This is a genomic window from Plantactinospora sp. CA-294935, assembly GCF_050936445.1.
GTDB lineage: Bacteria > Actinomycetota > Actinomycetes > Mycobacteriales > Micromonosporaceae > Plantactinospora.
Window position 1 is genome coordinate 3182739 of sequence record NZ_JBNJMU010000001.1, and the last position, 57671, is coordinate 3240409.

Below are 57671 nucleotides of genomic sequence, written 5' to 3' on the forward strand. Positions count from 1 at the left end.
GCTGCCCGAGCTGCCGCAGCGGCCGGAACGCGACGTCTCCGGCGAGCCAGGGCGCCGGATACGTACCCGGCCCGTCGGCCCGGTACGCGGGCAGGTCCGGACTGCCGGCCCGGGGGCGCAGGCTGCCGTCGGAGAGTTGGTCGTACTCGATCGGCCCGGCCTGCACGACCGGGGTCAGGCTGCCCGGACCGGTCTGGTCCCGGACGGCGTCGCGCATCTGCTGCTGGTAGCTGGTGGTCGGGTCGGCGCTCGCGCCGCCGGCCGGCTCGCCGCCGCCGCCCAGCGCCGCCAGCAGTTCGGCCTGTTGCAGGCCGGCGACCCGGTCCGGGCGCAGCCGGGTGTAGCTGGCCGTGACCAGGCCGTCCAGGTAGGGGCGGGTGGTGGCGAGCACCGGCACGCTCCGGAAGCCCGGGCCGAGCAACCGGTTCGCGACGGCCGTGTCGTCCCGGGTCAGCGGCCGGCCGTCGACCACGGCGTCGGTCAGCCCCACCAGCCGGTCCTCGGCGGGCGGGTCGACGGCGGCGAGCAGGAACGGGACGATCCAGCGGACCGGCAGTACCAGCCGGTCGGTTGCGGTGACGACGTTGTCCGGGAGCCCGACGGGGTCGTGTGGCGAGTTCTCGAACCGTCCGTCCGGCAGCAGCCGGGCGACGACCACCTCCGTGTAGTCGGTCTCCGGCGAGGTGCGGGTGAGCGTCGGCTCGGCGCCGATGTTGCAGACCGGCTCGGTGTGCCCGTCCGGGAAGATCTCCCGGGGCACGATGTAGCCGCTCCGGCAGGCGTTCAGCGGGTACCGCCGGCCGTCGGTGTAGAGGGTCGGGCTCTGGACCCCGCCGTCCTCCCAGACCGGATAGGCGAGGCGGTTGCGGGTCAGGTAGACGTACCGGGGTTTGCCCGTCGTCCCGGACAGGCCGCGTTCGGCCAGGAAGGTCGGGTCGACCCGGATCACCTGCCGGTCGAGGGACCGGTCCACCGCGTCGGTGAGGTCGAGGTGGGCCCGCATCTCGTGCAGGGAGTAGCCGAGCATCGCCACCGGGGCCGCGACGTCGACCCCGCCGACCGTGCGAACCTGCTCGTACTGAGCCATGCTGATGCCGCCGAAGAGCCCGGAGAGGTAGTTGGGACGGACGACACCCCGCTGTGTCTCAAGGTCGGTCTGTGTCCCGTTCGGACGGACGAGAATGTCGTACGCGGCGCGGGTCTCGCGTTGCACCTGGTCGTTCAGACGCAGTTGGGAGGTGGTGGTGGTGCCGGTCAGCACGACGAAGCCGGTGGTCGCGACGAGCACGCCGGCCAGCAGGGCGAGCGATCGCCCGAGCCGGGCCCGCAGTTGCCGCCAGATGAACCCGACCACCGGCCCTCCTCGTTCCCCGCAGACACTCTGCGCTATACATTGTCACAATGCAAGAGGTCGCGCAGCCGGCCGGAAGGTGGGACAGGCATGGCCATCCAGCACGCGGTGCTCGCGCTGCTCGCCGACGGCCCGAGTTACGGCTACGAGCTGAAGGGCGCCTTCGAGACGGCAATCGGTCCACAGTGGGGGGCGCTGAACATCGGCCACCTCTACCAGATCCTCGACCGGCTGGCCCGGGACGAGCTGGTCCGGGCCGAACGGCAGGCGCAGCCGGTCAAGCCGGACCGGGTGGTCTACGAGATCACCCCCGCAGGCCGGACCGAACTGGCCAGGTGGCTGGCCGAGCCGAGCCCGCGCAGCGGCGGGTTCCGGGACGACTTCTTCCTGAAGGTCACCGCCGCCGCCCGGTCCGGCGCGGCGGAGGTGGTGCGTACCGTGCTCGCCAACCAGCGCGGCTACCTGCTGCGCGAACTGCGCAACCTCGGCACGTTGCGGCGGGAGGCGACCGATCCGGTGGTCGGCCTGCTGCTCTCCGCCGCGAGCCGGCACGTCGAGGCGGACCTGGCCTTTCTCGACGACGCCGAGGCGGCGCTGCTCGACGGTGCCCAGATCCGCATCCCACCCGCGCGGCCGGCCGGCGCCGGTGCCGTACCCGAGCCGCTGCCCAACGGCCGCGGCGCGGGGCTGGCCGAGGGCGCCTGAAGGTCGGTGGAGGTGTGGTCAGGCCGACGCGCCGCCGAGCGCGCGCAGCCGGGTCACCGCCTCGGCCAGCACCTCCGGGCGCTTGCAGAAGGCGAACCGGACCAGCCGCCGGCCTGCCTCGGCGTCGTCGTAGAAGACCTGCGTCGGCACCGCGACCACCCCACAGCGCTCCGGCAGCGAGCGGCAGAACTCCACCCCGTCCCGCCCGCCCAGCGCGGTGATGTCGGCGGTGACGAAGTAGGTCCCCTCCGGGACCAGTACCTCGAAGCCGGCCTCGACCAGCCCGGCGCCGAGCTGGTCCCGTCGGGCCTGGAGGTCGGCCCGGTAATCGTGGTAGTAGCCGTCCGGCAGGGCCAGGGCCACCGCGACCGCCGGTTGCAGTGGCGCGCCATTGACAAAGGTGAGGAACTGCTTGACCCGCATCGTCGCCGCGACCAGCGGGGCCGGGCCGCTGGCCCAGCCGACCTTCCAACCGGTGCAGGAGAACGTCTTGCCCGCCGAGGAGACCCGCAGGGTGCGTTCCCACATGCCCGGCAGGGTGGCCAGCGGGATGTGCGGGCTGCCGGCGTCGGTGAAGACCAGGTGCTCGTACACCTCGTCGGTGACCGCGAGGGTGTCGAACTCCTGGCACAGCCGCGCGATCAGCGCCAGCTCGTCGGCGTCGAAGACCTTGCCGGTCGGGTTGTGCGGCGAGTTGAGCAGCACCAGGCGGGTCCGTGGCCCGAAGGCGGCCCGCAACTCCGCCGGGTCGAAGGCGTACCGGCCGCCGTCGACCGGGCGGAGGGTGACCGGCCGCCGGACCGCGCCGGCCAGCGCGATCGAGGCGGCGTACGAGTCGTAGTACGGCTCGAAGCAGACCACCTCGTCGCCGGCCTCGCAGAGTCCGAGGATCGCCGCCGCGATCGCCTCGGTCGCCCCGGCGGTGACCAGCACCTGCCCGTCCGGGTCGTAGTCCAGCCCCCAGAACCGGCGCTGATGCGCGGCGACCGCGGCGCGCAGCGCCGGGATGCCCGGACCGGGCGGGTACTGGTTCTGCCCGCCGCGCAGCGCCTCCGCCGCCGCGGCCAGCATCTCGGGCGGCCCGTCCGTGTCCGGAAAGCCCTGACCCAGGTTGACCGCGCCGGTGCGCACCGCCAGCGCCGACATCTCCGCGAAGATGGTGGTGCCGAACGGGCGCATCCGGCGGACCAGGGGATCGGAGTCCGTTGTCGTCGTCACCCCGTCACCCTAGAGGCGCGGTGCGCGGTCGTGTCAGATCCCGAAGTCCGAGCAGGTGACGGTCGCGTAGGTGCCGCTGGAGCTCTTGGCGGCGGTGGACTGGCCGTCAACCGTGATCTTGCAGGAGATGTCCCCGGAACCGCCGCCGGTGCGGATCGCCACCACCGTCTTCAGCTCGTCCTCGGGAATCCTGACCTCCTTCTTCCACGGCAGGTCGACCGAGGGCGAGTGCACCTGCTTGCCGGCACCGTCGATGTAGGAGAGTGCGACCCGGCCGCTACCGGTCACCTCGTAGACCACCGTCTGGCCGCTGCCGCCCGGGTCGCCGCCGTCCGTACCGGCGGAACTGGACGGGGTCGGGGTGGCGTCGAGGCTGGTCTCCACCGTCTTCCGCACCTGGTCCATGAACGACAGCGGGCCGAGGCAGATCCCGACGCAGGCGATCAGCACGACCACCACCACGGCCACGATCACGATGATCATGGTCTTGTTGCTCTTCTTCGGCGGTACGGGCGGAAACGGCCCGCCCGGGTAGCCCGGCTGCCCTGGTTGCCCCGGCTGCCCTGGTTGTCCGTATCCGGGGTATCCGCCCGCACCGGCCGCCGCGTACGGGTCGGTCCCGGGCGGGCCGGACTGCGGCGGGTAGACGCCGTAACCGGCGTCCTGCTGGTTCGGTGCCCCGCTGGTGGGGTATGGCGTGGCTGGTGGGCCGGACTGCGGCGGGTACGCCGGGCCGGCACCGTAGGGCGGGGCCGGCGGCTGGCCCGGGCCGGGCTGCTGCGGCTGGCCGTACGGGTTCGGCTGCTGCGGCTGGCCGTACGGGTTGGGCTGCTGTGGCTGGCCGTACCCGGCCGCCTGCGGTGGCTGGCCCCAGGCCGGCTGCCCGTACGGGGTGGACTGCTGCGGCGGCTGGCCGTAGCTGCCCGGTTGGGCCGGCGGCTGCCCGTACGTGCTCGGCTGCGCCGGCTGTCCGTAGCCGGACGGCTGCCCGGGTTGGGGCTGCTGCGGCGGGGCGTACCTCGTCGTCGGGGCGTCGTCCTCCTCGGCCGGGTTCTCCGGTTGGGGCTGCTGCGGCGGGCCGAACTTCGTCGTCGGCGGCTCGTATTCGGCGGAGGGGTCGTACGGGTTGTGCGGGGGCGGCGAGTCGGTCATCGGGTCTGGCTCCAGATATGGCGGACAGCAGGGGCGCGGCGACGGGGAGGGGGAGGCGCCGGAGGAGATGGCAGCGAATGCGCCAGTCACGGTACCCCGTCACCGCTGGTCGCGATGTACCGGTGAAGCCTGGGCAGGCCAGCCGAGCGGCCGTTCGTCCGGTTGTGATGACGGGCCAGGATACCGAGCAGCACCAGTGATCGAACAAGCACCTTTCGAGCAGGCCAGATGAGCGAACTTAGGTTAGGCTGCGGGCCATGTGCGGAATCGTGGGTTACGCCGGCGCCAGGCCGGCGCTGGGCATCGTGCTGGACGGGTTGCGGCGGCTGGAGTACCGCGGCTACGACTCGGCCGGCGTGGCGGTCGTCTGCGAAGGCGAGCTGCTGACCGAGAAGAAGGCCGGCAAGCTGGCCAACCTGGAGAAGGCGCTGGCCGAGCGGTCGGCGACCGACGACGGTGCCGCGGCGCTCGGCATCGGCGCCGGCACCACCGGCATCGGGCACACCCGGTGGGCCACCCACGGCGGCCCCACCGACCGCAACGCCCACCCGCACCGGGCCCGGGACGGCCGGGTCGCCGTGATCCACAACGGCATCATCGAGAACTTCGCCAAGCTCCGCGCCGAGCTGGAGGCCGAGGGTGTCGAGTTCACCAGCGACACCGACACCGAGTGCGCCGCGCACCTGCTCGCCGGTGAGCTTTCCCGGCTGCGCGCCGCCGGTGAGCCCGACGGGCCGGCCCTGCTGTCCGCCGCGATGCGTCAGGTCTGCCAGCGGCTGGAGGGCGCCTTCACGCTGCTCGCGGTGGACGCCGCGATCCCCGGCGCGGTGGTCGGGGCCCGGCGCAACTCGCCGCTGGTGGTCGGGCGCGGGGATGGGGAGAACTACCTGGCCAGCGACGTCTCCGCGTTCATCGAGCACACCCGGGACGCCGTCGAACTGGGCCAGGACCAGGTCGTACTCATCACCGGGGACGCCATCGAGATCACCGACTTCACCGGTGCACCCGCCACCGGCAAGGACTTCCACATCGACTGGGACGCCTCGGCCGCCGAGAAGGGCGGCTACGACTACTTCATGCTGAAGGAGATCGCCGAGCAGCCGCAGGCGATCGCCGACACCCTGCTCGGCCGGCTCAAGGAGAACGGCGAGATCGTCCTCGACGAGGTCCGCCTCTCCGACCAGGACCTGCGGGACGTCGACAAGATCTTCATCGTCGCCTGCGGCACGGCGTACCACGCCGGGATGGTGGCGAAGTACGCCATCGAGCACTGGACCCGGATCCCCTGCGAGGTGGAGCTGGCCAGCGAGTTCCGCTACCGCGACCCGGTGCTCGACCGGTCCACCCTGGTGGTGGCGATCTCCCAGTCCGGCGAGACCATGGACACCCTGATGGCGCTGCGGCACGCCAAGGAGCAGAAGGCCCGGGTGCTGGCGATCTGCAACACCAACGGCTCCACCATCCCGCGCGAGTCCGACGCGGTGCTCTACACCCACGGCGGGCCCGAGGTGGCGGTCGCCTCCACCAAGGCGTTCCTCACCCAGTTGGTGGCCTGTTATCTGATCGGCCTGCACCTGGCCCAGGTGCGCGGCATCAAGTACGCCGACGAGGTGGCCGCGGTGGTCGCCCAGCTCCAGGAGATGCCGGACAAGCTGCGCGAACTGCTCGGCGGCATCGAACCGGTCCGCGACCTGGCCCGGGACATCAAGGCGGCCCCGACGGTGCTCTTCATCGGCCGGCACGTCGGCTTCCCGGTCGCCCTGGAGGGCGCGCTCAAGCTCAAGGAACTCGCCTACATGCACGCCGAGGGGTTCGCGGCCGGCGAGTTGAAGCACGGCCCGATCGCCCTGATCGACCAGGGCACCCCGGTGGTCTGCATCGTGCCGTCCCCGGCCGGGCGGGGCATGCTGCACGACAAGATCGTCTCCAACATCCAGGAGATCCGGGCCCGGGGCGCCCGGACGATCGTGATCGCCGAGCAGGGCGACGAGGCGGTGAAGCCGTACGCCGACCACCTGATCTACGTGCCGCGCACCCCGACCCTGCTGGCCCCGCTGGTGACCACGGTGCCGTTGCAGGTGCTCGCCTGCGAGATCGCCGCTGCCCGGGGACACGACGTCGACCAGCCGCGCAACCTGGCCAAGTCGGTCACCGTGGAGTGAGCCGGTCACCGTGGCATGCGCTCCTGCGCCCGCCGGTAGGGTGAGGCGGTGATCGTCGCAGTCGGCATCGACGTCGTACTGGTGGATCGGTTCGCCCGCGCGCTCGCCCGCACCCCGCTGCTGGCCGATCGGCTCTTCACGGAGGCGGAACGCGCCACCGGGTCGGGCAGTCCGCGCTCGGCCGAGTCGCTGGCCGCCCGGTTCGCCGCGAAGGAGGCGGTGGCCAAGGCGCTGGGCGCACCGGCGGGACTGCGCTGGCACGACTGCGAGGTGGTCGCCGACCCGGACGGGCGGCCCTGGCTGACCGTCTCCGGCACGGTCGCGGCCGCTGCCACCGAGCGCGGCGTGCAGCGCTGGCACCTGTCGCTGTCGCACGACGGCGGCATTGCGTCGGCGATGGTGGTGGCGGAGCGATGAGGGCCGCGTGGCGGGTGGCGGACGTACGCGCCGCCGAGCATGCCCTGATGGCCACCCTGCCGGCCGGCACCCTGATGCGGCGTGCCGCCGGCGGGCTGGCCGGGCACTGCGCCCGGCTGCTCGCCGAGCGGGGCGGCGGGGTGTACGGCGCCCGGGTGCTGCTGCTCGTCGGCTCCGGCGACAACGGTGGCGACACCCTCTACGCGGGTGCCCGGCTCGCCGGCCGGGGCGCGGCGGTGAGTGCCGTGCTGCTGGCGCCCGAGCGGGTGCACCAGGGCGGCCTGGTCGCGCTGCGGGCGGCCGGCGGGCGGGTGGTCGACGGGTTGCCGGACCGGGCCGACCTGGTGCTGGACGGGATCGTCGGGATCGGCGGCTCGGGCGGGCTGCGCGAGCCGGCGGCCCGGCTGGTGGCCGGACTGCCCGGCCTGACCGGCCGGTCCGGGGACCGGCCGCCGGTGGTGGCGGTGGACGTGCCGAGCGGGGTCGAGGTGGACACCGGCGAGGTGCCGTCCTCGGTCGGCCTGCCCAGCACGGTGACCGCCGACCTCACGGTCACCTTCGGCTGCCTGAAGCCGGCCCTGGTGGTCGGGGCGGCCGCACCCCGGGCCGGGCGGGTCGAGCTGGTCGACATCGGGCTCGGCCCGTGGCTGCGGGCCACTCCGGCGGTACGGGTCACCGAGTGGTCGGACGTGCGCGACTGGTGGCCGCGGCTCGGCCCCGAGGAGGAGAAATACAGCCGGGGCGTGGTCGGCCTGGCCACCGGTTCGGCGACGTACCCGGGCGCGGCGGTGCTCTCGGTCGGTGGCGCGGTCGCCGGGCCGACCGGCATGATCCGGTACGCCGGTGGCGCCCGTGCCGAGGTGCTGCGCCGCTACCCGTCGGTGGTCGCCGCCGACCGGGTCAACGACGCCGGCCGGGTGCAGGCCTGGGTCTGCGGTTCCGGGCTCGGCACCGACTCCACCGCCGCCACCGAGCTGCGCTGCGTACTCGCCGCGCCGGTGCCGGTGGTGCTGGACGCCGACGCGCTCACCCTGCTGGTGGACGGCTCGATGGCCGAGCGGCTGCGGGAGCGGGACGCGCCGATCGTGGTCACCCCGCACGACCGGGAGTACGCCCGGCTCTGCGGCGAGCCGCCCAGGGACCGGGTCGGGGCAGCACTGCAACTGGCCACCTGGATGAACGCGGTGGTGCTGCTCAAGGGTGACCGGACGGTGATCGCCACCCCGGACGGGCGGGCCTTCGCCAACCCGACCGGCACCCCGGCACTGGCCACCGGCGGCACCGGCGACGTGCTGGCCGGGTTGCTGGGCTCGCTGCTCGCCGCCGGTCTGTCGGCGGAGCGGGCGGCGGCCTCGGCCGCGTACCTGCACGGGCTGGCCGGGCAGGAGGCGGCCCGGCGCGGGCCGGTGACCGCCGACGACGTGGCCGCCGCGCTGCGTCCGGTGATCGCCAGGCTGCCCCGGTGACCGGCGAAGCGTCCTGGTCACGGCACCCGGGGCCATTTCGATCTACCGTTCAGTAGGCTGATCGTATGTGGCAGGCCGAGGTACGCGTCGACCTTGACGCGATCCGCGACAACGTGTCCCGACTGCGGGCCGGGACGAGTGCCGAGCTGATGGCCGTGGTCAAGGGCGACGCGTACGGCCACGGCATGCTGCCGGTCGCCGGGGCGGCGCTGGAGGCCGGGGCGGACTGGCTGGGCGTCTGCACCCTGGACGAGGCGTTGACGCTGCGCCGGGCCGGGATCACCGCGCCGGTGCTGGCCTGGCTGCTGGCGCCCGGGCTGCCGCTGCACGAGGGGGTGACCGCCGGGATCGACCTGGCCGCCGCCAGCCTCGGCCAGCTCGCCGAGCTGGTCGCCGCCGCCGAGCGGGCCGGCCGGCCGGCCCGGGCCCACCTCAAGATCGACACTGGCCTGTCCCGGGGCGGCGCGACCCTGGACGACTGGCCCGAGCTGCTCGACGCGGCGGCGAAGGCTCAGGCGGACGGGTTGATCGAGGTGGTCGGGCTCTGGAGCCACCTGGTCCACGCCGACGCCCCCACCCACGCCACCACCGACCGGCAGCTCGCGGCCTTCGGTGAGGGACTGGCCCTGGCCGAGCGGGCCGGGCTGCGCCCCCGCTACCGGCACCTGGCCAACTCGGCGGCCACGCTGACCCGGCCCGACACCCACTTCGACCTGGTCCGTCCCGGCATCGCGATGTACGGGCTGTCCCCGGTGCCCGGCGAGCAGTTCGGGCTGCGGCCGGCGATGACCGCCCGGGCCCGGGTGACACTGACCAAGCGGGTACCGGCCGGCACCGGGGTCTCCTACGGGCACACCTACCACACCGAGCGCGAGACGACGCTGGCCGTCGTGCCGCTGGGCTACGCCGACGGGGTACCCCGGCACGCCTCCAACGTCGGCCCGGTCCAGCTCGCCGGTGCCCGGCGGCGGATCGCCGGCCGGGTCTGCATGGACCAGATCATGCTGGACTGCGGCGACGACCCGGTCGCCCCGGGCGACGTGGCGACCCTCTTCGGCAGCGGCGCCGACGGCGCACCCACCGCCGACGACTGGGCCGAGGCGATCGGCACCATCAACTACGAAATCGTCACCCGATTCGGCGGGGTCCGGGTGCCCCGGGTGTACGACGGAGCAGCATCGTGAGTGCGAGGAGTGAGCCGGGTTTGCGAGCCCCGCAGTCGCGAGCGGACGGCGGGTTGGTGAGTGCGAGGAGTGAGCCGGGTTTGCGAGCCCCGCAGTCGCGAGCGGACGGCGGGTTGGTGAGTGCGAGGAGTGAGCCGGGTTTGCGAGCCCCGCAGTCGCGAGCGGACGGCGGGTTGGTGAGTGCGAGGAGTGAGCCGGGTTTGCGAGCCCCGCAGTCGCGAGCGGACGGCGGGTTGGTGAGTGCGAGGAGTGAGCCGGGTTTGCGAGCCCCGCAGTCGCGAGCGGAAGGCGGGTTCCGGTGAGCCCGGCCAAGCGGCTCGCCCCGCCCCGGGTACCGGTGCAGCGGCAGCCGTCCCGGCGTACCCCGACCCGGACCGGGCTGTTCCGGGTGGCCGGCATCATCGGCGCGGCGGCCGGGGTCGCGGCGGCCGGCATCGCCGCCGGGGTGGCCGCCGAGCGGGCGGTGGTACGCCGTTCCAAGGCCGCAACCGGCGACCGGTACGCGACGGAGCCGTTCGGGGCGCTGCCCTACGACGAGTCCTGCACCGTCTCCATCGCCGACGGCACCGACATCCACGTGGAACTGGTCGGGCCGCTGCCCGGCCCGGAACGGCCGACCCTGGTCTTCGTGCACGGCTTCTGCCTGGACATGGGGACCTTCCACTTCCAGCGCAAGATCCTCACTGAGCTGGGCGAGGACCGGATGGTCTTCTACGACCAGCCGGGGCACGGCCGGTCCGGCCGGCTGGAGTCCGGCGAATACCAGCTCCAGGCGCTCGGCGAGACGCTCCGCTCGGTGATCGACCGGACGGCGCCGACCGGTCCGCTGGTGCTGATCGGGCACTCGATGGGCGGCATGACCATCATGGCGTTCGCGGAGCGCTATCCGGAGCTGTTCGCCGAGCGGGTGATCGGCACCGTGCTGATGGCCACCTCGGGCGGGCTGGTGGCGGAGACGAAGTTCGGCCTGCCGACGATCGTCGCCCGGGCCGGCGCACCGCTGCTGCCGGTGGTCGACAACGCCACCCGGCTGACCGGCAGCGTGATCGACCGGGCCCGCCGCGCCTCGGCCAACCTGGCCTGGCTGCTCACCCGCCGGTACGGCTTCGGCACCCCCACCCCCAGCCCGGCACTGGTCTCCTACGTGGAGAAGATGAACTCGCGCACCTCCACCGAGACGGTGGCCCGCTATCTGCGCACCATCTACACCCATGCCCGCTATCCGGTGCTGGCCGCACTGCGGGACAGTCCGACCCTGGTCATCGTGGGTGAGCGCGACATGATCACGCCGGTCACCCACTCCGAAGAGATCGTCCGCTGGCTGCCGGACGCCGAGTACGTCAAGGTGCCCGACAGCGGGCACGTGGTGATGCTGGAACACGCCGACGAGGTCAACACGGCACTGCTGGACTTCCTCGACCGGCTGCCCGGCCGAGGAAGGGACTGAGCTGTCCGGATGAGCGACGCGTTGCGTGGCACCGAACTGGTCCGCGAGCTGCCGACGGTGGCGGACACCCACGAGTTCGGGCGGCGGCTCGGCAGGCTGCTCCGTACCGGGGATCTGCTGGTGCTCACCGGCCCGCTGGGCGCCGGCAAGACCGCACTGGTGCAGGGGATCGCCGCCGGGCTGGGCGTACTCGGCGACGTCACCTCGCCGACCTTCGTGATCGCCCGGGTGCACCGGCCCGATCCGGCCCGGGGCGGCCGGGCCACGCTGGTGCACGCCGACGCGTACCGGCTGGGCGACGCGGTCGACCCGCGGGCCGAGATCGACGACCTCGACCTGGACGCCTCGGTGGACGAGGCGGTCACCGTGGTCGAGTGGGGTGAGGGCATGGTCGAGCACCTGGTCGAGACGCATCTGCGGGTGGTCATCGACCGGCGGGACGACGACACCCGGCGCATCGAACTGGTGCCGCGCGGCGGCGACTGGGCCGACCGGCTCGCCGCGCTGCGCTGAAGAGGTGCACCGCGTCCGCGTCGAGAAGGGGCGGCGTACCGGAATTTCCCGGTGTCGTACCGGACTTCTAGAGTGCGGGAAACGACCGTGGCGCTCGAGAGGTTACCGATGACCCTGGATCTTCCGGCCCTGCTGCCTCCAGCCTGGCAGGCGGCGCTGGACCCGCATCTCGACCCGGCCCAGACCGCCGCGTTGGCCGAGTTCGTCGCCGGGGAATACGCGAGCCAGACCGTCTTCCCGCCGCTGGAGGACCTCTTCGCGGCCTACCGGCTCTGCGCGCCGGAGGACTGCCGGGTGCTGATCCTCGGCCAGGATCCCTACCACAAGGCGGGGCAGGCGCACGGGCTCAGCTTCAGCGTCCGCGACGGTGTCTCGGTGCCGCCGTCGCTGCGTAACGTCTTCAAGGAACTGGCCGACGACCTCGGGGTGCCGATGTCGCGCAGCGGCAATCTGACCCGCTGGGCCAACCAGGGCGTGCTGCTGCTCAACGCGGTGCTGACCGTCCGGCAGGCGACCCCGGGCTCGCACGGCAACAAGGGCTGGGAGGCATTCACCGACGCCACCATCAAGGCCCTCGACGCCCGTCCGGAGCGGATCGTCTTCCTGCTCTGGGGCGGATACGCGCGCAAGAAGGCCGCGCTGGTCACCAATCCGGCGCACGTGGTGCTTGAGGCCGGCCACCCGAGTCCGATGAACCCTCGCGGTTTCCTCGGCAGCCGCCCGTTCAGCGCCTGCAACAAGGCGCTCGCCGACGCCGGTCGGCCCACCGTCGACTGGGACCTGTCAGTCCGCTGACCCGGGGGTCTCAGCCCGCTGAGGCGAGCCGGGCTCGCCACCGCCGCATCAGGTCGGCGGTGGCCGGCTCGGCCACCTCGACCAGGGCGAGCGGCACCACCCGGTAGCTCCGGTCGCCGTGCCGGACCTCGATCGCCTCCGGCGGACGAAGGCGTCGTCAGATGCTGCATGTATCCGAAAGAGCGTGATACCGCCCTGTCATCAAGATGACTCGGTGGTATCACGCTCTTCGTCGATATCGTTCCGGTCGGCAGAGGTGACCGCCGTCCATGCCGCCCCCGGGTCGCGCCCGGCGTCGGCGACCGCCCGGTTAGGGTGCCTATGTGCTCGTACTCGTGCTGGACTCCTCGACCCCGGCGGTGACCGCCGCGCTGGCGGAGGTCACCGCCGACACGGTCGCGCTGCGCGGTGAGCGCAGCGTCGTCGACGCCCGGGCCCACGGTGAACTGCTCGCGCCGCAGGTGTCCGAGGTGCTGGCCGAGGCCGGCGCCCGCCCGGCCGACCTGACCGCCGTGGTGGCCGGGGTCGGGCCCGGGCCGTTCACCGGGCTGCGGGTCGGCCTGGTTACCGCGGCGAGCATGGGACAGGTGCTGGGCATCCCCACCTACGGTGTGCCCTCGCTCGACGCCATCGGGCACGCCGCGACCCACCCGCGGTCGGGGGCGGCTCCGGAGGTGGGACCGGTGCTGGCGGCCACCGACGCCCGCCGCCGGGAGATCTACTGGGCCGTCTACGACCTGGCCGGGGAGCGGCTGGCCGGGCCCGAGGTCGACACCCCGGCCGCCGTCGCCGAGCGGGCCCGGGACCTGGGCGTCCGGGTCGCGGTCGGCGAGGGGGCCCGGCGGTACGCCGACATCCTCGGACTGCCACCGCGAGCCGGGCTGGACTACCCGCCGCCGTACGCCCTGGCGGAGCTGGCGGCCGAGCGGGTCCGGGCCGGCGCCCCCGGCGACCCGCTCACGCCGCTCTACCTGCGCAGGCCGGACGCCGTGGCGGCGGCCGGACGCAAGCCGGTCTTACAGTGAGGGCAGTGGTCGATGAGGGCAGGGCTCGGATGACCAGGCTGGGCCCGTTCCGCTGGTGGCACATTTCCGAGGCGCTGCCGATCGAGGCGGACCTGTTCGGTGCCGAGCAGTGGTCGGCGGCGATGTTCTGGAACGAGCTGGCGAATGGCCACCACTATCTGGCGGCGCTGGACGGCACCGACGCACTCGTCGGCTATGCCGGCCTCGCCGTCGCGCCGCCGGACGAGGCCTGGGTGCAGAACGTGGCGGTACGCCGGGACGCCCAGCGCAGCGGCATCGGCCGGATGCTGCTGACCGAGCTGCTGGCCGAGGCGGCCCGGCGGGGCGTACGCCGGGTACTGCTGGAGGTGGCGGTGGACAACGCACCGGCCCAGCGCCTCTACGCCACGTACGGCTTCGAGCCGGTTGGCGTGCGGCGCGGCTACTACCAACCGAGCAACACCGACGCGCTGGTGATGCAGGCCGAACTGGAGCGGGCGAACGATGGCTGACGAACCCCTGATCCTCGGGATAGAGACGTCCTGCGACGAGACCGGTGTCGGCGTCGTACGCGGGCACACCCTGCTCGCCGACGCGCTGGCGTCCAGCGTGGACGAGCACGCCCGGTTCGGCGGGGTGGTGCCGGAGGTGGCCAGCCGGGCGCACCTGGAGGCGATCGTGCCGACCATGCGCCGTGCGCTGGACGACGCCGGGGTGACCCTGGCCGACATCGACGCGATCGCCGTCACCGCCGGTCCCGGGCTGGCCGGCGCGCTGCTGGTCGGGGTGGCCGCCGCCAAGGGCTACGCGCTGGCCGCCGAAAAGCCGGTGTACGGGGTCAACCACCTGGCCGCGCACGTCGCGGTGGACACCCTGGAACACGGCCCGCTGCCCGAGCCGGCGATCGCGCTGCTGGTCTCCGGTGGACACTCCTCGCTGCTGCTGGTGGACGACCTGGCCACCGGGGTCACCCCGCTCGGTGCCACCATCGACGACGCCGCCGGGGAGGCGTTCGACAAGGTGGCCCGGCTGCTCGGGCTGCCGTTCCCGGGCGGCCCGCCGATCGACCGGGAGGCGCGGTCCGGCGCTCCGGACGCGATCGCCTTCCCGCGCGGGCTGACCGCGCCGAAGGACCTCGCCGCGCACCGGTTCGACTTCTCGTTCTCCGGGCTCAAGACCGCGGTCGCCCGCTGGGTGGAGGCGAAGCAGCGGGCCGGTGAGCCGGTACCCGTGCCGGACGTGGCCGCCTCGTTCCAGGAGGCGGTCTGCGACGTACTGACCGGCAAGGCGATCGCGGCCTGCCGGGACCGGGGCGTCGAGACGCTGGTGCTCGGCGGCGGGGTGGCGGCGAACTCCCGGCTGCGGGCGCTGGCCGAGGAGCGGGCGGCGAAACACGGCATTCGGGTCCGGGTACCCCGGCCAAAGCTCTGCACCGACAACGGTGCGATGGTCGCGGCGCTCGGGTCGCACCTGGTGGCCGCCGGGGTGGCCCCGAGCCGGCTGGACCTGCCCGCCGATTCCGCGATGCCGCTCACGATCGTCAGCGTGTAGTGTTCCGGCGGCGTCGAGGGCGGTGGGGAGCGTGATGGCCGACGTGATCGTACGGATGTGGGAGGTACGCGCGGAGCGTGCCGGCTTCGCCGACCTGATCTCCTGGGTTTGCGACAGCGCCCTGCCCGAGTTGGAGCACAACCCGCTGCACATCTCCAGTGAGGTCTTCTCCTCCACAGACAACCGGCTGGTGGTCATCTCGAAGTGGCGGGCCAACCCGGTCTCGCTGCCCGATCCACCGGCCCGGATGCTGGCCCGTACCCCACACGTCTGGGACTTCACCCAGGTCGACCGCTGACCGTCTGAGCATCCGGCAGCGACAGCCGCTGACCTTCTGTCGCAATCTTGACCACCCTACGTGTCGCCCCCGTCTGCCATCATGGCCGGGTGCACCCAGGGATGTATCGATATCACCTCTCGGTCGGCTTCCACGGCACTCGTGCGTTGCGGGTGGTGTTCGTGCTGGTGCTTGGTGGGATGGCCACAGTGGCATCCGGATGCCTCGGATTCATTGTGGGCATGATGCTGCTCTGGGCGATACCCGATCGCCCTGATAGCCCGATAGCGCTGGGTCACCTGCCACTTGTAACGGCTGGGGTGCTCGCCATGTCTGTCGTGGTCTACGTGGCTCTGGTGATCGCGTTCGGCGTTCGGCTGGCTGCCTGGCTGGAGGGCACTCGGCTAACCGTGCGGGGCTTACGTCAGCGGACTGTTGAACTTGCGGACGCCCGGTCGGTGGCGTTGCGTCAGATCAACCAGAAACTCGTCGGCCCGGTACGCCACAGTGGGATCGTCGGTCCGGCCCAACCGGTGTCGGTGCTTGAGGTGGCTGACGGCAACGGCCGCGTACGGCTGCGTCTAGCCAGCCGCGAGGCAGTCCAACTACCACCGGAACAGCTACTCGCACTTGCCAATGCGCTGTCGACGGCTCGTTGTCCCGGCGCGGTGGAGGTGGTGGCTTGGCTGCGCGGCACTGCGGCGCTTGCCCAGCGTGGCTGATCAGTAGCATTGCGTTCGTCATTAATCAAGTCGTGGGGGAATATGAGCGCGGAGCGTAATATTCGTCGCCTCGGCAGGGAGGCTGAGCGGGTTAGCTGGCAGGTCGACGGCTCCGACATCACGGGGACCGGGGTGGACGAGTCTGGCCTCGTTCGGGTGTGGTTGGACGGCACGGGGCGGTTGAGGCAGATCGAGATCCGCCAGAACTGGTGGCGGGACCTTGGCCCCGAACTGCTGCCGGCCGCGATTCTCGAGGCACTCGACCGGGCGGTCGGTGACCGGTTGGCGGCTTGGTCGGCTCGGGTGGTCGAACGGGAAGGAAGTGACCCGCCAGCCGACTGGCAGCCGCCAGCTTATCGGCGGTCGGACAACAATTCACTGGACCGCTGGGGTTCCGAGCAGGTCGCTGACGGGGGCGATCGAGCCAGCGAGGTGGCACAAGTGCTTGACCTGCTCCGGGACGCGATGTCTGAGCTGGACGGCTATCGGCAGCGGGTCGATGACCAGGCCAGGCAGCAGGTCCTTGGAAGTAGTGGAGGCGGGCGGGTCACGGTTGGACTGACAGCCGGCCGGGTGACACAACTGGAAATCAGCTTGCGGTGGTTGCGCGAGCAACCGACCGGTCAGTCCGTCGCCGAGGAAGTACGAGCGGCCTGTCATGACGGATACCAGCGCGCATCCCAGCAGGCCGCCGCAGTGTCGGCGTCGTCGCCTGCGATTTCCCAGGTGCGTGACCTTGCCGCACATCCAATGACCCTGCTCCGGCGTCTTGGCCTCGGGCATTGACTGCCCCCTCTTGGCGCCCACATCGACGAGCCGCCGACTGTAAGGAGGAACTGAGTTGCAGCCCCAACCGGATCCCAGCCAGATCAAGATGGCACGTGAAACCCTCGTGAGGGACGCGGGGAAGTGGGCGGAGGCCGCCAGCGTGATGGAGGCGGCCGCGACGCGCGCGTCCTCCTTGATGCTCACGGGATTCCACATCGGATATCTGCCGGATCAACAGGGCGTAGGTGCCAAATACGCGGAGTTGCAGGAGTTCGTCGTCAAGCTGTTAGCCGACGGAGCCAAGACCATGCGGGAAATGGAGGAGGCGCTGCGTACCGCTCTGGACAACTACGACCGCACCGACCAAGGCGCGGTCGTGCGCATCGAGCAGACCTGGAGCGAGACATGACGGCCGTGGGAGCTGGCCCTACTGAGCGGGACTTCGAGCAGCTGATCAGTCAGATCAATGAGGCGATCGAACGGGTCCAGCAGTTGACCGTCGAGCTGGGTGACCGGCTGACCCAAGCGCTCCGTTGGTTGCCGCCCGGCATCGGGGACGCGGCGATCATGCGGTCCTGGGACAGATTCCTCGGACTGAAGGACCAGATCTTCGACGAGATCCAGGAGTTTGTCAGCGAGCCAGGCGTCCCGCCCGCGTTGACCCGGATCGGCGAGTACTGGAACACGGACGTCGGCGCTCCGGTCAGTGAACTGCACCAGGTGGTGTCCGCGTACGGGATGAAGGCCGACGACCACTGGTCCGGTTCGGCCGCGTCGGCGTACGAGGATTCTGCGGACGCACAGTCGGCTGCCATCGAGACCATCAAGCCGATGGCGGAGAAGATCCAGAGCATGCTGGTTGATCTTGCTTGGGGCGTCGTCGCGTTCTGGGCCGCACTGGTGACGGCGTTCCTGACCTTCATCGCAGGCCTGATCAGCGCCGTCGGACTCGCGTTCGGTGTGGTGACGGCTCCTGCCGCACCAGTGGATGCCGCCGCCACCGCCGCGGCGGTGCTCGGGATGCTGGGTGCCGCGGTCATGGCACTGATCGAGTACAGCGAGCGGATCAACAAGTCGATGACCACCGCTCGGCAGCTGCTGACGGACAACACCGGTATGGTCAAGGTCGGCGACACCTGGAGGTGGCCCCCGATCGACAACACGGGGACCTGGTCCGTACGTGCGGACTGATCGATCTCACCCGTACCCGCACCGTCGACCGCACCGCCGCGCACTCCGTGGAGCCACAGCTGGCGGCGTCCAGGACGGTCGCCGACGCTGGCGGGTCCGGCATAGAGTGTCGGCGTGGGAGTCGACGGGGTGCGGGTCGGCGTCGACTTCGGTACGTCGAGCACTGCCGCTGTGCTGGCCGGTCCCGGAGCGCAGCCCCGCCCGCTGTTGTTCGACGGCTCGCCACTGCTTCCGTCGGCCGTCTTCGCGGAGGCGGACGGCGGCCTGCTGACCGGCCGGGATGCGCTGCACTCGGCGCGTACCCAGCCGGAGCGGTTCGAGCCGGCACCGAAGCGCTGCGTGGACCACGGCACTGTGCTGCTCGGCGACCGGGCCGTACCGGTGGTCGAACTCGTCGCCGCCGTGCTGCGCCGGATCGCGGCCGAGGCGGACCAGGTCGCGGGAGAGCCGGTCGGCCGGGCGGTGCTGACCCATCCGGTCTCCTGGGGACCGGTACGCCGGCAGACCCTGCTCGCCGCCGCGTCGACGGTCTTCGCCGAGCCGGCCCTGGTCACCGAGCCGGTGGCGGCGGCCAGCTACTTTCTCACCGTCGCCGGCCGCCGGCTCCCAGCCGGGTCCACCGCCATGGTGTACGACCTGGGCGCCGGCACCTTCGACGCCACCGTGGTCCGGCACACGGCCGGCGGTTTCGAGGTACTGGCGACCGACGGGCTGGACGACGTCGGCGGGCTGGACATCGACGCGGCCCTGGTGACCGCCCTCGGCGAGGTCTACCGGACCCGGGACGAGTCGGCCTGGTCGCGGCTGCTCCAGCCGACCGGGGCCGCCGACCGGCGCGCCTCGCGCGGTTTCTGGGACGACGTACGGGTCGGCAAGGAACTGCTCTCCCGGGCCCCGACCGCGTTGCTGCACGTACCGATCGTCGACGAGGAGGCGCTGCTCGGCCGGGAGCAGCTCGAACGGCTCGCCGAGCCGATCCTGGAGCGTACGGTGTCGGTCGCGGTCCGGGTGCTGGCCACGGCCGGGGTGGCGCCGGCCGAGCTGGCCGGGTTGTTCCTGGTCGGCGGGGCGAGCCGGATGCCGCTGGTCGGCACGCTGCTGCACCGGCGGCTCGGCATACCGCCGGTACTGGTGGACCAGCCGGAACTGGTGGTCGCCAGCGGCAGCGTGCACGCCCCCCTACCGGCCCGGATCGAGCCTTCGGCCCGCACCGCGCCAGTGCCGCCACCGTTGCCTCTCATGCCGACGGTGCGGCAGGAGCCTGCGGCAGAGCCCGCTCCGGAACCGAAGCCGGGGCAGCCGGCGGCGGTGCCGGCGGGCGACCCCGAGCTGGCGGGGCGGCTCGCCCCCGCCGGCGAGCCCGAGCCGGCGGCGGAGGAACGGGAGGCGCCCGCCGCCGGAGCGGCACCGGACAACGTCGCGGAGCCGGCTCCACCGACACCGGTCGCCGCCTCCGCGCCGGAGCCCGTCCTCGCGATACCGCTGGTCGACGACGTGCCGCCGGCCGTCGGCGCCGCCCCGGAGGCGTCGCCCGGGCCGGAGCCACGACCGGCGTCGGGAGCCCGTCGGCGGCTCGCCCTGGTGGCCGCCGCTGTGGTCGTGTTCGTACTGCTCGGCTACGCGGTCTGGCGCGTCGTGCCGTGGGACGGGGGCGGCGGCGATCCGTCGGCCGACCCGACCCCGAGTGCCGGCCCGACCGGTTCGGCGGTACCGGAGGTATCGTCCGGGGCGGCAGCGCCAGAGCCAGAGCCACAGGTGCTGCGGGTGCCGGCCGACTTCAAGGCCAACAGTGTGGTGCTCAGCCCGGACGGCACCCGGCTCGCCGCCGTCGGTACCTACGCGATCAGGACCTACACGGTTCCGGACCTGCGGCCGGTCGGCAAGCAGGTGACGGCGGGCAAGGAGACGTACCAGGTACCCGGGGGCTCGGGTCCGGTCCACCGGGAGGACTTCGAGTGGGCGGCGTTCAGCGGGAACGGCCGGCTGCTGGCCACGTACGACTCTGGAATGTTCGGCTACGTCCAGGTCTGGGACGTGGCCAGCGGTAAGCGGCTACGCCGGCTCAGCGATTCGTGGTGGGCCTCCTGTCTCGCCTTCAGCCCCCGCGACGAGCAGTTCCTCGCCTGTGCCGGACACGACGAGTCGGTGCGGTTCTGGACCGTCTCGGGTTGGAGCCGGCGTGGCCGGGTCGACAGCGACGACCCGGCCACCATCCAGCACGTGGCGTTCAGCCCCGACGGCAAGCTGCTGGCCACCGACGGTGGCAAGGGCCGGACCCTGCTCTGGGACGCGCGCTCCTACCGGCGGCTGGCCGTGCTGACGGCCAGTACCTTCCCGAGCGGCATGGTGCCGGCGGCCGACCCGGGCATACCGGTGGCGTTCAGCCCGGACGGGAAGACCCTGGTGACCGGCGGAATCGACGGCACCGTACGGCTGTGGAACGTCGCCACCCGCAAGCAGACCGCCGTGCTCGGCACGCACGGCAGCGGCGTACTCGACGTGGCCTTTGCCAAGGATGGCACCCTGGCCAGCACGGACGCCGACGGCGTACGGCTGTGGGACGTGGCCGCCCGCCGCCAGGTCGGCGTGGTGCCGTCGAACCGGAATCTGACGAACCGGAGTGTGCAGCTCTCCTTCACCCCGGACAGCCGTACCCTCTCCGTCTGCGTCGGCGACACCATCTGGCGCTGGGACGTCGCCACCGTCCGCGCCCACGCCAACTCCGGATAGCCGAAGCTCGCCAAGATTCTTGGCGAATTCTGGTTCGAGGCGAACCAAAACTTGCCAAGATCCGACTTGCGCCGGCGGGGGTCAGAGGTCGAATTCGCCGTTGCGGGCGGCGGTGAGGAAGGTGGTCCACTCGGGGCGGGTGTAGACGATCATCGCGCCGTCGGGGTGCCGGCTGTGGCGTACGGCGACCCGGCCGGAGCCGTCGAGCAACGGCCCCGCCTCGACACAGTTGCCGCCCTGGCTGTCGCTGTACGTGCTGATGTGCCAGGCGATCTCGGGCCGGTTCTCGGTCACGTCGTCAGCTCCTCCGCCATCGCTCGGATCAGCTTGACCGACTCGTTTGCGCTGAGTGCGGCCTCCCGCAACTGATCGTACGCGAGCACGAACCGTTGGCTGCGCGGCGATTCGAGGTACATCCGGCCGGCGAAGTTCTCCAGATATGCGACTTCGGGAAAGCCGGCCGGCATCCGGAAGACGCTGAACGCGCCGTTGAATCGGGCGGCCAGGTTGACGCGCTCGGGCAGAATCCGGATCTCGATGTGCGGTCGCTGGACCAGCGCCGCCAGGTGAGCGAGTTGCGCGCGCAGCACCGCTGGTCCGCCGATGGCGCGCCGCAGCACCGCGTTGTCCACGATGGCGGCGAACCGGGTCTGCCCGCCGTCCAGCACCCGCTGGCGTCGCATCCGCAGCTCGACCCAGCGGGCGATCTTCTCCTCCGGAGCCCCGCCCTCGCTCAGCCGGATCATCGCCTCGGCGTACTCCCGGGTCTGCAACAGTCCGTGCAGGACGGAGGGGGTATACGCCCCGATCAGGGCGGCGCGGGACTCCAGCCAGGTGTAGTCGACGAAGGTGCTGTCGCAGAAGGCGTCGGCGAAGTCGACGTCCCACTGGTCCGTACGCCAGGCGTCGTCGCAGAGCTGGAGCAGTTGGGCCCGGTCGCGCCCGTCGAAGACCCGGTACACGTCCAGCAACGCATGGACGTCGGTGCGCTGGAACGGCCAGTCGGCGCGTTCGTACCGGCCCAGGGCGGAGCGGTCCTTGCCGAAGTATTTCGCGGCTTCCTCCGTGCTCAGGCCGCGCCGCTGGCGCAGCTCGCGCATCCGCTGGGCGAGCCACTGGGCACGCAGGGTCGGTTGCCGGGTCTCCCCACGGGATATGGACTCGACCTTTCACGCATCGGGTGGGTGGGAACCGTTGCTCCCGGCGACCGGCATCAGGCACGGTCGCGGGGTCGGGCCTCGGGAGGGCCGATCGAATCTGGGGTAAGAACTATCACGGGAGGTGGTTGCCCAGCTACCCCTGGTCAGGGGATCTGCGGAAAACCTGTGGCGATCGTGGCGATTGGTTCCATACCGTCACCGCGATGCGCCCGCTACCCGTACCCGATCCCGGCGTGCCGGACCAGCGCTCGGCGACCAGATTCCTGCTCTGGCTCGCCGCTCGGATCTGGCCCACCCTCGCCGGGGGCATGGTGCTGGCCGTGATCTCCTTCGTCGGCCAGGCGTTGATGCCGGCCGCGCTGGGCAGGGCGATCGACGCCGGGCTGGTCGCCCGGGACACCGACGCGCTGCTGCGCTGGGGACTGGTGCTGCTCTCCCTCGGCATCGTGCAGGCGATCGTCGGGATCATCCGGCACCGGTTCGCCAGCTTCAACTGGCTGGCCGGGGCGTACCGGACGGTGCAGCTCACCGTCGACCACGCCAACCGGCTCGGCGCGACCCTGCCCAAGCGGCTCGCCACCGGTGAGGTGGTCAGCATCGGCACCGCCGACATCAACCACATCGGCGGGGCGCTCGACATCCTCTCCCGGGGCACCGGTTCATTCTTCGCGGTGCTCACCATCACCGCGATCCTGCTCGCCACCTCGGTGCCGCTCGGCCTGGTGGTGGTGCTCGGCGTACCGCTGCTGATGGCGGTCGTCGCGGTGCTGATCCGGCCACTCCACCGGCGTCAGGAGGCGTACCGGGACCAGCAGGCGACCCTGACCACCCGGGCCAGCGACATCGTCGCCGGGCTGCGGGTGCTGCGCGGCGTGGGCGGGGAGTCGGTCTTCTCGGCGCGCTACCGGGCCGAGTCGCAGGCGCTGCGGCACGGCGGCGTACGGGTGGCCCGGGTGGAGGCGCTGCTGGAGGCCACCCAGCTCCTGATGCCCGGCATCTTCCTGGTGCTGGTGACCTGGCTCGGTGCCCGGTTCGCCCTCCGTGGCGAGATCAGCGTCGGGCAGCTCGTCTCCTTCTACGGCTACACCGTCTTCCTGATCGGTCCGCTGCGGACGCTGACCGAGCTGATCGACCGGATCACCCGGGGGCACGTCTCGGCCCAGCGGGTGGTGTCGATGCTGGACCTGCGGCCGGACGTCACCAATCCCGAGCACCCCGTCGAGCTGCCCGACGGCCCCGGCGAGCTGGTCGACGTCGAGTCCGGTGTGACGGTGCGACCCGGTCGGCTGACCGCGCTCGCCGCCACCGCGCCGGAGGACGCGGTCGCCATCGCCGACCGGCTCGGCCGGTACGTCGACAGCGAGGCGACGCTGCGCGGCGTACCCCTGCGGAAGCTGGCGCTGGCCACGGTCCGGCGCCGGATCCTGGTGGCCGACAACGAGGCGCGGCTCTTCTCCGGCCCGCTCCGGGCGGAGCTGGACCCGCACGACCGGGCCGACGAGGCGACCATCGCGGCGGCGCTGGACGCGGCCAGCGCCACCGACATCGTGGCGGCGCTGCCGGACGGGCTCGCCGGCCGGGTCGCCGAGCGGGGCCGGGAGTTTTCCGGCGGCCAGCAACAGCGGTTGCGGCTGGTCCGGGCGTTGGTCGCCGACCCGGAGATCCTCATCCTGGTCGAGCCGACCAGCGCGGTGGACGCGCACACCGAGGCGCGGATCGCCGACCGGCTCGGCCCGGCCCGGCGGGGCCGGACCACCCTGGTCTGTACCACCAGCCCGCTGGTGCTGGACCGGGCCGACCACGTGGTCTTCGTCTCCGACGGCAAGGCGGTGGCCGAGGGCGGGCACCGCGACCTGCTCGACAGCGAGCCGCGCTACGCCGCCGTCGTGACCCGGGCCGAGGAGGAGGACTGAGATGAGCGAGCGCGACGCGCTGCCGGTCGCCGACGCGGCGCAGGTGCGACGGTACGCGCGCAGCCTGCTCCGCCGGCATCCCCGGGCGCTGGCCGGCGCGCTCGCGCTGCACGCGCTGGCCGCAGTCACCGGGCTGGCCGCGCCACGGCTGCTCGGTGACCTGGTCGAGGCGATCTCCGAGGGCACCAGCACGGTGACGGTGGACCGGGTCGCGCTGGCGATCGCCGGGTTCGTGGTGGCACAGGCGGTGCTGATCCGGTTCGCCCACTTCGCCTCGGCCCGGCTCGGTGAACGGGTCCTCGCCGAGCTGCGGGAGGAGTTCATCGACCGGATCCTGGCCATCCCACTGTCTACCGTGGAGCGCGCCGGCACCGGTGACCTGCTGACCCGGAGCAGCCGGGACGTCGCCGCGCTGTCCCGGTCGGTCCGGTTCGCCGTGCCGGAGACGCTGATCGCCGTCGTGACGGCGGTCGCGGTGGTCGGCGCGGTGCTGCTGACCGACCCGCTGCTGATCCTGCCCGCCCTGGTCGCGGTGCCGATCCTGGTGCTGGCCACCCGCTGGTACCTGCGCCGGGCCACCCCCGGCTATCTCGCGGAGAACGCCGCCTATTCCGACATCACCGACGGGATCAGCGAGACGGTGGAGGGGTCGCGGACCACCGAGGCGCTCCGGCAGCAGGCCCGGCGCCGGGCCCGCACCGACGCCGACATCGGCCGGTCGTACGCGGCCGAGCGCTACACCCTCTTCCTGCGTACCGTCTATTTTCCGCTGGCCGAGACCGGCTACGTGCTGCCGGTCGTCGCGACCCTGGTCCTCGGCGGCTGGTTCTACATCGAGGGCTGGGTGACCCTCGGCCAGGTCACCGCCGCCACCCTCTACGTCCAGCAGTTGATGGACCCGATCGACCGGCTGCTCTCCTGGCTGGACGAGGTGCAGGTCGGCGGCGCGTCGCTGGCCCGGCTGCTCGGGGTGGCCCGACGCCCCGACGACGCCCCGGTCGACGAGCCGGCGGTCCGACCGGCCGACCAGCGGCTGGTCGCCCGGGACGTGCGCTACGCCTATCAGCCGGGGCGGGACGTGCTGCACGGCGTCACCCTCACCCTGGCCCCGGGGGAGCGGCTGGCGATGGTGGGCCCGTCCGGGGCCGGCAAGTCGACGCTGGGCCGGCTGCTCGCCGGGATCCACCGGCCGGGGCACGGCTCGGTCACCGTCGGCGGCGTCCCGCTCGCCGATCTGCCGCTGGCCGACCTCCGTACCGAGGTCGCGCTGGTCACCCAGGAACATCACGTCTTCCTCGGTACGCTGCGCGACAACCTCACCATGGTCCGGCCGGACGCGACCGACGACCGGGTACGCGCGGCGTTCGCCGCCGTCGACGCGCTGGACTGGGCGGAGCAGCTTCCCGCCGGGCTGGACACCGAGGTCGGTGCGGGCGGCCACCCGCTTTCCGCCGCCCAGGCCCAGCAGCTTGCGCTCGCCCGGCTGATCCTCGCCGACCCGCACACCCTGGTACTCGACGAGGCCACCTCACTGCTCGACCCCCGGGCGGCCCGGCATCTGGAGCGTTCGTTGGCCGCGGTGCTGCGCGGCCGTACGGTGATCGCGATCGCACACCGGCTGCACTCCGCACACGATGCCGACCGGGTCGCCGTGGTGGAGGACGGCCGGATCACCGAGCTGGGCCCACACGCCGATCTGGTCGCCGCCGACGGCTCGTACGCCGCGCTCTGGCGCTCCTGGCACGGCGACCGGTCCTGACCCGCGCCGGCTTCTGAGTAGTGGTGGGGCGCGGCGGCTGGCCTGAGTGACGGCTGGCCTGAGTGACGGCTGGCCTGAGTGACGGCCGGCCTGAGTGACGGCTGGCCTGAGTGACGGCCGGGCGGTGCGGCCCCGCCTCGCCAGCTATTCCGGGAACAGTGTGCTGCGCGGACTGTCGAGCTGCCTCGCTTGCGCGCCCACCGGCTGCCAGCCGAGGCCAATCATCCGCCGCCCCGTTCGTGCACCCAGCTCGACAGTCTCGCGAACGGGGTTATCGCCGGTCGGCGCTCCGGATCGGCGCTCCGGATCGGCGCTCCGGTCGGCGATCCGGCCGGCGCTCCGGCCGCGTGGTCCCGCTCCGGCAGGGCGGTATTCCGTCCCGGCGGCGCCATCTCGCCCCAAAGTTGGCGGGCATATTGCAAAGAGTTCTTTGCAATTATAGCGTTGCAAACATGTCTGGGGATGAAGTTCGGCTGAACCCGACCTCGCTGCGCGGTCTCGCCCACCCGCTGCGGGTCCGGATGCTCAACGCGCTGCGGGAGCACGGTCCCGCCACGGCAACCCTGCTCGCCGAGCGGCTAGGTCAGTCCACCGGCGCCACCAGCTACCACCTGCGACAACTCGCCCAGTACGGCTTCGTGGTCGAGGAGCCCGGGCGCGGTGCCGGCCGCGAGCGGTGGTGGCGGGCCGCGCACCGGAACACCCGGCTCGACAACGAGGTCGGCCGGGACGCTCTCCCCGACGTCGAGACCTATCTGCGATCCGTCGCCGCGCTCTACGCGGAGCGGGTCGACCGCTGGTTGAACGAGCTGCTCAGCCTGCCGGAGGAGTGGGGGCAGGCGTCCACCCTGAGCAACTGGCAGCTCCGGCTGACCCCGACCGAGGCGCGGGAGTTCTCCGACGCGCTGACCGAGCTGATCGGGCGGTACCGGCGGGACGAGCCCGGCGTGACGGCACCGGACGACGCCGAGCCGTTCGTGGTGCAGGCCCAGTTGATGCCGTTCGTCCGGCGGGGCGGCGATCGGTCGGCGGAGGGCGATCGGCCGGGGGAGGCGGGCTGATGGGCCGGGATCGCCGACCACTGGTCGGGCTGCTGGTCGCCGAGGGAGTCTCCCTGGTCGGCAGCCGGATGAGCATGGTGGCGCTGCCCTGGTTCACCCTCGTGGTCACCGGCAGCGCCGCCCGGACCGGCGTGGTCGCGTTCGCCGAGATGCTTCCGTACGTGCTGGCCTGCGCCCTCGGCGGGCCGCTGATCGACCGGGTGGGTGCCCGCCGGACCAGCATCGTCGCCGACCTGGGCAGCGCGGCGGCGGTGGCCACCGTCCCGCTGCTGCACCTGGCCGGTCTGCTCCGGTTCGGCACACTCATCGGCCTGGTCGCGGTGGCCGGGCTGCTGCGCGGGCTGGGCGACACCGCCAAACGGGTGGTCTTCCCGGAGACCGTGGCGGCGGCGGGCACCCCGATGACCCGGGCCACCAGCATGCACGACGGGCTCAGCCGGCTCGCCACGCTGCTCGGCGCGCCGCTGGCCGGGCTGCTCATCGCCGTGCTCGACGCCCCGCTGGTGCTGCTCCTGGACGCGGGCACCTTCCTGGTCGGGGCGCTTCTGGTAGCCCTCGCCGTGCCGAAACGACTCCGCACAGTGGAACCCGCGCCAGCCGGGGACGGCGCCACGCCGGACCGGGAGCCTTATCTGGTCGCGCTCCGGGCCGGTCTGCGCTATCTGCGCCACGACCGACTCGTGCACGGCATCCTGCTGATGCTGCTGGTCACCAACCTGGCTGACGCGGCGTACACGGCGGTGCTCACCCCGGTCTGGGCCAGCGAGGTGGTCCGGTCGTCGACGGCGCTCGGCCTGCTCGCGGCGAGCTTCGCGCTGGGGGCGGTGCTGGGCAACGTCGTCTTCACCGTCGTGGCGCACCGGGTGCCGCGGTTCACCGTCTTCGCGGTCGGCTTCCTGCTCGCCGGGGCACCCCGGTTCGTCGCGCTCGCGCTGCTGGACCGGCTCTGGGTGATCTATCTGGTCTCGTTCGTCGCCGGAATCTCGGTCGCGGCGATCAACCCGATCCTGGGCGCGGTCAGCTTCGAACGAATTCCCGAGCGGCTCCGGGCCCGGGTGCTCGGGCTGACGCACGCGGCGGCCTGGGCCGGCATCCCGCTCGGCGGGCTGCTCGGCGGGCTGGCCGTACAGGAGTTGCGGCTGCCGGTCGCCTGTCTGGTGTTCGCGGGCGCGTACCTGCTGGTGACGCTGCTGCCGTTCGTGATGCCGGTCTGGCGCGAACTCGACCGGCCGCCGACACCGCCGGCCGGGACGCGTGCCGAGCCGCCTGCCGAGCCGCCGGCCGGGACGCCTGCCGAGCCGGCGACAGCGCTGGCCGGGCCGGAGGTTACCGGCGCACCGCGCCGATGATCCGACCGATCCGCTCCGGCGAGGTCTCCGAGCGCTGGTACTCGGGGCGGCTCAACACCCCACCCATCCGCGGTACCGGGTTGCGGTGGATCGCCGGCCCGTCCGAGCTGACCCGTGCGGTGAAGTGGTATTCGTCCGCGCCGGTGGCGGCGACGATCCGGGCGATGTTCCGCTCGTTGACCCCGCCGCCGGCCATCACCGCGATCCGGCCGGTGGCCTTGCCGACCAGGTCGGCGATGAGCGGAGCGCCGGCCAGCGCGGTCTCCTCCTGACCGGAGGTGAGCACCCGGGGGATGCCCAGCTCGATCAGTTGCTCCAGCGCCTCGAACGGGTCCCGGACCATGTCGAACGCCCGGTGGAAGGTGACGCTCGCGCCGTCGGCCGCCGCGAGCAGCCGTCGCATGGTGGGTACGTCGACGTCGCCCTCCGGGGTCAGCGCACCGATCACGACCCCGTGCGCGCCCACCGTCACCGCGGCCTGCACGTCGCGGACCATCGCGTCGACCTCGTACGGGGAGTAGATGAAGTCCCCGCCCCGGGGGCGTACCAGCACGTGCACCCGGATCCGCTCCGCGTGCCGCAGGGCCAGTTCGATGGTGCCGATGCTGGGGGTCAACCCGCCCTCGAACAACCCCGCGCAGAGTTCCACCCGGTCGGCGCCGGCGCGCTCCGCCGCCAGCGTCCCCTCGACGCTGTCGACGCAGATCTCGAACGTGCTCATGCCAGCCTTCTCCAATGACCGAACCAAGTTGACAGACCCGAACCAGCCGGGGCTATCCAAGGGTGCATCATCGATCACCGCGACCGCATGTGGGAAAGAACGCCTTCGGTGGGCCGGCCGGCGATACGAAACGTCACGTCGTGCCGCTTACCGGACAAAGCGCCAGCACTGGCCGAGGTGGCGGCGTCGATCAGCGGGTGCCGGCCATGAAGACCACCAGCAGGAGCAGGGTGGCGGCGGCGACGGCGAAGACGATCAGCAACTCCCGCCGGGTACCGGTGCTGCCGCCCCCGGCCGGCTCGGTGCCGGCCGGCACCGCCGGCAGGTCCCGGGTGACGGTGGCCAGCTCCCCGAGGGTACGCGCGGTGTAGACCGCGCCGATCCGCTCGGAGAACTCGTCCAGGCTCAACCGGCCCTGCTCGGTGTGCCGTTGCAGGTCGGCGACCACCCGTTGCCGGTCGGAGTCGGAGGCCCGCAGTTGCCCGTCCACGTCGGACAGCGTACGCCCCGGTGCCCGGTCAGGCCGCGTCGAGCGGGTCGGCGAGCAGGTGCTCGAAGGCCAGCTCGGCGGCGCCGACCAGCGCGGCGTCCTCGCCCAACTGCGGGGTACGCAGTCGCACCTGCTCGCGCGGGGTGGGCAGGGCCAGCGAGTTGAGCCGGCTGCGCACCCGGGCCGCCGCCGCGAGGTAGACGTCCCGGAGGGTGCCGCCGAAGATGACCACTCCGGGGTTGAAGATGTTGACCAGGTTCGCCACGCCGAACCCGAGCCAGTCGCCGATCTGCCGGACCGCCGCCTGCGCGTTCGCGTCACCCCGGGCGGCCGCGTCGACCACCCGCAGGGCGGCCTCCCGGCCCACGGCGTCGTCCCGGCCGGCCGCCTGGAGCAGGGCGTACTCGCCGATCTCGGTCTCCCAGCAGCCGTACGAGCCGCAGCCGCACGGGCTTCCGCCGGGGTTCACCACCATGTGGCCGACCTCCCCGGCGTAGCCGCCCTGCCCGGTCAGCCGCCGGCCGCCGACGATGATCCCGGCGTCGATGCCGACGTCCCGGTGCAGGTAGATGACGTCGTCGTAACCGCTGGCCGCGCCCCGGGCGTGCTCGGCGACCGCGCTCGCGTCGGCGGCGTTGCTGACCAGCACCGGGCGCTCCTGTGGCAGCAGTTCACCGAGCGCCTCGGCCAGCGGCTTGTCCAGCTCGCCGCCGCCCGCCCAGCCGGTGCTCTCCGGCCGGACGTGCACCGCGCCGTCCGGACGGCGCAACCGGCCGCAGACCGCCACGCCGCTGCCGACGTAGACCGAGCCCGCCGGTACCGCCTGGTGCATCTCCTTCACGAAGCCGGCCAGCAGCGGCAGGCTCTCCACCGCCGACAGCCCCGGGGGCCGCTCGGCCTGCCGGCGGTCCAGCACCACTCCGCCGAGCCCGATCCGGGCGGCCCGCAGCCGGTCCACCTCGATGCTGTACGCGTACGCGAAGACCCGCCCGGACTCGGGCCGGACGACCAGTGACGGCCGTCCGGCCCGCCCGGTCTCCCGGGGCGCCCGTTCGCTGACCAGGCCGGCGGCGGCCAGTTCGGCGGTGAGCGCGCCGATGGTGCTCCGGTTCAGCCCGAGCGAGGTGGTCAGTTCCGCCCGGGAGGTGGCTCCGTGGATGTGGACGTACCGCAGCAGCGCGCCGAGATTCTGCCGGCGAATCTCCTCCTGGCTCGGCCCTGCGCGCATCGTGCCCCTATCGATTACCGGTCGCGGCGGCCCGGCGTCGGGAGAGTGCGTCCACACTGGCCGCCAGCAGCAGCACCAGCCCGGTCACCACGAAGGTGAAGCCGGAACTGCGGCCGAGCAGCCCCATCCCGTTGTCGATGACCGCGATCACCGCGCCGCCGAGCACGGCGTCCACGATCCGGCCCTTGCCGCCGAAGAGGCTGGTGCCGCCGATCACCGCCGCGCCGACCGCGTAGAGCAGGACCTTACTGCCCCCGGTGTTGGCGTCGACCGAGGTGGCCCGGCTGGCCGCCACGATCCCGCCGATCGCCGCCATCGTGGAGCAGATCACGAAGACCGAGATCCGGATCCGGTCCACGTCGATGCCGGCCCGCCGCGCCGCCTCCCGGTTGCCGCCGACCGCGTAGACGTGCCGGCCGTACGCGGTGCGTTGCAGTACGAAGGTGAGCACGACCAGCAGGATCACGATGATCGGCACCACGATCGGTACGCCCTTGAGCGAGACGAGCACGTTGCGGCTGCGTTCCAGGTTCAGCAGGTACACCGCGGTGCCGGCGATCGCCGCGAGCGAGCCGATCCGGATCAGCACCACGGCGAGCGGCGCGGTGACCAGCCCGAGCGCGCTGCGGTTGCGGTGCCGCAGCAGTTGTACGACCGCGTAACCGGCGACGCCGAGCAGGGCCAGCGCCCAGCCGAGCCACGGCGGCATGTTCCGGTTGGCGATCGCCACCAGCACCTCGTCCCGGACCGAGACGTTGGTGCCACCCTTGATCAGCAGCAGCACGATGCCCTGGAAGGCGAGGAACGCGGCCAGGGTGACCACGAAGGACGGAATGCCGACCTTGGCCACCAGGAAGCCGATGACCAGCCCGATCACCACTCCGGTGACGAGTGCGGCGGCGACCGCGACGTACCAGGGATAGCCCTGCAGGGTGACCAACTGGGCGAGTACCGCGGCGCAGACCCCACTGGCGAAGCCGGCGGAGAGGTCGATCTCGCCGAGCAGCAGGACGAAGACCAGCCCCATCGCGATCAGCATCACCGCCGCGCCCTGGGTGAACAGGTTGGCGAAGTTCCCCTCGGTCATGAAGTTGGGGCGCAGCGTGGCGAAGACGGCGCAGAGCACGATCAGGCCGAGTACCGCCGGCAGCGCGCCCATGTCGCCGCCGCGTACCCGGGCCAGATAGTCCCGGACGTGGCTGCCGACCGTGGGTGCCGGCGCGGCCGGCACCTCGACCGGCGGCACCACGGTGGTGGGAGGGGCGGCGCTCATCTGTCGACTCCTGCGCTCGTGGTCTCGGTGCTGGGTGGGGTGTCGTGTTTGCCGTTGCCGTTCTCGCCGGTCAGCCCGAGGCCGCCGCTGCGCCCGGCGGTGATCAGCTCGACCACCTGGGCGTGCGTGACGTCGCTGGTCCGCAGCTGCGCCACCATCTGGCCGAGGTAGAGCATGGCGATCTGGTCGGAGACGGCGAAGACGTCGTTCATGTTGTGCGAGATGAGCACCACGGCGAGTCCGTTGTCGGCCAGCCGGCGGACCAGCTCGAGCACCTGGGCGGTCTGCGCCACACCGAGCGCGGCGGTCGGCTCGTCGAGGATGACGAGTCGGCTGTTCCAGAGCACGGCCTTGGCGATCGCCACGGTCTGCCGCTGCCCGCCGGAGAGGCTGGAGACGTGCTGCCGCAGCGACTTCACGGTCCGGACGGAGAGCCCGGCCAGGGTCTCGGCGGCCATCTGTTCCATGGTCGGCTCGTCCAGGACGAGGCCGCTGCGCTTCTCCCGGCCGAGGAACATGTTCTGCACGATGTCGAGGTTGTCGCAGAGCGCGAGATCCTGGTAGACGACCTCGATGCCGAGGGTGGCGGCGTCCCGGGGGTTGTGGATGTGCACCGGTCGGCCCTCGAACAGGATCTCGCCGCCGTCGGCCGAGTAGATGCCGGCGACGCACTTGACGAGGGTGGACTTGCCGGCACCGTTGTCGCCGACGAGCGCGGTCACCTCGCCGGGATTGACCGAGAGGTTGACGTCGCGGAGGACCTGGACGGGACCGAAACTCTTGTCGATCCCGCGAAGTTCCAGCAGGGGTGTCGCGGACACGGGTTGGTCTCCTTTACGCGGGTGTCCGGTGGCGGGTACCGATCGCGGGGTGTCCGATCACGGGTCCGGTCCAGTCTCTCTGGTGGCGAGCACGCCGCCCGGTACGGATGGTTCCGTACCGGGCGGCGTCTCGGCGGGGCCTGTCGAGCCCGATGCCGTGCTCCGGGTCAGCTAATGCCGGCCTCGGTGCAGGCTGCGGCGAAGGCACCGGTGCAGAGCTCTTCCTTGCTGACGTAGCCGTCGGTGACGACGTCCTTCACGTTCTCCTTGTAGATGGCCTTCGGCTCCAGCAGCACCGCCGGCACGTCCCGGTTGCCCTCCGGGTCCTTCACGGTGGTGGGCGCGGCCTTCTTCTCGCCCTTGGCCAGCGCGATCGCCAGCTCCGCAGCCGCGTCGGCCTCCTTCTTGACCGCCTTGTAGACGGTCATGCACTGGTCACCGGCGAGGATGTTCTGCAGGCCCTGCACGCTGGCGTCCTGGCCGGTCACCGGGACCTTGCCGTTGAGCTTGTTCCGCTTCAGCACGGAGATGACCGCGTTGCCCAGCCCGTCGTTCGCGGCCAGTACGCCGTCGATCTTGCCGTTCTGCTGGGTCATCATCTGCTCGAAGATGGTGCCGGCCTGGGCGTTGTCCCAGGCGGGCACCCACTGGTCCGGGCCCTTGACGTACTCGCCGGAGTCGTACTTGGGCTTGAGCACGCCGTCGTAGCCGTTCTTGAACAGCGTGGCGTTGTTGTCGGTCTCCGAGCCGTTCAGTTCGGCGATGACCGGCTTCTGGGCGCCCTTGTCGGTCAGGCACTTGACCAGACCCTCGCCCTGGAGCTTGCCGACGCCCTCGTTGTCGAAGCTGACGTAGTACTCGGCCGAGCCGCCCAGGGTCAGCCGGTCGTAGTCGATGGTGAGCACGCCCTGGCTCTTGGCCTTGTCCAGCACCGCCTTGCCGGTGCCGGAGTCCAGGTTGACGATCATCAGGACGTTGACGCCCTCGGTCATCATCTGGTCGGCGAGGGTCTGGAACTGTGCCTTGTCGCCCTGGGCGTTCTGGATGGTGTGCTTGACGCCGGCGGCCTTGAACGCCGCCTCCAGGTACTTGCGGTCTGCGGTCTCCCAGCGGACCGAGGAGGCGCTGTCCGGGAGGATGACGCCGATCATCGGCTCGGCGGTGCTGCCACCTTCGCCGCCGGAATCGTCGCCGCAGGCGGCGAGACCGCCCGTGGCCAGCAGGCCCACGGCAGCGATGGTGAGGATCCCTCTGCGCATTGCACGGGTCCTTTCGGGGTGGGTGTGGTGTCTCGGGTCGGAGCGGTGGTACGCCCGAGCGGGTCGCCGTGCTGCCCGGTGGCCTCCCCCCGTTGGGCTGCCTCGCCAGCGGCTCCGCCGGGTCGCTCCGGCAGAGTTCTTGGTGGGCTGTGGCGACCGCCCGCCTCACTTTTGTTGTGTCCGGCAACGTATTGCGCGAGAGCTCTTCGGGGCAAGGTCGTCGAGGTCACGAGTTTGTTGTTGCGGATAACAATTCGGCAACGTGACGGACATCCCGGCATTGGCCAGCGGCGATACGCCGGAAATGATCGTTCGCGGTGGCTGGCTCGCCGGACACCCGGCGCGGCCCGGCCGGGATCAGGGCGCGGCGACCGGTGCGGTGGTGGCGGAGGTGAGCCGGATCAGGTCGGCCGGGGCGAGTTCGAGTTCCAGCCCGCGGCGGCCCGCTGAGACGTAGATGGTGGGGAAGCGCTCGGCCGAGGCGTCGATCACGGTACGCAGCGCCTTGCGCTGACCCAGCGGACTGATCCCGCCCCGGACGTAGCCGGTGGTCCGCTCGGCCAGCGCCCGGTCGGCCAGCGACGCCCGCTTGCCGCCGACCGCCGTCGCCAGCGTCTTGAGGTCGAGTTCCCCGGTGACCGGTACCACTGCCACGGTCAGCATCCCGTCGACGCTGGCGACCAGCGACTTGAAGACCCGCTCCGGCGGTACGCCCAGCGCCGCCGCCACCTCGGCGCCGTAGTTCGGGGTGTCCGGCGCGACGTCGTACGGGTGCAGGGTGTGCGGGACCCGCTGCCGTGCCAGCAGCGCGGTCGCCGGGGTGCCCCTGCCTGCCATGATCCGCACCCTACCCGGTCGAGGCGTCCGGTTCCGGGGCCGGCACCGGACGGCAGAGCAGCACCGTGGGGGCGTCGGCGATCCGGGTCAGCACCAGGCTGATCGGCTTGCTGCCGGCCAGCCGCAGGTCGCGGCGGAGCCGCTCCGGCTCCAGCGCGGAACCCCGCTTCAGGATCTCCGCCCGCCCGACGTCGAGGTCCCGCAGCCGGGCGCGCAGCCGCTTCAGCGAGAACGGCAGCGACTCGACCACCTCCAGGCACCGGGCGTACGGGGTGGGGCGGGCGGCGTCGGCGTAGACGTACGCGATCTCGGGGTCGGCGAGCGTGCCGCCGACCGTACCGGCGAACTCGGCGACCAGGTGCGCGCGGACCACCGCCGGGTCGGGGTCGTAGAGGTAGCGCCGGACCGGGCCGACCGGGGCCCGCCGGCTGCCGTCGCCGGTCAGTTCGTGCAGCGCCGTCGTCCCGGCCAGCAGGGTGGCCCGGCGGGGCGCGGCGGCGAGCGGGCCGGACCAGACGGTCGCCTCGACCAGGTCGCCGTCGACGCTGACCCACTCGCCCTCGGCATCCGCCGGCAGCAGCCGGTGGTCGATCCCGGGTGCGACCTTGAAGACCGTCCGGGGGACCCGGCCGGCCAGGCCGAGCAGGAAGTCCCAGGGTGGGGAGTAGGCGGCCGGGTCGAAGATCCGCCGGCCGGTACCGGCCGTCCGCCGCGCCGGATCGCAGAACACCGCGTCGACCGGCTCGTCGACGGCGGTGAGGTCGAACCGGGTCGCGTCGCCGACGGTCACGGTGAACCGGTCGGCCACCCCGGCCGCCCCGGCGTTCGCGGCGGCCATCGCCGCGGTGACCGGATCGGCCTCCACGCCGTACACCCGGATGCCGGCCCGGGCGGCGGCGAGCGCGTCGGCGCCGAGGCCGCAGCCGAGATCGACCAGGGTGCGTACCCCGGCGGCGCGCAGCCGGGCGGCCCGGCGCGCCGCGACCCCGGCCCGGGTTGCCTGTTCCAGCCCGGCCCGGGTGAAGAACATCCCGGCCGCCTCCGGGCCGAACTTGGCGGTCGCCCGGCGCCGCAGCTCGGCCTGGGTCAGCGCGGCGGCGGCCAGCCCGGCCGGTACCCCGGCCGAGCGCAGCGCGGCCGCCGCGGCCAGCGGGTCGCCGCCGGCCAGCTCGGCGGCCCTGGCCAGCGCGGTTTCCCCCGCCGGGGTACGCAGCGCGGCGAACTGCTCGGGATCCACCGGAGCATTGTGCCGGCCAGGGTCACCGAAGGGTGTGTCGGGTTGGCACTCTCCTTGACGGAGTGCTAGCCGTCGGCATAACCTGCGGTTAGCACTCTCAAACCGAGGGTGCCAGCTTTCGGGCCGTTGTCCGGGAGCTGAACGCCAGGCGGACCGGCACCCGCGACGACGGACCCGCCCGGTGGCATGTGGCAGATTGACGCTGGTCGGCTCGCCGGCCGGTACAGAAACCAAGTACCCCAGGAGGGTATGCCCGTGACTACCGCGACCAAGGTTGCGATCAAGCCGCTCGAGGACCGGATCCTGGTCCAGGCGAACGAGGCTGAGACGACCACGGCGTCGGGCATCGTGATTCCCGACACCGCCAAGGAGAAGCCGCAGGAGGGCACCGTCCTCGCTGTCGGCCCCGGCCGTTTCGACGACGACGGCAACCGGATCCCGGTTGACGTGAAGGTCGGCGACACGGTCATCTACTCGAAGTACGGCGGCACCGAGGTCAAGTACGCCGGCGAGGAGTACCTGGTGCTCTCCGCCCGCGACGTCCTCGCCGTCATCGAGAAGTGATCTGACTGATCCACTGACGCTGCCCCGGACCGGCCCCGCCGGGCCGGGGCAGCGCTGCGTGAAGGGACCCTGTTAACACAATGGCGAAGATTCTGAGCTTCTCGGATGACGCCCGGCACCTGCTGGAGCACGGTGTCAACACGCTCGCGGACACGGTCAAGGTCACTCTCGGCCCGCGTGGGCGCAACGTCGTCCTGGACAAGAAGTTCGGTGCTCCGACGATCACCAACGACGGCGTGACCATCGCCAAGGAGATCGAGCTCACCAACCCGTACGAGAACCTCGGCGCGCAGCTGGTCAAGGAGGTGGCGACCAAGACCAACGACGTCGCCGGCGACGGGACCACCACCGCCACCGTGCTGGCCCAGGCGATGGTCCGGGAGGGCCTGCGCAACGTCGCGGCCGGTGCCGGCCCGGCCGGGCTGAAGCGCGGTATCGACCTGGCGGCCGAGAAGATCTCCTCGGCGCTGCTGGAGAAGGCCGTCGAGGTGGGCAGCCGGGAGTCGATCGCGCACGTGGCGACCATCTCGGCCCAGGACGCCACCATCGGCGACCTGATCGCCGAGGCGATGGAGAAGGTCGGCCGGGACGGTGTGATCACCGTCGAGGAGGGCTCGACCCTGGCCACCGAGCTGGAGGTCACCGAGGGCCTCCAGTTCGACAAGGGCTTCATCTCGCCGAACTTCGTCACCGACACCGAGGCGCAGGAGGCGGTGCTCGACGAGCCGTACATCCTGATCACCACCCAGAAGATCTCCTCGATCGAGGAGCTGCTGCCGCTGCTGGAGAAGGTCCTCCAGACCGCGAAGCCGCTGCTGATCATCGCCGAGGACGTGGAGGGGCAGGCGCTCTCCACCCTGGTGGTCAACGCGATCCGCAAGACCGTCAAGGTCTGCGCGGTGAAGGCGCCCGGCTTCGGCGACCGGCGCAAGGCGATGCTCCAGGACATGGCGATCCTGACCGGTGGCGAGGTGGTCGCCCCCGAGCTGGGCTACAAGCTCGACTCGGTCGGCCTGGAGGTGCTCGGCACCGCCCGCCGGGTCGTGGTCGACAAGGACAACACCACCGTGATCGACGGCCGGGGCCGGGACAACGACGTCACCGAGCGGATCACCCAGATCCGCAAGGAGATCGAGGCGTCCGACTCCGACTGGGACCGCGAGAAGCTCCAGGAGCGGCTGGCGAAGCTCTCCGGCGGCATCGCGGTGATCAAGGCCGGTGCGGCGACCGAGGTCGAGATGAAGGAGCGCAAGCACCGCATCGAGGACGCCATCGCCGCGACCAAGGCCGCGGTCGAGGAGGGCACCGTACCGGGCGGCGGTGCCGCGCTGGTGCAGATCGTCTCGGCGCTCGACGGCGACCTGGGCCTTACCGGTGACGAGAAGGTGGGCGTCTCGATCGTCCGCAAGGCGCTGGTCGAGCCGCTGCGGTGGATCGCCCAGAACGCCGGCCACGACGGCTACGTGGTGGTGCAGAAGGTCGCCGAGCAGGGCTGGGGCAACGGCCTCGACGCCGCCACCGGCGAGTACAAGGACCTGGCCAAGGCCGGCATCATCGACCCGGTGAAGGTGACCCGCAACGCGGTCACCAACGCGGCGTCGATCGCCGGGCTGCTGCTGACCACCGAGAGCCTGGTCGTGGAGAAGCCGGAGAAGGCCGAGCCGGCCGCCGCCGGTGGGCACGGCCACGGTCACGGGCACGGCCACCAGCACGGTCCGGGCTTCTGACCGGTCCGGGCCCGGATCGCGTTGATCCGTACCCCCGGTCGCGACACCGAGATCCGCGTGAGCGGTCCGGCGTGGGAGTCTCCACGTCCGGCGCCCCGCTCACGCGGATCTTCGTTTCTGCGCCAGAGGCGCGCCGGGACGCCGAGACGGCGGCGGTCACCCTGCACAGCGGGCTCGCCGGCACCGGGATTACGAACCCCTGACGTGCCTTTCCCGCTCGGGTCCCGGCCGGCAACACTGGTCGGATGAGGGTGATCCCGGATCTGGGCGGTAACGGACCGGCACCGACCGTCCCGGGCCGGCACGGCGGCCTGCCGCGCCGGTTCGGTGCGCTGGCCGGGTTGGCCGCCGCGGCCGTCGCGGTCGGGGTGGCCGAGGCGGTGGCGGTGCTCACCGGGGCGCGCTCCGCGCCGCTGGTCGCGGTCGGCGGCGTGGTGGTGGACCTGGCGCCCGCACCGCTCAAGCGGTTCGCCGTCGACGTCTTCTACGTGTACGACAAGATCGCACTCCTGGTCGGCACCGCCGTACTGCTGGCCGGGTTCGCCGCACTGGTCGGGCTGGTCGCGGTCCGCTCGCTGCCCCTCGGGTACGCCGGGATCGCCCTCTTCGGCGCGGTCGGCGTACTGGCGGCGCTGACCCGCCCCGGGGCCGGTCCGGTCGCGGTGCTGCCCTCGCTGGTCGGCGCCGTACTCGCGGCCGGCGTGCTCCGGCTCTTCGTCGCCGGCCCGCTCGGCCGAGCCCTGGCCACGCCGATCGAGGCGACCGGGCCGGTGCCGGCCGGCGTGCCGCCCTCCGCTGCCGCGTACCCGGACGCGTACGCCCGGCGGCGGTTCCTGACCGGGGTCGGGGTGGCGGTCGGCGCGGCGGCGGTCGGCGGCTTCGGCGGGCGCTGGCTGTCGACCCGGCGAGGTGTCTCGGCCGCCCGCGCGGCGATCGAGCTGCCGCTCCCGGCCAGCCCGGCGGCGCCGGTGCCGCCGAACGCCGAGCTGGCGGTGCCGGGGCTGTCCTCGTACGTCACGCCGAACCGGGACTTCTACCGGATCGACACCGCACTGGTGGTGCCACGGGTGGACCCGGAGGGATGGCAGTTGCGGATTCACGGCCGGGTGCGCAATCCGATCACGCTGAGCTATGCCGACCTGCTCGCCCGGCCGATGATCGAACGGCACATCACCCTCGCCTGCGTCTCCAACGAGGTCGGCGGCGACCTGATCGGCAACGCCCGCTGGCTCGGCGTACCGCTCGGGCCGCTGCTCGCCGAGGCGGGGCCGCTGCCCGGGGCGGACCAGGTGGTGGCCCGCTCCACCGACGGCTGGACCTGCGGCAGCCCGACCGAGGTGCTCACCGACGGCCGGGACGCGATGCTGGCCGTCGGGATGAACGGCGAACCGCTGCCGATCGAGCACGGCTTCCCGGTCCGGGTGGTGGTACCCGGCCTGTACGGCTACGTCTCGGCCTGCAAGTGGCTGGTGGAGCTGGAGCTGACCAGTTTCGCCGACTTCGACGCGTACTGGGTGCCCCGGGGCTGGTCGGCGCGGGGACCGATCAAGACCCAGTCGCGGATCGACACCCCACGGGCGGGCCGGACGGTGCCGGCCGGTCCGGTCACCGTCGCCGGGGTGGCCTGGGCGCAGCACGTCGGGATCCGGCAGGTGGAGGTACGGGTCGACGACGGCGACTGGCAGCCGGCGACCCTGGCCGGATCGGTCTCGACCGACACCTGGACGCAGTGGTCCTGGCGATGGCTCGCCACCCCTGGTGAGCACGTCCTCCAGGTGCGCGCGACCGACGCCGACGGGGCGACGCAGACCGGCCAGTCGCGACCGGTCGAGCCGGACGGCGCCACCGGCTGGCACACCGTCAGGGTCACCGTGACCTGAGTACCCCGGTGCGCCGATCACCGGACCGGACCCTGACCGGGCCGGTCGTGCGGGGGGTCAGGCCGACCGCTGGGCCGGCACCGTCGACCGGAAGGGCCGGCCGAGCCGGGCCTCCAGCCGGGTGACGTCGACCCGGTTCTGCCGACGGTCGGCGAGATCCTCCCAGCCGACGGCGAGCAGCCGCAGCCGTTCGGACTCGCTGAAGCCACCCCACACCCCGTACGGCTCGCGTACGGCGAGCGCGTGGGCGGCGCACTCGGCACGGACCGGGCAGGCCATGCAGACCGCCTTGGCGTTGGCCTCCCGGCGGTTGCGGGACGAGCCCCGCTCGCCTTCCGGGTGGAAGAACTGGGCGCTGTCCCGGCCCCGGCAGGCGCCAAGCCGCTGCCACTCCCACAGATCGACGATGGGTCCAGGCAGCCTGCGTACGTTCGACATCAGCACCCTCCTTCCGCGCGGCACCGCGACGACCTGCTCCGGGTCGGGATCCGGGCGGCGGGCCGCGCAGGCGCACCGATCCGACCACGGGTCCCGGTACCCCGGGCGGGGACGGCTCACACGTACTTGATCGCGAACTTCTGGCCCCGAACCAGATCCGCGGGACGAATCGTCCAAAAAGTTTGTGGTTCATCCGGGGAAACTCATCATGATCACTCACCGGCGTGGTCTCCTCGTTGCGGAGAGGAGAGCATCGTGCGCACCGTTCTTGTCTGCGTCCGGACCCCGCTCGCGGCCCAGAACGTCGCGGCGGCGGCAGCCCGGCTCGGGTTGGCCGCCGCGGTCCGTACCGCGGTGTCCGACCCCGAGGCCATGCTCCGGCTCGCCGAGCGGCCGGCGGACGTGGTGCTCGCGGACACCGCGCTCACCCGTCCGGACAGCGTCGGCTTCACCCGGCGGGTACTGGCCCGGTCGCCCGGGGCGGCGATCCTGCTGCTCGGCGCCGAGGACCCGGGTGTCGCCGCGGCGACCATCGCGGCCGGCGCCCGTGGGCTGATCCAGGGCAGCGACCACGACCTGGTGAGCGTGGTGGCAAAGGCGATCCTGCTGCTCGGCGGCCGGCCCGGTCGGGGCGGTGCCGCGCTGGCCGGCGGCGCGCTGGCCGGCGGCGGTCAGGCGGGTGGCCCGGTCGGTGCCGGCCGGACAGGTGGCCCCGGCGACGCGGGTGGCCAGCCGGCGGCGGGCCAGCGGCTCGGCAGCGTGGTGCGCGCGCCGACCGGACCCGGCCGGGAGGGTCCGGGCGGGGACGCACCGGGCGCCGGTCGTCCGCCGGGGGACGAGTCGGCGGTACGCCGGCGGGACGACCCGGAATCGCACGCCGGCGCCGGCGAGACGACCGGAGAACAGCCGACCGGGCCGGCGGTGGTACCGGCGCAGCGTGGGGACGACCCGAACGCGCCGACCGACCCGGCCACGCCGGCCGGTGCCGCGCCGGGGCATCCGGCGTACCCGTCGGAGAAGGCCGGCCCGGACGGGCCCGGCGGGGTCGGGCCGGGCCAGGAGCCGCGCGGTGCCGACGCCCCGGGCGGAGCCGGACGCTCGGCTCCGGTCCGCCGGCCGGTGCTGACCGAGCGCGAGATGCAGGTGCTGGTCGGGATGGCGGACGGGAAGAGCAACGCGGAGATCGGCCGGGAACTCTTCGTCTCCGAGGACACCGTCAAGACCCACGCCCGGCGGTTGTTCCGCAAGCTGGGGGCCCGGGACCGGGCGCACGCCGTGGCGGCCGGGTTCCGGGCCGGCCTGGTGGCCTGACACCCGTCGGCGGGCGGTGGCCCGACGACCTCGGTGACCGGATCGTCCCCCGCTCAGCGGGGGGCCTCGGCCTCGCCCTCGTTCTCGTCGGCGGTCTCGGTCAGGGTGTCGTGCACCCCGTCGGCGTAGCCGCGGGCGTATTCCCAGGTGACGTAGTGGTCCGGGTCGGGGTCGTAGGCCGGCTCGTGCACCCGGGGCCGGCCGGAGTTGAGCAGGTGCCGCAGGTTGCCCCGGAGCAGGTCCCAGTCGAAGTAGTGCGGTTCCCGGCAGTCCTCACACTCGATCACGAGGCCGCGTACCCCGACCGGACCCAGCAGCGCCTGGTAGATCTCCAGGTCGGCCAGGTCCTCCAGCACGTCCTGTCGCTCGACCTCGCTGAGCGGGTCGAGTTCGGTCTCCTCACCCGGGTCGTCAAGGCCGGCGGAGGGATCGGCGGGGTCACCGTTGAACGGGTCGATCGGCTCCTCGTGCACCCCTCCACCGTAGTCCCAACACCGCCCGGCGTGGTCACCCGTTGTGGCCTGTACCGCCGCCGTACCCGCGCCCGCGACGCCCGCCCCGCCGGATGGGTACGATGAACCATCGCGCCGTACCCGGGGCGAGCCCCGACACCGCCCTGCCGCCGGGCAGCCTGTCCGACCAGCTCAGCGCCGACCGACCCGCGTCGGCGAGGATCGCAGCCGCGTCGGCGGTGATCGTCATCGACCGTCAACCAGAGCACCCGTCAACCACAGCAGCAGGGGACACATCGTGGAGAACCGACCCACCAACGACCTTCCGCTGGCCACCGACGCCGACCAGCTCGCCGGGCACCTGCCCGAACTGCCGGCCGGTTCGGCCCGGGTGGTGCCGCTCGGGTTGACCTTCGACGACGTGCTGCTGCAACCCGGCGAGTCCGAGATCATCCCGAGCCGGGTGAACACCATCACCCGGCTCAGCCGCAACGTCGAGCTCGCCATCCCGCTGGTCTCCAGCCCGATGGACACGGTGACCGAGGCCCGGATGGCGATCGCGATGGCCCGGCAGGGCGGCATCGGGGTGCTGCACCGCAACCTCTCGATCGAGGACCAGGCGCTCCAGGTCGACCTGGTGAAGCGCTCCGAGGCCGGCATGGTCACCAACCCGGTCACCTGCGGGCCGGACGACACCCTGCGGGACGTCGACGCGCTCTGCGGGCGCTACCGGATCTCCGGCGTACCGGTGACCGACGCCCAGGGCACCCTGCTGGGCATCGTGACCAACCGCGACATGCGGTTCGTCACCGACGGGGGCACCCCGGTCCGCCAGATCATGACCCCGATGCCGCTGGTCACCGCGCAGGTCGGGGTCACCAAGGAGGAGGCGCTCGACCTGCTGCGCCGGCACAAGGTCGAGAAGCTGCCGATCGTCGACCCGGATGGGCGGCTGCGCGGCCTGATCACCGTCAAGGACTTCGCCAAGAGCGAGCAGTACCCGCTCGCCACCAAGGACGACGCCGGCCGGCTGCGGGTCGCCGCCGCGGTGGGCGTCGGCGAGGACGCCTACAAGCGGGCCCGGGCACTGGTCGAGGCCGGGGTGGACGTGCTGATCGTGGACACCGCGCACGGGCACCAGCGCGCCGTGCTCGACATGGTCGGCCGGCTCAAGAAGGACACCGCCGTCGACGTGATCGGCGGCAACGTGGCGACCTACGCGGGGGCCAGGGCGCTGGTCGAGGCGGGTGCCGACGCCGTCAAGGTCGGGGTCGGCCCGGGCGCCATCTGCACCACCCGGATCGTCGCCGGGGTCGGCGTACCGCAGATCACCGCGATCATGGAAGCGGCCCGGGCCGCCCGCCCGGCCGGGGTACCGGTGATCGCCGACGGGGGCATCCAATACTCCGGCGACATCGCCAAGGCGCTGGTGGCCGGTGGCGACACGGTGATGCTCGGCAGCCTGCTGGCCGGCTCCGAGGAGAGCCCGGGCGAGCTGATGTTCATCAACGGCAAGCAGTTCAAGGCGTACCGGGGGATGGGGTCGCTGGGCGCGATGCAGTCGCGTGGGCAGGCCCGGTCGTACTCCAAGGACCGCTACTTCCAGGACGACGTGGCCAGCGAGGAGAAGCTGGTGCCGGAGGGCGTCGAGGGCCAGGTGCCCTACCGTGGCCCGCTGGCCCGGGTCGCCCACCAACTCGTCGGCGGACTGCGGCTGGCGATGGGCTACGTCGGCGCCGAGACCATCCCCGAGCTGCACCGCCGGGGGCAGCTCATCCGGATCACCGCCGCCGGGTTGAAGGAGAGCCACCCGCACGACATCCAGATGACGGTCGAGGCACCGAACTACCACACCCGCTGACGGTCACCGCCTCCCCCGCCACCACCCCCTTTCTACTCTGGAGTGACCCATGCGTGACGTGGTCGAGATCGGGCTGGGCAAGACCGCACAGCGCGGCTACCACCTGGACGACATCGCGATCGTGCCGAGCCGGCGTACCCGGGACGTGGACGACGTCTCGACCGCCTGGCAGCTCGACGCGTACCAGTTCGGGATCCCCTGCGTCGGGCACCCGTCGGACGCCACCATGAGCCCGGAGTCGGCGGTCACGCTGGGCCGGCTCGGCGGGCTCGGAGTGCTCAACGTCGAGGGGCTGTGGACCCGCTACGAGGACCCGGCGAAGGTCCTGGAGGAGCTGTCCCGGCTGGAGGAGGGCTCGGCGGCCACCCGCCGGCTCCAGGAGGTGTACGCCGAGCCGATCCGCCCCGAGCTGATCGCCGAGCGGGTCCGGCAGATGCGCGAGGGCGGCGGTACGGTCGCCGTCCGGGTCTCCCCGCAGCACACCCTGGCACTCGCCCCGGTGATCCTGGACGCCGGAGTGGACATCCTGGTCATCCAGGGCACCATCGTCTCGGCCGAGCACGTCTCCACCACCGACGAGCCGTTGAACCTCAAGGAGTTCATCGCCGACCTCGACCTGCCGGTCGTCGCCGGTGGCTGCACCGACTACAAGACCGCCCTGCACCTGATGCGGACCGGGGCGGCCGGGGTGATCGTCGGGCTCGGCGGCGACGAGTGGTCGACCACCGAGTCGGTACTCGGCATCCGGGTGCCGATGGCCACCGCGATCGCCGACGCGGCGGCGGCCCGCCGGGACTACCTCGACGAGACCGGCGGCCGGTACGTGCACCTGATCGCCGACGGCGACCTCCAGACCTCCGGCGACATCGCCAAGGCGCTCGGCTGCGGCGCCGACGCGGTGATGCTCGGCGAGCCGCTCTCGCTCTGCGCCGAGGCGCCGGCCGGCGGCGCCTGGTGGCACCCGGCGGCCAGCCACCCGAAGCTGCCGCGCGGCGCCTACGGGGTGGCCGACGAGCCGCTCGGCTCGATGGAGAAGCTGCTCTACGGGCCGTCGGACGACCCGGAGGGCCAGCTCAACCTGTTCGGCGGGCTGCGCCGGGCAATGGCCAAGTGCGGCTACCGGGACCTGAAGGAGTTCCAGAAGGTCGGGCTCGTCCTCGACCGGTAGTCGCCACCGTCAGCCGGAGGCGTGATGATCAGGGCGGGGCGGCCGGTGCTGGCCGGCGTACTGGTGGTACTGCTGGTGGTGCTCTCGCCCGGCGGCTGCACCGGTGGCCGGGACGAGCGGACCGGGGGGTTCCGGCCCGGGGCGCCCGGGGTGGGCGACCCGTACTTCCCGACCTACGGCAACGGCGGCTACGACGTCGCCAGCTACCGCCTCCAGGTCAGGTACGACCCGGCGACCGACGAGCTGACCGGTGACGCCACCATCGAGGCGACCGCCACCCAGGACCTGTCCCGGTTCAACCTCGACCTGGCCGGGCTGACCGTCTCGTCGGTACAGGTCGACGGCGCCGACGCCACGCACGCCCGGACCGAGGACGAACTGGTGGTCACCCCGGCCACCGGCCTCGGCAAGGGCCGGCGGTTCGGGGTACGGGTGCGCTACTCCGGCAAGCCGGCCCCGGTCACCACCCCGGACCTGGGCAGTGGCGGGATGCTGCACACCTCGGACGGTGCGGTCGCGCTCGGCCAGCCGGAGTCGGCGAGCACCTGGTTCCCGGTCAACGACCACCCGCTGGACAAGGCGACGTACCAGATCGAGGCGACCGTGCCGGAGGGGCTGGCGGCGCTGAGCAACGGGACCCCGGGCGGCAGCCGCACCGACGCCGGCTGGACCACCTGGCGCTGGGCGGAGCGGTCCCCGATGGCCAGTTACCTGGTCACGCTGGTGATCGGGAAGTACCGGGTCAGCACCAGCACGCATGCCGGCAAGCCACTGGTCACCGCGATCGCGGCGAGCCTGCCGGCGGGCGGGCCGGCGGAGCGGTCGCTGGCCCGTACCGGTGAGATCGCCGACTTCCTGGCCACCCGGTTCGGCCCGTACCCGTTCGAGGCGTACGGCGGGATCGCGCTCGCCGACAGCCGGATCGGGTACGCCCTGGAGACCCAGTCCCGCCCGGTGTACGGCCCGGCGTTCTTCACCGAGGGTCCGAACCTGGAGGTGGTGGCGCACGAGTTGGCCCACCAGTGGTTCGGGGACAGCGTCTCGATCCGGCGCTGGAGCGACCTCTGGCTCAACGAGGGCTTCGCCAGCTACGCCGAGTGGCTCTGGACCGAGCACGACGGCGGGCCGAGTGCGCAGACCATGTTCGAGCGGGAGTACGCCGCCACCGACTGGGCGGAGCCGGCACTGGACCCGGGTCGCTCGGGAATCTTCAGCCGGGCGGTCTACAAGCGCGGGGCGCTGGCCGTGCACGCGCTGCGGCGTACGGTCGGCGACGATACGTTCTTCCGGATCCTGACGACCTGGACGGCGGAGCGCCGGGACGGCAACGCCAGCACCGCCGACCTGGTCGCGCACGCCGAGCGGGTCTCCGGGAGGCCGTTGCGCCCGCTCTTCGACGCCTGGCTCTCCGGCACCACGGCACCGCCCATGCCCTGAGCGGCCGATAGTGACTCGCTGTGGCTCGATCGCCGAGCCACAGCGAGTCCCCTCCGCCGCTGCGCTAGGCGGCGACGTAGCCGTTGAACACGTGGACCCCGTCGAAGGAACCGCTCGAGTTCGCCCGGTTCGTGTTGAAGTACAGCTTGCCGTCGCTGATTCCTACACCCTCTATCTCGAACAGGGACGAGTATTTCGAGGACGTGATACGGAAGGAGAGGTCAGTGGCCGCGGGCGCGGTCCCGGTCGTCGTCGGCGACACGTTCCGGTAGACGAGCACGATGCTGCGGTTTTCCTTGGTCAGCGGGTAGTAGAGAACCCTCTTGGGTGCGTCGTAGAAGAACCCCTGGTTGGTGAAGGTCCCCAGGTCCGGCACCACGGCACCGTTGACGAGGGCGCCGTCGACCTGCAGGTTGAACGCCTTCGTCAGGTTGATGGTCCCGGAGGAGGCGCGCAGTGGGAGACTGCCGTTGTAGATCGTCCGTCCACTCTTGAACATGAACGTGATCGTGGTGCTGGTGACCGAGACTCGATTGATCCCGGACGGCGTTGCCACGGCTCCGTCGAGTCGTAGCTGGTACGACCCGGCGTGGTAGTAGGTGGTGCCCTCGTAGCGGAGCTTCACGAGCTGCGCGCCACTCGCGTTCATGGTGACGACGAACATGTGGTGCTGCCCGTCGATGTCGACGATCGTCATGTCGTTCCCGTGCCCGAGCCAGGGGTTGGTCGACGTGTTGTTCGTGCCGTTCGTCATCAGCACTCGCGCACCGGTGGTCTTGTGGACACGGTAGATGACGGAGACGTCGTCGTAATTGGTGCGGTTCTTGATCGAGTAGAGGTAGGTGGCCCCGGCAGCGAAGCCCTGTACCCCGGTGCAGCAGCTCGTATTGGGCGTGCTGGCGATGTCGGTGTACGTGTTGTAGTAGGCAGCTTGAGCTGCGTTTCCAGACAGGACCAGAAAACCGAGAACCATCGCGACGATGACCGTCAGTCGTTTACCAAATCGCATGTTGTCCTCCCCGAGTCCAGACGATCTGGGGCCGGGCGCCTCGGAGATCGTCGAGTGCAGGCTATTGCGTCAGTTCTTCACCACCAGTTTCGGGTTGGCGGTGAGATAGGCGTCGGCCCGACCGGCCCGCAGTTCGGCGATGAACTTCCGGCCCACCGAGGTGAGCTGTTCACCCCGGTAGCCGCTGCCCCGGCCCACCCCGCTGCCCGGCAGCGCCACCAGGGTCATCGTCTCGGGGCGGAGCCGGCTCAGCGCGTACCCGAAGTCGACGATGTCCGAGCCGCTGCCGCTGACGAAGGTCAGCGCGTCGCCGAGCGAGCGGACCACCTGGCGTACCCGGTCGGGGTCCCGGGCCAGGTCCTGGCTGAGGATCTTCGCCAGCATCGCCTTGATGAGCTGCTGCTGGTGCCGCTGCCGGGTGTACGCGCCACCGGCCGTGTAGCGCTGCCGGGCGTAGTCCAGCGCCTGCCAGCCGGTCAGTGTCCGGCGGCCCTTCTCGTAGACCATCTGCGGCCCGACGTAGCCGCCGCCACGCAGTGCGCGATGGGTGCCGTCCGGTTCCCGGTGCTGCGAGACCACCCGCTGGTCGACGTAGAGCTGCACCCCGCCGAGGGCGTCGACCAGGTTGTCGAAGCCGCCGAAGGTGAGTACCGCGCCCGCGTCGAACCGCTTGATCCCGGTGTAGGCGCTCACCGTCGCCGAGAGCAGTTGGAAGCCCTGCGCGGTGCTCGGGCGCTTGTTCCGGCCGGGTACCCGGCTGCCGTAGCTCATCGCGTGGGTCAGTTTGGTGCGTTCGCCGGGAAAGTTCGCCTTGGGAAAGCGGGGGATGTCGACCACCAGGTCGCGGGGGAGCGCGAACAGGTATGCCCGGTCGAGATCCTTCGTGACGTGCAGGATCAGCACCGCGTCGGCGTGCGGCTCCCAGTCCGGTTTGCTGACTCGGGTGTCGACGCCGACCAGCAGCAGGTTGAGCGGTCCCCTGATGTCGGCACCGGGCTCCGGGGTCGGACTCGGGGTGGGCGACGGCGCCACGGTGGTCGGCGCCGGGGTGCTGGGCCCGGCCGCCGGAGCCGGTTCGGAGCCGCTGCCCCAGAAGCGGTTGGCCGCGTACGCCGTACCGGCCAGCAGCACCGCCACCGCGACGATCGCGGCGAGCCAGACGATCCGCCGCCGCTTCGGCCCGGCACCGTCGCCGGGTGCCGGCCCACCGTCGTTTCCGGATACGCCGCCAGCATTTGCCCCGTGATCTGCCACGCGTCCACATCCCCTCGGCCGTGCGGTCTGCCAGGACCGGCCGTTACTTCAGACGCATCGTCGGCCCGCCGACGTTGCACCGCCGGAAGCGCGGCAGCAGGAATCTTGGCGCAGATCCACCCTGGCGTGGTAGCTACCCGTCGGTAATGATGGCCAACATGGGGCAAACCGACAGCGCCGCTCCCGCCGGCAGCACCGACCCAACCGTCGACCCCACCCCTGAAACCTCCGATGTCGACGTCGTCGTCATCGGATCCGGCTTCGGCGGCAGTGTCGCGGCGCTCCGCCTGGTGGAGAAGGGCTACTCGGTCCTCGTCCTGGAGGCGGGGCGCCGCTTCGCCGACCACGAGTTGCCGGAAACCTCCTGGCGGATCCGCCGGTTCCTGTGGGCACCCGCGCTGCGCTGCTACGGCATCCAACGGATCACCCTGCTCCGCTCCGCCGGCCGTCGCGCATCCGGGGCACGCAGCGGCGGTACGGCCCCGGCGAAGGTACTGGTGCTCTCCGGCGCCGGCGTCGGCGGCGGCTCCCTGGTCTACGCCAACACGCTCTACGAGCCGCTGCCCGCGTTCTACGCCGATCCACAGTGGCGGGACGTCACCGACTGGCGTGCCGAACTCGCCCCCCACTACGACCAGGCGAAACGGATGCTCGGCGTCACGACGTACCCGAAGGAGACCTCGGCGGACCGGGCGATGCGGGCGGTGGCCGACCGGATGGGGGTCGGGCACACCTTCCACGCCACCCCGGTCGGGGTCTACCTGGGCCGGCCGGGGGAGCGGGCCGCCGACCCCTACTTCGGCGGGGTCGGTCCGGAGCGGACCGGCTGCCTGCACTGCGGCGCCTGCATGACCGGCTGCCGGCACGGCGCCAAGAACAGCCTGGTCAAGAACTACCTCTGGCTGGCCGAGCGGCTCGGCGCCGAGGTTCGCCCGCTGACCACGGTGACCGCGGTCCGGCCGGCGCCGTCGGGCACCGGCTACGAGATCGAGACGGTACGCACCGGAGCCTGGCCGATCCGGCACCGGCAACGGATCCGGGCCGGCCAGGTGGTCTTCGCGGCCGGCGCGCTGCAGACCCAGCGCCTGCTGCACCGGATGCGCGCCGCCGGGGCGCTGCCGCACCTCTCGCCCCGGCTCGGCGCGCTGACCCGGACCAACTCGGAGGCGATCCTCGGCGCCACCGTGCCGCTGCGGGCGGCCCGGCGGGCTGGCGTCGACTTCACCGACGGCGTGGCGATCACCAGCTCCTTCCACCCCGACCCGGCGACCCACGTCGAGCCGGTCCGGTACGGCCACGGCGCCAACCTGATGGGACTGCTCCAGTCGGCCCTGGTCGACGGCGGCCCGCGCCGGATCCGGCGCTGGCTCGGCATCCTGGCCCGGCGACCGCAGACCTACCTGCCGCTGCTCTCGGTCCGGGACTGGTCCCGGCGCACCGTGATCGCCCTGGTCATGCAGTCGCTCGACAACTCGCTGACCGTGCACTACCACCGCGGCCGGCTCGGCCGGCGACGGCTGGGCACCGCTGCCGGGCACGGCGCCGGCAACCCCACCTGGATCCCGGCCGGCAACCGGGCCGCCCGGCTGCTCGCCGAGCAGATCGGCGGCATCCCCGGCGGGTCGGTGACCGAGCCGTTCGACATGCCGGTCACCGCGCACCTGCTCGGCGGGGCGGTGATCGGGTCGACCGCCGCCGACGGGGTGGTCGACCCGTACCACCGGGTCTTCGGGCATCCGGGGCTGCACGTGGTGGACGGGGCGGCGGTCTCGGCCAACCTCGGGGTGAACCCGTCACTGACCATCGCCGCCCAGGCGGAACGGGCGATCTCGTACTGGCCCAACCGGGGTGACCCGGACCCCCGACCCCCGCTCGGCACGGCGTACACCCGGATCCCGCCGGTCCCGCCGCGCCACCCGGCGGTCCCGCCGGACGCCCCGGCCGCACTCCGCTGGTGATCGTCCGGGTCGGCGTCCGTCGTGCGCGGGGTGGGGGTCGGGGCCGGATCACCCGCTCTGGGCGGTCAGGCTTTATCCCGACGCGGGCGATCCGGCCCCGACCCCGACCTGGTCGCTCTGGTCGGCAGGTCGCGCTGGTCGGCCGAGGGCGGCGGGTTTCCGGGTCGGGGCCGGCGCTGGGTAGGCTCCGTACACATGAACACGCCGCGCCCGGTCCTGGTGGTGGACTTCGGAGCCCAGTACGCCCAGCTCATCGCCCGCCGCGTCCGGGAGGCCCGGGTCTACTCGGAGATCGTCCCGCACTCGATGCCGGTGGCCGAGATGCTGGCCAGGGATCCGGCCGCGATCATCCTCTCTGGCGGCCCGGCCAGCGTCTACGCGCCCGGCGCTCCCCAGGTCGACCCGAAGCTCTTCGACACCGGCGTGCCGGTCTTCGGCATCTGCTACGGCTTCCAGGCGATGGCCCGGGCACTCGGCGGCACGGTGGCACACACCGGCGGCCGGGAGTACGGCGGCACCACCCTGCGGGCCCGGCCCGACGCGACCGCCCTGCTCCGGGACCTTCCGACCGAGTTGTCCGTCTGGATGAGCCACGGCGACTGTGTGACGGAGGCGCCAGCCGGGTTCACCGTGACCGCCGAGTCCCCCGGGGCGCCGGTGGCGGCCTTCGAGGATCTTGCCGGTCGTCGGGTCGGTACCCAGTTCCACCCCGAGGTGGGGCACACCGAGCACGGGCAGCGGATGCTGGAGCGCTTCCTCTACGACGTGGCCGGGATCGAACCGACCTGGACCTCGGAGAACATCATCTCCGACCAGATCGCCGAGATCCGCTCCCGGGTCGGCGACAAGGAGGTCATCTGCGCCCTCTCCGGCGGGGTCGACTCGGCGGTGGCCGCCGCGCTGGTGCACCGGGCGGTCGGCGACCAGCTCACCTGCGTCTTCGTCGACCACGGCCTGCTCCGGGCCGGCGAGGCGGAGCAGGTGGAGAAGGACTACGTCGCGGCCACCGGGATCACGCTCAAGGTGGTCGACGCGGCGGACCGGTTCCTCGGTGCGCTGACCGGGGTGATCGACCCGGAGCAGAAGCGCAAGATCATCGGTCGGGAGTTCATCCGGGTCTTCGAGGCGGCGGCCCGGGAGGTGGCCGCCAGCGGCGACGTCGAGTTCCTGGTGCAGGGCACCCTCTACCCCGACGTGGTGGAGTCCGGCGGCGGTTCCGGCACCGCCAACATCAAGTCGCATCACAATGTCGGCGGTCTGCCGGAGGATCTCAAGTTCTCGCTGGTCGAGCCGCTGCGCACGCTCTTCAAGGACGAGGTACGCCAGCTCGGCCTGGCGCTGGGGCTGCCCGAGGCGATGGTCTGGCGGCACCCGTTCCCCGGCCCGGGGCTGGCGATCCGGATCATCGGGGCGGTGGACCGGCAGCGGCTCGACCTGCTCCGGGCGGCGGATCTGATCGCCCGGGAGGAACTCACCGCTGCCGGCCTCGACCGGGACGTCTGGCAGTTCCCGGTGGTGCTGCTCGCCGACGTACGCAGCGTCGGGGTGCAGGGAGACGGACGCAGTTACGGGCACCCGGTGGTGCTCCGGCCGGTGTCGAGTTCCGACGCCATGACGGCGGACTGGTCCCGCCTGCCGTACGACGTCATCGCCCGGATCTCCACCCGGATCACCAACGAGGTCGCCGAGGTCAACCGGGTGGTGCTCGACGTGACGAGCAAGCCGCCGGGCACCATCGAGTGGGAGTGACCCCGATTCACCCCGGATAGCGCGGGTTCGGCGGAGTGTCGCCGAACGCCTCGGTCGGCCCGTCCACCCCGGTCTGTCCGCCCGGAGCGGTCCCGTCCCCTTCCGGCTGCCCGGCCGTGGCCGCCGGCCCGCCGGTGGGAGCCGTCGAGCCGCTGGCGCGAGCCACCGGGACGGTGACCTCCGTCTCCTGCTGCCCCCCGAACCCGGACGCCTGTCCGAGGCCGGACCCGGGGCCGCCGGCCGGAGCGGGCGCAGCGCCGGTCGGTGCGGTGGGAGCCGCCGGGGTGGTGTACGGCGGCGCCGGAGCGGTGGGCGTGCGGCCCGGCCAGTTCGGCGGCCAGACCGGGCCGGTGCCCGGCGGGTGCGGCCAGGCGGGTGCGTCGGCCGGCTCCTCCGGCATCAGGAACCAGAGCACCGGGTACGCCAGCAGGCCGAGCCCGCCGGTGAAGACCGCGACCGCGGCGAAGACCACCCGGACCAGGGTCGGGTCGACGTTGAAGTACCGGCCGAGCCCGCTGGCCACGCCGGCGATCATCCGGTCGGTTGTCGGCCGACGGAGCTGCTTGTACGGAGGCTGGGTGAGCGGTATCTGCGTCATGGTTCCACGGTCCGCCCGGACGGCCGTCGCGTCCTCGGTGACCGCCCGGATAGCGACCCTGACCCTCCCCTGACCGGTGGCATCGGCGTCCCGACGAGCGAGCCAACTGTCAGGAATCCGACTCTTTTTGTGGCCGGGTCGGGCGGTCAAGGGAGAATTTGGTCCTGTGACCCCCGCGCTGGAACCGATCCGCAAGATCGCCGCGTACGCGATTTGCACCGATTCAACCGACCGCGTGCTCCTGGTCCGGGCCTCCTCCCGGTCCGGAACGCCCGGTGTCTGGTCGCTGCCCGGCGGTGCCGTCGACCACGGCGAGGACCCGAACCACACGGTGGTACGCGAGACCGCCGCCGAGACCGGCCTCTCCGTCTCGGTCGTCGGCCTGCGGGACGTCCTCGCCGACATGAGATCGCTGCCGCACCGTGGCGTCACGATCCACACTGACCGCCTGCTCTACCAGGTCTCCGTTCGCGGTGGCACGCTCTGCGACCGGGTCGGCCAGCCGACCGACCTGGCCCGCTGGCACACCCTGGAAGAGGCGGAGAAGCTGCTGCTGCGGCCGTTCACCGCGCGTGCCCTCGGCCTGCCCAGCGGGCCGATCGACCTGCGGCCGGAGGAGGCGCCGGAGTTCCCGTCCTTCCACGCCGTACCCGGGCCGGACGGGCTGCACCGGGCCCAGCGCTTCGCGGCGTACGCGGTGGCCACCGATCCGGACGGCCGGGTGCTGCTGACCCGGGTCGCCGACGGCTATCCCGGGGCGGGCTGCTGGCACCTGCCCGGCGGCGGCACCGACTACGGCGAGCAGCCGGGTGCGGCACTGATCCGGGAACTGGTCGAGGAGACCGGGCAGTGCGGCCGGCTGGTCGAGCTGATCGGGGTGGCGAGCCACCGGGACGCCGCCTCGCTCGGCCCCGAGGGCTATCCGATCGACTGGCACGGCGTACGCGCCTTCTACCGGGTGGTCGTCGACTCGCCCGCCCCACCGACCGTCGGTGACGTCGGCGGCTCCACCTCAGAGGCCCGCTGGTTCGGCCGGGACGAGTTGGAGGCGCTGCCGGTGGACCGGCTGACCGAGGTGACCGCCGAGGCCGTACAGGCGGCCCGGCTGGGCTGACCGCCCGATTCCGCCCCGCCCCGCCTGCGGCCGCCCGATTCCCGACCCGCCCGTGTGGCGGCCGCTGTCCCGACCGGCACTCGATTCCTGACCCGCCCGTGTGGGCTGCCTTCCCGACCGGCATGATCGGTGCGGCGCGGGCGAAGGGGGACGGCGGTGCGACGGCGACGGCGGATCGGGGCGTACGGGCTGTGTCGGGACGGCGAGCGGGTGCTGCTCGCCCGGGGATCCGCGACCTCACATTTTCCCGGCGTCTGGCAACTACCCGGCGGCGGCGTCGAGCACGGGGAGCACCCGAGAGCGGCGGTGCACCGCGAGTTTGTCGAAGAGACCGGGCTGACCGTCACCGTGACCGGGCTGCGGGTGGTGCTCGCCGACGTGATCCGGCTGGCCGGCGTTGACGGGCCGGTGGCCGAGCACACCGACCGGATCGTCTACGACGTCGTACCGGCCGGCGGCACGCTGCGTGCCGAGGTGGGCGGCGGCACCGACCAGGTCGCCTGGGCTGCGCCGGACGACCTGGCCGGGCTGGTCCTGATGCCGTTCACCGCCGAGCTGCTCGGCCGCCCGGTGGACCCGCTGCCCGAGGGCACCGGACCCGCCTCGGACGGCACCGGACCCGCCACGGACGGCGCCGAGCGCCCGGCACCGGTCGACCGGTATCAGCGTTTCGCGGCGTACGGGCTGGCCACCGATCCCGCCGGCCGGATCCTGCTGACCCGGATCGCGGCCGGGTTCCCCGGTGCCGGGCGGTGGCACCTGCCCGGCGGCGGTACCGACCACGGCGAGCAGCCGGTGAGCGCGCTGCTGCGGGAGCTGGTCGAGGAGACCGGACAGCTCGGCCGGGTGACCGGGCTGCTGCACGTGTCGCACCGGCACAACACCGCCGAGTTCGGCCCCGAGGGCCGGCCGCTGGACTGGCACGGAGTCCGGGTGATCTACCGGGTCGAGGTCGAGGCGCCCACCGAGGCGCGGGTGACCGAGGCGGCGGGTGGCTCGACCGAGACCGCCGGCTGGTTCTCCCGGGCCGAGGTGGCGGAGCTGCCGCGTACCAAGGTGGTGGACGCGGCGTTGTCCCTGATGTAGGGCAGGGCTGCCGGCGCGGGCCGTCGATCGGTTGGTCAGCCGGGTCGGGAACGCGAGAATCTCTCCCGAAACGATGGTTGTGACTGGTTCGGTTAGAGTTGCAGGCGGGCCCGACAGCAACCGCCCCGGGGGTAGCGTCCCGGATGGGGAGGTTTGACTGCCTCGGGCGGTTTGGGAGAAATACCCCTCAGGCAGCTATCGCCAATCCCTGCTGTCTGTGCGATGGTGTAGGCCGCAATTGGTTGCCGGCCAAGGAGTCCCGGCGCCCGATGGCGCTTGGGCGGGTGCCGCCACCGTGGCGGACAAAGTTGACCCGGTGATGGAGGAAACGTGCCGAGAGCCCCATGGCGTCGGCGTCGTACGTCGGACAGCCCGCGCCCGGCAGGGCGTCGCTGGGCGGGGCGGCTGCGCCGCAGCGGCACGTTCGCCCGGCAGGTGCTGCTGGTCCGGGTGGGACGCCGGGAGCACGACCTGGCCGATGCCGGTCCCAGCGCCCTCGGGCGGCCCGACCGCCGCTACACCGAGGACTCCGCCCCGCTCGACCCGTACGGCGTCGGCCGGCTGACCGCCGCCGAGATCGAGGCGGCCGTCCCGGTGAGCCCGGCCGTCGGCCCGGCCGACCCGGTCGACGCCCCCGGCCCGGCGATGGCGATCCCGCTGCTGCCCGGCGAGCGAACCATGGCGCGCCGGGTCAAGTTCGCCGTGGTCAACGCCTGCACCCTGGCCAGCCTGACGCTCGGGCTACTCGCCATCTTCCAGGCGATGCAGGGCGACGTGCGGGTCGCGGCGTACTGCCTGATCGCCTGTGTGGCGTTCGACGGCCTCGACGGGGCGCTGGCCCGCAAGATGGGCGTGGCCAGCCCGTTCGGTGCCCAGATGGACTCGCTGGCCGACATGTGCTCGTTCGGCCTGGCCGCCCCGGTGGTGGTCTACGCCTCGCTGGTGGGCTCGGTCTCGACCGCCGCCGCCGGGGTGGCCTGCGCGCTCGTCGCGGCCTGCGCGGCGATCCGGCTCGCCCGGTTCAACGTCTCGCCCAAGGACGGACGGTTCTTCTGCGGGGTGCCGACCACGATGGCGGCGGCGGTGCTCGCCCTGGCGGTGCTGATCGGGCTGCCGGTCTCCGGCGAGGTGCAGGTGGCTGGCGTGGGGCTGCTCGCCTTCGCCATGGTCTCCAGCTTCCCGTACGCCAAGCTGGCCCGCCTGATCAAGCTGCCGCCGTGGCTGTGGCTGGCCCCGGTGATCGGCGCTCTGATCGACATCCGGCTCACCTTCGCGATACTGGTAGTCGGCTACCTGGTCAGCGGGCCGCTGCTCTGGTGGCGCCAGCGTCGCACCGCCTGACCCGTAGCGACCCGGCCGATCGCCCCGCCGCCGGGAAGTCCGGGTGCCGGGAAGTCCGGGCGCCGGGAAGTCCGGGCGGCGGCGGAACGCGGGAAGTCCTCGGAATTCGAACGTGCCGCAGCGTCACGACGGTGACCCTGCGGCACGGCCGTCTCCGGCGATACCGGAACGCGTCCGGCGCCCGGCCCGGCCGGGTAGGCCGGGCCCACACCTCCGATCAGCGCCAGCGGGCGATCACGGAGGATCCGCCGATGACCCGTTCGCCCGGGCCGACCACCGGCTCGGCCGCGTCGGCCGGCAGGTAGACGTCGGTGCGCGACCCGAACCGGATCAGGCCGAACCGTTCGCCCCGGGCCAGCAGCGCGCCGATCGGCGCCCGCTGCACGATCCGCCGGGCGATCAGGCCGGTCCGCTGGGCCACCACCACCGTGCCGTGGTCGGTGTCGAGCACCGTGTACGCGGCGACGTTGTGCTCCGCGTCCGGTTTCATCGCGGCCGCGAAGCCACCGTCCGCGACGAAGTAGTCGACCACCTTGCCGGCCACCGGCGAGCGGTTGACGTGCACGTCCAGCACGGAGAGGAAGACCGCGACCCGGAGGAACTCGCCGTCGCCGAAGCGCTCGTCCCGGAGCCGCTGCACGGAGAGCACCTGACCGTCGGCGGCGGCGACCACGGCGGACTCGTCGTCCGGGATGTCCCGCTCCGGGTCCCGGAAGAACGCGGCCACCGGGCCGGCGGCCAGCGCGGGCACCAGCCAGAGCCGGGACTTCGGCCGGGTGACCCGGGTGAGCGCGGCGAACCCCAGCGCGATACCGGCCGCCGCGACCCCGTTGGAGTCGATGTGCATCCGGCGGGTCAGCGGAATGCTCGACGTCCGGTAGGCGGGCGCCAACCGGGCCGCCACCGAGACCTCGGCCGGGGTGAACCGGAGCCGGTGTGCGCGGACCGGAGGCTGGTTGACCA

Annotated in this window: 51 protein-coding genes and 1 pseudogene (2 of these 52 cut by a window edge); 33 read left to right on the forward strand and 19 right to left on the reverse strand. The window is 72.4% G+C overall.

Going from position 1 to position 57671, the window contains the following annotated elements; translation table 11 throughout:
- A protein-coding gene (locus ACQEVC_RS14255; protein ID WP_432877109.1) for an FtsX-like permease family protein crosses the window boundary here: on the reverse strand, positions 1-1354 show its 5' portion. The gene continues 1466 nt to the left of window position 1, outside the view; 1354 of the gene's 2820 nt are visible here — the first part of the coding sequence; the start codon lies at positions 1352-1354; its stop codon lies off the left edge, out of view.
- 87 nt (positions 1355-1441) lie between these two features.
- Between ACQEVC_RS14255 and ACQEVC_RS14260 the strand changes: the two genes are divergently transcribed.
- Positions 1442-2056: a PadR family transcriptional regulator gene (locus tag ACQEVC_RS14260; RefSeq protein WP_432877112.1), complete on the forward strand. Its 615-nt coding sequence runs from the start codon at positions 1442-1444 to the stop codon at positions 2054-2056.
- Positions 2057-2074: 18 nt separating this feature from the next.
- Here the strand turns inward: ACQEVC_RS14260 and ACQEVC_RS14265 are convergent, their stop codons facing one another.
- Both ACQEVC_RS14265 and ACQEVC_RS14270 read right to left on the reverse strand, forming a co-directional pair.
- Positions 2075-3274 carry a pyridoxal phosphate-dependent aminotransferase gene (locus ACQEVC_RS14265; RefSeq protein ID WP_432877115.1) on the reverse strand — a complete coding sequence of 400 codons (1200 nt, stop codon included), beginning with the start codon at positions 3272-3274 and terminating at the stop codon, positions 2075-2077.
- 33 nt (positions 3275-3307) lie between these two features.
- A complete protein-coding gene (locus tag ACQEVC_RS14270) occupies positions 3308-4426 on the reverse strand; it encodes an MmpS family transport accessory protein (RefSeq protein WP_432877117.1) in 1119 nt (372 codons plus the stop codon).
- A 257-nt stretch (positions 4427-4683) separates the two neighbouring features.
- Here ACQEVC_RS14270 and glmS point away from each other — a divergent pair, with 257 nt between their 5' ends.
- The 16 genes from glmS (at position 4684) to ACQEVC_RS14350 (ending at position 20653) form a co-directional block, all read left to right on the forward strand.
- The gene (gene glmS, locus ACQEVC_RS14275; RefSeq protein WP_432877120.1) at positions 4684-6588 is read left to right on the forward strand and encodes a glutamine--fructose-6-phosphate transaminase (isomerizing); all 1905 of its coding nucleotides are present in this window, start codon (positions 4684-4686) and stop codon (positions 6586-6588) included.
- 48 nt (positions 6589-6636) lie between these two features.
- Positions 6637-7005, forward strand: a complete 369-nt coding sequence (locus tag ACQEVC_RS14280; protein WP_432877123.1) for a holo-ACP synthase — start codon at positions 6637-6639, stop codon at positions 7003-7005.
- A complete protein-coding gene (locus tag ACQEVC_RS14285) occupies positions 7002-8471 on the forward strand; it encodes an NAD(P)H-hydrate dehydratase (protein ID WP_432877125.1) in 1470 nt (489 codons plus the stop codon). Before ACQEVC_RS14280 ends, ACQEVC_RS14285 begins: the two co-directional genes overlap by 4 nt.
- 65 nt (positions 8472-8536) lie before the next feature.
- Positions 8537-9655, forward strand: coding sequence for an alanine racemase (gene alr, locus ACQEVC_RS14290; protein WP_432877128.1), 1119 nt, complete (start codon positions 8537-8539; stop codon positions 9653-9655).
- A gap of 379 nt (positions 9656-10034) precedes the next feature.
- On the forward strand, positions 10035-11102 hold the full coding sequence (locus tag ACQEVC_RS14295; RefSeq protein ID WP_432891382.1) for an alpha/beta fold hydrolase: 1068 nt from the start codon (positions 10035-10037) through the stop codon (positions 11100-11102).
- Positions 11103-11111: 9 nt separating this feature from the next.
- Positions 11112-11615 carry a tRNA (adenosine(37)-N6)-threonylcarbamoyltransferase complex ATPase subunit type 1 TsaE gene (tsaE, locus tag ACQEVC_RS14300; RefSeq protein ID WP_432877131.1) on the forward strand — a complete coding sequence of 168 codons (504 nt, stop codon included), beginning with the start codon at positions 11112-11114 and terminating at the stop codon, positions 11613-11615.
- Between the two features lie 108 nt (positions 11616-11723).
- The gene (locus tag ACQEVC_RS14305) at positions 11724-12410 is read left to right on the forward strand and encodes a uracil-DNA glycosylase (RefSeq protein ID WP_432877133.1); all 687 of its coding nucleotides are present in this window, start codon (positions 11724-11726) and stop codon (positions 12408-12410) included.
- A gap of 323 nt (positions 12411-12733) precedes the next feature.
- Positions 12734-13435, forward strand: a complete 702-nt coding sequence (gene tsaB, locus ACQEVC_RS14310) for a tRNA (adenosine(37)-N6)-threonylcarbamoyltransferase complex dimerization subunit type 1 TsaB (RefSeq protein ID WP_432877135.1) — start codon at positions 12734-12736, stop codon at positions 13433-13435.
- A gap of 29 nt (positions 13436-13464) precedes the next feature.
- Positions 13465-13926: a ribosomal protein S18-alanine N-acetyltransferase gene (rimI, locus tag ACQEVC_RS14315; RefSeq protein ID WP_432877138.1), complete on the forward strand. Its 462-nt coding sequence runs from the start codon at positions 13465-13467 to the stop codon at positions 13924-13926.
- On the forward strand, positions 13919-14965 hold the full coding sequence (gene tsaD, locus ACQEVC_RS14320; RefSeq protein WP_318395894.1) for a tRNA (adenosine(37)-N6)-threonylcarbamoyltransferase complex transferase subunit TsaD: 1047 nt from the start codon (positions 13919-13921) through the stop codon (positions 14963-14965). Before rimI ends, tsaD begins: the two co-directional genes overlap by 8 nt.
- A 43-nt stretch (positions 14966-15008) precedes the next feature.
- A complete protein-coding gene (locus ACQEVC_RS14325) occupies positions 15009-15263 on the forward strand; it encodes a hypothetical protein (RefSeq protein ID WP_318396093.1) in 255 nt (84 codons plus the stop codon).
- Between the two features lie 89 nt (positions 15264-15352).
- Positions 15353-15964, forward strand: coding sequence for a hypothetical protein (locus ACQEVC_RS14330; protein WP_432877140.1), 612 nt, complete (start codon positions 15353-15355; stop codon positions 15962-15964).
- Between the two features lie 42 nt (positions 15965-16006).
- Entirely contained in the window at positions 16007-16750 is a 744-nt protein-coding gene (locus tag ACQEVC_RS14335; RefSeq protein WP_432877143.1) for a hypothetical protein, read from the forward strand.
- Between the two features lie 55 nt (positions 16751-16805).
- Positions 16806-17141 (forward strand): hypothetical protein, encoded by a 336-nt coding sequence (locus ACQEVC_RS14340; protein ID WP_432877146.1) that lies wholly within the window; start codon positions 16806-16808, stop codon positions 17139-17141.
- Positions 17138-17923, forward strand: coding sequence for a hypothetical protein (locus tag ACQEVC_RS14345; protein WP_432877148.1), 786 nt, complete (start codon positions 17138-17140; stop codon positions 17921-17923). Before ACQEVC_RS14340 ends, ACQEVC_RS14345 begins: the two co-directional genes overlap by 4 nt.
- Before the next feature lie 114 nt (positions 17924-18037).
- Positions 18038-20653, forward strand: coding sequence for an Hsp70 family protein (locus ACQEVC_RS14350; RefSeq protein ID WP_432877151.1), 2616 nt, complete (start codon positions 18038-18040; stop codon positions 20651-20653).
- Positions 20654-20734: 81 nt separating this feature from the next.
- Here the strand turns inward: ACQEVC_RS14350 and ACQEVC_RS14355 are convergent, their stop codons facing one another.
- Both ACQEVC_RS14355 and ACQEVC_RS14360 read right to left on the reverse strand, forming a co-directional pair.
- Positions 20735-20947, reverse strand: coding sequence for a DUF397 domain-containing protein (locus ACQEVC_RS14355; RefSeq protein ID WP_432877154.1), 213 nt, complete (start codon positions 20945-20947; stop codon positions 20735-20737).
- A complete protein-coding gene (locus tag ACQEVC_RS14360) occupies positions 20944-21810 on the reverse strand; it encodes a helix-turn-helix domain-containing protein (RefSeq protein WP_432891385.1) in 867 nt (288 codons plus the stop codon). Before ACQEVC_RS14360 ends, ACQEVC_RS14355 begins: the two co-directional genes overlap by 4 nt.
- Positions 21811-22016: 206 nt before the next feature.
- Between ACQEVC_RS14360 and ACQEVC_RS14365 the strand changes: the two genes are divergently transcribed.
- The 4 genes from ACQEVC_RS14365 (at position 22017) to ACQEVC_RS14380 (ending at position 27895) form a co-directional block, all read left to right on the forward strand.
- Positions 22017-23726: an ABC transporter ATP-binding protein gene (locus ACQEVC_RS14365; RefSeq protein WP_432877157.1), complete on the forward strand. Its 1710-nt coding sequence runs from the start codon at positions 22017-22019 to the stop codon at positions 23724-23726.
- 1 nt (position 23727) lies between these two features.
- Positions 23728-25485 (forward strand): ABC transporter ATP-binding protein, encoded by a 1758-nt coding sequence (locus ACQEVC_RS14370; protein WP_432877160.1) that lies wholly within the window; start codon positions 23728-23730, stop codon positions 25483-25485.
- A gap of 452 nt (positions 25486-25937) precedes the next feature.
- Positions 25938-26546 carry a helix-turn-helix domain-containing protein gene (locus ACQEVC_RS14375; RefSeq protein WP_432877164.1) on the forward strand — a complete coding sequence of 203 codons (609 nt, stop codon included), beginning with the start codon at positions 25938-25940 and terminating at the stop codon, positions 26544-26546.
- Complete coding sequence (locus tag ACQEVC_RS14380) at positions 26546-27895, forward strand: MFS transporter (RefSeq protein ID WP_432877167.1); 1350 nt, start codon at positions 26546-26548, stop codon at positions 27893-27895. Before ACQEVC_RS14375 ends, ACQEVC_RS14380 begins: the two co-directional genes overlap by 1 nt.
- Here the strand turns inward: ACQEVC_RS14380 and ACQEVC_RS14385 are convergent.
- From ACQEVC_RS14385 to ACQEVC_RS14420, 8 genes are all read right to left on the reverse strand, one after another.
- A complete protein-coding gene (locus ACQEVC_RS14385; RefSeq protein ID WP_432877169.1) occupies positions 27873-28616 on the reverse strand; it encodes a copper homeostasis protein CutC in 744 nt (247 codons plus the stop codon). The genes ACQEVC_RS14380 and ACQEVC_RS14385 overlap by 23 nt on opposite strands.
- Before the next feature lie 190 nt (positions 28617-28806).
- Positions 28807-29106: a DUF1707 SHOCT-like domain-containing protein gene (locus tag ACQEVC_RS14390; protein WP_432877172.1), complete on the reverse strand. Its 300-nt coding sequence runs from the start codon at positions 29104-29106 to the stop codon at positions 28807-28809.
- A gap of 28 nt (positions 29107-29134) precedes the next feature.
- On the reverse strand, positions 29135-30334 hold the full coding sequence (locus tag ACQEVC_RS14395) for an ROK family transcriptional regulator (RefSeq protein WP_432877175.1): 1200 nt from the start codon (positions 30332-30334) through the stop codon (positions 29135-29137).
- Between the two features lie 7 nt (positions 30335-30341).
- A complete protein-coding gene (locus ACQEVC_RS14400; RefSeq protein WP_432877179.1) occupies positions 30342-31607 on the reverse strand; it encodes a sugar ABC transporter permease in 1266 nt (421 codons plus the stop codon).
- The gene (locus ACQEVC_RS14405; RefSeq protein ID WP_432877182.1) at positions 31604-32428 is read right to left on the reverse strand and encodes an ATP-binding cassette domain-containing protein; all 825 of its coding nucleotides are present in this window, start codon (positions 32426-32428) and stop codon (positions 31604-31606) included. Before ACQEVC_RS14405 ends, ACQEVC_RS14400 begins: the two co-directional genes overlap by 4 nt.
- Positions 32429-32595: 167 nt before the next feature.
- The gene (locus tag ACQEVC_RS14410) at positions 32596-33687 is read right to left on the reverse strand and encodes a sugar ABC transporter substrate-binding protein (protein ID WP_432877185.1); all 1092 of its coding nucleotides are present in this window, start codon (positions 33685-33687) and stop codon (positions 32596-32598) included.
- A gap of 357 nt (positions 33688-34044) precedes the next feature.
- A complete protein-coding gene (ybaK, locus tag ACQEVC_RS14415) occupies positions 34045-34524 on the reverse strand; it encodes a Cys-tRNA(Pro) deacylase (RefSeq protein ID WP_432877188.1) in 480 nt (159 codons plus the stop codon).
- A gap of 10 nt (positions 34525-34534) precedes the next feature.
- Positions 34535-35761 carry a THUMP-like domain-containing protein gene (locus ACQEVC_RS14420; RefSeq protein WP_432877192.1) on the reverse strand — a complete coding sequence of 409 codons (1227 nt, stop codon included), beginning with the start codon at positions 35759-35761 and terminating at the stop codon, positions 34535-34537.
- Between the two features lie 249 nt (positions 35762-36010).
- Here ACQEVC_RS14420 and groES point away from each other — a divergent pair, with 249 nt between their 5' ends.
- The 3 genes from groES (at position 36011) to ACQEVC_RS14435 (ending at position 39932) form a co-directional block, all read left to right on the forward strand.
- A complete protein-coding gene (groES, locus tag ACQEVC_RS14425; RefSeq protein ID WP_199187625.1) occupies positions 36011-36325 on the forward strand; it encodes a co-chaperone GroES in 315 nt (104 codons plus the stop codon).
- 80 nt (positions 36326-36405) lie between these two features.
- Positions 36406-38052, forward strand: a complete 1647-nt coding sequence (gene groL / locus ACQEVC_RS14430; RefSeq protein ID WP_432877194.1) for a chaperonin GroEL — start codon at positions 36406-36408, stop codon at positions 38050-38052.
- Between the two features lie 245 nt (positions 38053-38297).
- Positions 38298-39932, forward strand: a complete 1635-nt coding sequence (locus ACQEVC_RS14435) for a molybdopterin-dependent oxidoreductase (RefSeq protein WP_432877197.1) — start codon at positions 38298-38300, stop codon at positions 39930-39932.
- Between the two features lie 57 nt (positions 39933-39989).
- Here ACQEVC_RS14435 and ACQEVC_RS14440 read toward each other — a convergent pair whose 3' ends face one another.
- Positions 39990-40370, reverse strand: a complete 381-nt coding sequence (locus ACQEVC_RS14440; protein WP_432877200.1) for a WhiB family transcriptional regulator — start codon at positions 40368-40370, stop codon at positions 39990-39992.
- A gap of 255 nt (positions 40371-40625) precedes the next feature.
- Between ACQEVC_RS14440 and ACQEVC_RS14445 the strand changes: the two genes are divergently transcribed.
- On the forward strand, positions 40626-41681 hold the full coding sequence (locus tag ACQEVC_RS14445) for a LuxR C-terminal-related transcriptional regulator (RefSeq protein ID WP_432877203.1): 1056 nt from the start codon (positions 40626-40628) through the stop codon (positions 41679-41681).
- A gap of 53 nt (positions 41682-41734) precedes the next feature.
- On the opposite strand, the gene ACQEVC_RS14450 is transcribed toward ACQEVC_RS14445, so the two are convergent.
- Complete coding sequence (locus ACQEVC_RS14450; protein WP_346258234.1) at positions 41735-42154, reverse strand: DUF5319 domain-containing protein; 420 nt, start codon at positions 42152-42154, stop codon at positions 41735-41737.
- A gap of 277 nt (positions 42155-42431) precedes the next feature.
- On the opposite strand from ACQEVC_RS14450, the gene guaB reads away from it, so the two are divergent.
- The 3 genes from guaB to ACQEVC_RS14465 are packed head-to-tail and all read left to right on the forward strand — an operon-like array spanning position 42432 to position 46599.
- Positions 42432-43994, forward strand: a complete 1563-nt coding sequence (gene guaB / locus ACQEVC_RS14455; protein ID WP_432877207.1) for an IMP dehydrogenase — start codon at positions 42432-42434, stop codon at positions 43992-43994.
- A gap of 49 nt (positions 43995-44043) precedes the next feature.
- Positions 44044-45162: a GuaB3 family IMP dehydrogenase-related protein gene (locus tag ACQEVC_RS14460; RefSeq protein WP_346258233.1), complete on the forward strand. Its 1119-nt coding sequence runs from the start codon at positions 44044-44046 to the stop codon at positions 45160-45162.
- A 24-nt stretch (positions 45163-45186) separates the two neighbouring features.
- Positions 45187-46599: a M1 family metallopeptidase gene (locus ACQEVC_RS14465; RefSeq protein WP_432877211.1), complete on the forward strand. Its 1413-nt coding sequence runs from the start codon at positions 45187-45189 to the stop codon at positions 46597-46599.
- 64 nt (positions 46600-46663) lie between these two features.
- Here ACQEVC_RS14465 and ACQEVC_RS14470 read toward each other — a convergent pair whose 3' ends face one another.
- Positions 46664-47608 carry a hypothetical protein gene (locus tag ACQEVC_RS14470; RefSeq protein ID WP_432877214.1) on the reverse strand — a complete coding sequence of 315 codons (945 nt, stop codon included), beginning with the start codon at positions 47606-47608 and terminating at the stop codon, positions 46664-46666.
- 69 nt (positions 47609-47677) lie between these two features.
- Positions 47678-48772: an LCP family protein gene (locus ACQEVC_RS14475; RefSeq protein ID WP_432891387.1), complete on the reverse strand. Its 1095-nt coding sequence runs from the start codon at positions 48770-48772 to the stop codon at positions 47678-47680.
- A 248-nt stretch (positions 48773-49020) separates the two neighbouring features.
- On the opposite strand from ACQEVC_RS14475, the gene ACQEVC_RS14480 reads away from it, so the two are divergent.
- Both ACQEVC_RS14480 and guaA read left to right on the forward strand, forming a co-directional pair.
- Entirely contained in the window at positions 49021-50820 is a 1800-nt protein-coding gene (locus tag ACQEVC_RS14480; RefSeq protein ID WP_432877217.1) for an FAD-dependent oxidoreductase, read from the forward strand.
- Positions 50821-51015: 195 nt separating this feature from the next.
- Complete coding sequence (gene guaA, locus ACQEVC_RS14485; RefSeq protein ID WP_432877219.1) at positions 51016-52569, forward strand: glutamine-hydrolyzing GMP synthase; 1554 nt, start codon at positions 51016-51018, stop codon at positions 52567-52569.
- 292 nt (positions 52570-52861) lie between these two features.
- On the opposite strand, the pseudogene ACQEVC_RS14490 reads toward guaA, so the two are convergent.
- Positions 52862-53167, reverse strand: a pseudogene (locus ACQEVC_RS14490) (PspC domain-containing protein); the annotation flags it as partial.
- A gap of 166 nt (positions 53168-53333) precedes the next feature.
- On the opposite strand from ACQEVC_RS14490, the gene ACQEVC_RS14495 reads away from it, so the two are divergent.
- The 3 genes from ACQEVC_RS14495 to ACQEVC_RS14505 all read left to right on the forward strand — a co-directional run bounded on the left by ACQEVC_RS14495 (position 53334) and on the right by ACQEVC_RS14505 (position 56708).
- Positions 53334-54281 (forward strand): NUDIX domain-containing protein, encoded by a 948-nt coding sequence (locus ACQEVC_RS14495; RefSeq protein WP_346258226.1) that lies wholly within the window; start codon positions 53334-53336, stop codon positions 54279-54281.
- A 156-nt stretch (positions 54282-54437) separates the two neighbouring features.
- The gene (locus ACQEVC_RS14500) at positions 54438-55367 is read left to right on the forward strand and encodes an NUDIX hydrolase (RefSeq protein ID WP_432877222.1); all 930 of its coding nucleotides are present in this window, start codon (positions 54438-54440) and stop codon (positions 55365-55367) included.
- A 405-nt stretch (positions 55368-55772) separates the two neighbouring features.
- On the forward strand, positions 55773-56708 hold the full coding sequence (locus ACQEVC_RS14505; protein WP_432891390.1) for a CDP-alcohol phosphatidyltransferase family protein: 936 nt from the start codon (positions 55773-55775) through the stop codon (positions 56706-56708).
- A gap of 217 nt (positions 56709-56925) precedes the next feature.
- On the opposite strand, the gene ACQEVC_RS14510 is transcribed toward ACQEVC_RS14505, so the two are convergent.
- Positions 56926-57671 carry the 3' portion of a phosphatidylserine decarboxylase gene (locus ACQEVC_RS14510; RefSeq protein ID WP_432877224.1) on the reverse strand. Its footprint extends 508 nt past the window's final position, so only the last 746 of its 1254 coding nucleotides appear in the window; its start codon lies off the right edge, out of view; the stop codon is at positions 56926-56928.

Coding starts and splice junctions, on each gene's coding strand:
- ACQEVC_RS14260 (WP_432877112.1), top strand. CDS start 1,442: ATGGCCATCCAGCACGCGGTGCTCGCGCTGCTCGCCGACGGCCCGAGT.
- ACQEVC_RS14270 (WP_432877117.1), bottom strand. CDS start 4,426: ATGACCGACTCGCCGCCCCCGCACAACCCGTACGACCCCTCCGCCGAA.
- glmS (WP_432877120.1), top strand. CDS start 4,684: ATGTGCGGAATCGTGGGTTACGCCGGCGCCAGGCCGGCGCTGGGCATC.
- ACQEVC_RS14285 (WP_432877125.1), top strand. CDS start 7,002: ATGAGGGCCGCGTGGCGGGTGGCGGACGTACGCGCCGCCGAGCATGCC.
- alr (WP_432877128.1), top strand. CDS start 8,537: ATGTGGCAGGCCGAGGTACGCGTCGACCTTGACGCGATCCGCGACAAC.
- tsaE (WP_432877131.1), top strand. CDS start 11,112: ATGAGCGACGCGTTGCGTGGCACCGAACTGGTCCGCGAGCTGCCGACG.
- ACQEVC_RS14305 (WP_432877133.1), top strand. CDS start 11,724: ATGACCCTGGATCTTCCGGCCCTGCTGCCTCCAGCCTGGCAGGCGGCG.
- rimI (WP_432877138.1), top strand. CDS start 13,465: ATGACCAGGCTGGGCCCGTTCCGCTGGTGGCACATTTCCGAGGCGCTG.
- tsaD (WP_318395894.1), top strand. CDS start 13,919: ATGGCTGACGAACCCCTGATCCTCGGGATAGAGACGTCCTGCGACGAG.
- ACQEVC_RS14335 (WP_432877143.1), top strand. CDS start 16,007: ATGAGCGCGGAGCGTAATATTCGTCGCCTCGGCAGGGAGGCTGAGCGG.
- ACQEVC_RS14345 (WP_432877148.1), top strand. CDS start 17,138: ATGACGGCCGTGGGAGCTGGCCCTACTGAGCGGGACTTCGAGCAGCTG.
- ACQEVC_RS14365 (WP_432877157.1), top strand. CDS start 22,017: ATGCGCCCGCTACCCGTACCCGATCCCGGCGTGCCGGACCAGCGCTCG.
- ACQEVC_RS14370 (WP_432877160.1), top strand. CDS start 23,728: ATGAGCGAGCGCGACGCGCTGCCGGTCGCCGACGCGGCGCAGGTGCGA.
- ACQEVC_RS14375 (WP_432877164.1), top strand. CDS start 25,938: ATGTCTGGGGATGAAGTTCGGCTGAACCCGACCTCGCTGCGCGGTCTC.
- ACQEVC_RS14380 (WP_432877167.1), top strand. CDS start 26,546: ATGGGCCGGGATCGCCGACCACTGGTCGGGCTGCTGGTCGCCGAGGGA.
- ACQEVC_RS14385 (WP_432877169.1), bottom strand. CDS start 28,616: ATGAGCACGTTCGAGATCTGCGTCGACAGCGTCGAGGGGACGCTGGCG.
- ACQEVC_RS14395 (WP_432877175.1), bottom strand. CDS start 30,334: ATGCGCGCAGGGCCGAGCCAGGAGGAGATTCGCCGGCAGAATCTCGGC.
- ACQEVC_RS14400 (WP_432877179.1), bottom strand. CDS start 31,607: ATGAGCGCCGCCCCTCCCACCACCGTGGTGCCGCCGGTCGAGGTGCCG.
- ACQEVC_RS14410 (WP_432877185.1), bottom strand. CDS start 33,687: ATGCGCAGAGGGATCCTCACCATCGCTGCCGTGGGCCTGCTGGCCACG.
- ybaK (WP_432877188.1), bottom strand. CDS start 34,524: ATGGCAGGCAGGGGCACCCCGGCGACCGCGCTGCTGGCACGGCAGCGG.
- groES (WP_199187625.1), top strand. CDS start 36,011: ATGCCCGTGACTACCGCGACCAAGGTTGCGATCAAGCCGCTCGAGGAC.
- groL (WP_432877194.1), top strand. CDS start 36,406: ATGGCGAAGATTCTGAGCTTCTCGGATGACGCCCGGCACCTGCTGGAG.
- ACQEVC_RS14435 (WP_432877197.1), top strand. CDS start 38,298: ATGAGGGTGATCCCGGATCTGGGCGGTAACGGACCGGCACCGACCGTC.
- ACQEVC_RS14440 (WP_432877200.1), bottom strand. CDS start 40,370: ATGTCGAACGTACGCAGGCTGCCTGGACCCATCGTCGATCTGTGGGAG.
- ACQEVC_RS14460 (WP_346258233.1), top strand. CDS start 44,044: ATGCGTGACGTGGTCGAGATCGGGCTGGGCAAGACCGCACAGCGCGGC.
- ACQEVC_RS14465 (WP_432877211.1), top strand. CDS start 45,187: ATGATCAGGGCGGGGCGGCCGGTGCTGGCCGGCGTACTGGTGGTACTG.
- ACQEVC_RS14470 (WP_432877214.1), bottom strand. CDS start 47,608: ATGCGATTTGGTAAACGACTGACGGTCATCGTCGCGATGGTTCTCGGT.
- ACQEVC_RS14480 (WP_432877217.1), top strand. CDS start 49,021: ATGGGGCAAACCGACAGCGCCGCTCCCGCCGGCAGCACCGACCCAACC.
- guaA (WP_432877219.1), top strand. CDS start 51,016: ATGAACACGCCGCGCCCGGTCCTGGTGGTGGACTTCGGAGCCCAGTAC.